The organism is Pseudomonas sp. MWU16-30322, assembly GCF_020515535.1.
Taxonomy (GTDB): Bacteria; Pseudomonadota; Gammaproteobacteria; order Pseudomonadales; family Pseudomonadaceae; genus Aquipseudomonas; species Aquipseudomonas fluorescens_H.
The window spans coordinates 171,169-228,839 of record NZ_JAIWYL010000001.1; the positions used below are offsets into that span (position 1 = coordinate 171,169).

The following is a 57,671-nucleotide window of genomic DNA, read 5'->3' on the forward strand; positions in this document are numbered from 1 at the left end:
CCCTGTTCGGCCTGCTGATAAAACTGCTCGGTGACCTGTGCTACACGCTGGTCGACCCGCGCATCGACTTCACCGCGAGGACTGCCTGATGTTGACTCTATCTCCCATCGGGCAGCGCCGTTGGACGCGGTTCAAGGCGCATCGACGTGGCTGGTGGTCACTGTGGCTGTTTTTGCTGCTGTTTGGCCTGAGCCTGGGCGGCGAGCTGATCGCCAATGACAAACCTTTAATGGTCGAGTATCAGGGCCAGTGGTACTTCCCGGCGTTCAAGCGCTACACCGAGCAGGATTTCGACGGCGAACTGCCGTTCCAGCCGGACTATCGCAGCGCGCAGGTGCGGCAACTGATCGAGGGGCAGGGCGGGCGGATGTGGTTTGCGCCGATCCCGTTCGGTTTCGATACGGTGAATTACGACCTGACTGAACCGGCACCGAGTCCACCGAGCGGCGAGAACTGGCTCGGCACCGACGATCAGGCGCGGGATGTACTGGCGCGGGTGATCTTCGGTACGCGGGTGTCGCTGCTGTTTGCCTTGGCGCTGACCGCCGCCAGTGCGCTGATCGGCATTGCTGCCGGGGCCTTGCAAGGCTATTACGGCGGTTGGGTCGATCTGCTCGGGCAAAGGTTGCTGGAGGTGTGGTCAGGGCTGCCGGTGTTGTATCTGCTGATCATCCTGTCCGGGTTCGTCGAGCCGAATTTCTGGTGGCTGTTGGGGATCATGGCGCTGTTTTCCTGGTTGAGTCTGGTCGATGTGGTGCGCGCCGAGTTCCTGCGCAGCCGCGGTCTGGAATACGTGAAAGCCGCGCGGGCGCTGGGGGTTGGCGATGCGCAGGTGATCAGCCGTCATATCTTGCCCAATGCCATGAGTGCGACCCTGACCTATTTGCCGTTCATTCTTACCGGAGCGATTGCGACCTTGTCGGCGCTGGATTTTCTCGGTTTCGGCATGCCCGCCGGCAGCGCTTCGTTGGGCGAACTGATCGGTCAGGGCAAGAGCAATCTGCAAGCGCCGTGGTTGGGGCTGACGGCTTTTTTTGCGTTGGCGCTGATTCTTTCCCTGTTGGTGTTCATCGGCGAGGCTTGCCGAGATGCGTTTGATCCAAGGACTTGAGATGAACGATAACCTGATTGAAATCCGCGATCTGCGTGTGGCATTCAACGGCCAGCCAGTGGTGCATGGCATCGACCTCGATATTCGTCCGGGCGCATGCCTGGCGCTGGTCGGGGAGTCTGGCTCCGGCAAATCGGTGACCGCCCACAGCATCCTGCAATTGCTTGACCCGAACATCACGCGGATCGATGGCAGCATTCGTTATGCCGGTGAAGAGCTGCTCGGTGTGCATGAGCGCTATCTGCGGCAGTTACGGGGCAACCGGATCGCGATGATTTTTCAGGAGCCGATGAGTTCACTGAATCCGCTGCACACCATTGAGCGGCAACTTGGTGAGAGCCTGGCGCTGCACAAAGGCCTGGCGGGCGCGCAAGCCCGTGAGCGCATTCTTGAGTTGCTGGAACTGGTCGGCATTCAGAAACCGCGCGAACGGCTCAAGGCCTATCCGCATCAACTCTCCGGAGGTCAACGCCAGCGGGTGATGATTGCCATGGCGCTGGCCTGCGAGCCGCAACTGCTGATCGCCGACGAGCCGACCACGGCACTGGATGTGACGGTGCAGCGCAGAATTCTGTTGCTGCTCAAAGACTTGCAGCAGCGGCTCGGCATGGCGCTGCTGATCATCAGCCATGACCTGAATCTGGTGCGCACCATCGCACAGCGAGTGGCGGTGATGCGCAGTGGGCGGATCGTCGAGCAGGCGCCGTGCGAGCAACTGTTCCGTGCGCCGCAGCATCCCTACAGCATCGAGTTGCTTAATGCCGAGCCGGGGGGTGAAGCGCTGTGCCGGGATGTGGCGCAGGATTTGTTGCAGGTGCGCGATCTGCATGTGCGCTTTCGCCTGGGGGGCGGTTGGCTGCGGCCGAAGACCTGGCTGCAGGCGGTCAAGGGCATCGATCTGAATCTGCAGCGCGGCAAAACCTTGGGGATTGTGGGTGAGTCGGGGTCGGGCAAGTCGACCTTGGGCCAGGCGATTTTGCGGCTGATCGACGCCGAGGGCAGCATTCGTTTTGCAGGTGAGGCGCTGGAGCAGCTGAGTGGCAAGCAACTGCGGCCGCTACGCAAACGCCTGCAAGTGGTGTTTCAGGATCCGTTCGGCAGCCTCAGTCCGCGTCTGTGCGTCGAGCAGATCATTGCCGAAGGCTTGCAGGTGCACAGTGATTTGAATGCTGCCGAGCGTGAGCAGGCGGTGATCGATGTGCTGCGTGAAGTCGGGCTTGATCCGGCAACCCGTCATCGCTATCCCCACGAGTTTTCCGGTGGCCAGCGCCAACGGATTGCCATCGCCCGGGCGCTGGTGCTCAAGCCGGATTTGATCTTGCTCGATGAGCCGACCTCGGCGCTGGATCGCACGGTGCAAAAACAGATCGTTGCTTTATTGCGGCGACTGCAGGAAGAGCATGGGCTGACTTATCTGTTCATCAGCCATGACCTGGCGGTGGTGCGGGCGTTGGCCCATGACCTGATTGTGATGAAGGAGGGTGAGGTGGTGGAACAGGGTCAGACCGATGAGCTGTTTAGGGCGGCGCGGCATCCTTATACGCAGGAGCTATTGGCGGCATCGTTTGTCACGACGATTTTGCCTGCGACGCATACGGACAAACTTTTATCCGCGGTGTAGATCCGGTACATTCCGCGCCCTGGCCAATACAAGGAAGTAGATGATGGCAAACCCATTGCCTTTCTCGGCAGCGCCACCGCGCATGGCGGCATGATCATCACTGGCTCCGGTGACGTTTTCGTCGGCACGGCAGTCGGTGCCGTGCCGTTCGCCCCGATCGTACCGTGCCCGCGCATAGCGAACGCTTTCAACTGGTCGACGAAACCACCGGCGAAACCATGACTGATAATTTTCACAAGCGCGTGGGTCTCGTAGCGGCCTTTTTGCTGGTTTTTAGTGCGATGGGGCTCTATCTGCACACAAGGGAAGATGCGATGAGCGAGAAAGTGATGATGTACTACGGCGACTGGAGTCCGGAAGAAAACCGTTTTGATGCAACAAAATGGTTTCGTACCGATATGTACCGCACTGATGTTGTCGATGGAAAAAAAAGCGCTGTAACCATGCTGCGTAACAGACCATTACCTTTCAAGCCAAGCGACAACGATAAGTTGGTAGCTGGCGCCATTGTGGCCCTCGAGGCGGCGTTTCCGCCGGTCAATGGTGACTTGCTTGGCAAGGAGTGGCCGATGCTGATTCCACGCATCCGCTACCGCTACAGCGCTTTCGAAGCGCCGGATCAGCCACAGGATTATTACAACATTTACCTGAAGTACCAGGGTGAGCGGTATGTCATCACCTTCGCCCGGGATGCGCAAACCGGTGAAATCATCCCAGGGGGTAGCGTCCAGTTGATGTACCCCGAGAGTGAGAGCCAGATCGCCGATCGGCAGGTCTTCAAGGAGCTGGACGCCGCCGGCATCCAATGACCCGGAAATGACAAATCCCGCCATCAAGGCGGGATTTGTTTGTACTGCGACGTAGTCTTACGACGGGAACAGCTCGGACAGTTTCATCGCCAGCATCATGTCGCCTTCAGCGCGCAGTTTGCCGCCCATGAACGCTTGCATGCCGTCGGTCGAACCATCGACGATGCCTTCCAGGGTTTCGCCGTCCATCACCAGAGTGACCTGAGCGTCCGGGTTCTCGCCTTCTTGCAGCTCGCAGGTGCTGTCCTTGACGATCAGCGAGAAGTTTTTGGTGTCGTCGATGCGAAAACCGAAGACCAGATCCAGACCGGCAGCGGCGGCTGGGTTGAACTTGGCTTTCATTGCTTGTACGGCATCAGCTACGGAGGTCATGGTTCGATCCTTTCTTGGGTAATAGGCGCTGGTTGATTACAGCAAGGGTCACAGTTATCCGGACTCAGCGGAAAGTGATGAGTTCCGGAGCCTTCAGCAGTTGCAGATGTGCGTGACTGTTGAAGGAAGCCAAAGCCACCTCGCGACCGCGGAACTTCAGCTGGTTGAGCGAGGTGTTGACGATTTGCCAATTCAGTTCAAAGGCCTGCCGGGCAGGCATTTGGGTAATCAGGTGGAGCAGGGCGGTAATGGTGCCGCCGGAGGTGAACACGGCGATTTTCTGGTTGCCGTCGGCCTGTTCGAGGATCCGGTGCAGTCCGCCCTGTACCCGCTCGACGAAACCCAGCCAGCTTTCCAGCCCGGGGGTGTCGTAGGTTCCCGCCAGCCAGCGCTCGATGACCAGGGCGAAGATGCGCTGGAATTCGGCGCGGTTTTGCGCCGCGTTGCGCAGGATGTCGATGGCTTCCGGCTCGTCCGCCAGCATGGCGGGGATCAGGGCGCGGATGATCGCGTCGGCATCGAACTCGTTGAACGCGGAGTCGGTCTCCAGCGTCGGTACCGACAGGCCCTTGGCGGTGAACTGCTCCAGCGCGCTGGTGGCCGTGTGTTGCTGACGACGCAGGTCGCCCGCCAGGCAGCGATCGAAACGGATTCCCAGCTCGGCGAGGTGCTGGCCAAGGACTTCTGCCTGGCGCACACCGATCGGCGACAGGACGTCATAGTCGTCTGCACCAAAGGAGGCCTGGCCATGTCGAATCAAATAGATGCTGCCCACGTCCGCGTCATCCCGGTACGTTGAAGGTTGTGGCGAGGTTATGAGGATGACGAAGTGCTGTCAATGAAAAAACATACGCTTGTTTGAAATGCCCGTTACAGGCCTGTTGCCAGAGGTTTCACGGCTGGTCGACGGGCCGGCGCATGGGTATGCTGGAGCCATCCCGCGCGTGTTTCGTGTCCGCGCATTGTTTTAAGGAGTCTCTGTGGAGTTTTTGTCCGAATACGCCAGCTTCCTGGCCAAAACCGTGACCCTGGTCGTTGCCATTCTGGTGGTGCTGGCCAGTTTCGCTGCATTGCGCAGCAAGGGCCGGCGCAAGTCGGCGGGTCAGCTGCAGGTCAGCAAGCTCAACGATTTCTATAAAGGGCTGCGTGAGCGCCTGGAGCAGACCCTGCTCGACAAGGATCAGCTCAAGGCCTTGCGCAAGGGCCAGGCCAAGGCTGAGAAAGGCGAGAAGAAGCAGAAGAGCAAAACCGAGAGCAAATCCCGGGTGTTCGTGCTCGATTTCGACGGTGACATCAAGGCGTCGGCCACCGAGAGCCTGCGTCACGAAATCACCGCACTGCTGACTCTCGCCACACCAAAGGACGAAGTGGTACTGCGTCTGGAAAGCGGCGGCGGCATGGTTCACAGCTACGGCCTGGCATCGTCGCAACTGGCGCGTATCCGCGAGGCCGGCGTGCCGCTGACCGTGTGCATCGACAAGGTCGCGGCCAGCGGCGGTTACATGATGGCCTGCATTGGCGAGAAGATCATCAGCGCACCGTTCGCGATCCTCGGTTCGATCGGCGTCGTCGCGCAGTTGCCCAACGTCAATCGCCTGCTGAAAAAGCACGATATCGACTTTGAAGTACTGACTGCCGGTGAATACAAGCGCACCCTGACCGTGTTTGGCGAAAATACCGAAAAGGGCCGCGAGAAATTCCAGGAAGACCTGGACATTACTCATCAACTGTTCAAGAACTTCGTCGCCCGCTACCGCCCGCAACTGGCCATCGACGAGGTCGCCACCGGTGAGGTCTGGCTCGGTGTCGCGGCGCTGGACAAACAGCTGGTGGACGAACTCAAGACCAGCGACGAGTACCTCGCCAACCGGGCAAAAAAGGCTGAGGTCTACCACCTGCACTACGCCGAACGCAAAAGCCTGCAGGAACGCATCGGCATGGCGGCCAGCGGTTCGGTGGATCGCGTGTTGCTGAACTGGTGGAGTCGTCTGACCCAGCAACGTTTCTGGTAATGCAATAAAAAAATAGCCCCGTTCTCTGTCCTGCCGAGAACGGGGCTATTTTATTTTTTGGCGGTATATATGTATTTCTCGAGTTCGAATTGTTGATTCGAACCTCGCTGTTTTTATCGACTATTCACGCTTTTTTATAAAGCAGCGCTCGGTAAGCTGGTGATACTTTTCACTGTCGAGTGTTCAATATGTCCTCTTTGTCGGTTCGTGATGCTATTCCTGTTTTGACGCCTGAACAGAAAGGCCTGTTTTTCGAGTTAATTAAAAACAACACACCGGACTGGTTGTTGGCGGCTCCCGGTGAGTTGCGTCATAAGCTCTATCAAAGCTTGATTGCCAGTCATCGCTCCCAGAGTGAAACCGGCAAGTCGCTGAGTAGCCTGAAGTCACCGCAAAGCTTCTGTGCGCCGCTGCTTGCCAAGGCGATGGCTGACAAGTTGGGTGAACCGCTGGATATCAATGGGGTGATCTTTCAGCACGTACGTTCGACCTCCAGCCTGCTGGGGCTGCGCAGGAAGCTGGTATTGCCGATCGACCGTGATCTGTTGAGCGCCGCCTGTGAAAACTTTGAAGCAAGTGAAACCCAGGCGACAAATTACAACGAAACTTCGCTGATTTATATTCCCGAAAAGATAACCGGGCGCGAACCTCGGATATTGCCGCTACAACCACACGAATTTGCAACGCTGTGTCGGACTCTGGATCTGGGCAAGCAGTATCAGACGCATCTTCGGGCAGTATTCGATGTTGATGCTGAAGTTAATCCATTGCGCAACAAGTGCATTGCCAATTGGCGGAATCGATTTGATGTGGAAAGACATTTGGCACTGATGAAAAAATACATCAGTGCGGATGTACATCAGATGTTGCAGGCAGTAACAACTAACCAGAGTCCAATCAAACTTGGCCATAATACCCTGGGTTATCAGGGGCTGCAGATGTTCGGGGTGACGCTGGGCGGCGCGCTGTTCATCGGGCCGGTCAGTGAACACGCCGACGACGACTACCGTTGCGTGGTCTACCTGCCGGGCGATCCATTACACCCGCTGAAGGAGTACGCCTCCTTCAGCGATTTCGAGAGGGAGTTGAGCGAGCGCCTGAAAAAGACGGCGTTCCGCAAGTTCTTCACTCGCTATATCAAGGTCCGTGAGCGCTTGCTCTGGGAGACGGAACTCGATGCCCGCCTGTATCCGCGCAGCAATTCGATGCTGCCACATGCCTCCGGCTATATCACGTTGTCCGGCATCGATTTCGTTGGTGATCCGTTCAGCATGACGTACCGCCAACATGCCGAGCAGACCCTGGCGGATGCCCGGCTGATGGTGGTTCCCACCGACGATGAAGACGAAAAAACCCGGCTGGCCCGACTGGATACCTACAAGACGATCGGCGTCGATCTGCTGCTGATGGCCGCATCGTTTATTCCCGTGCTGGGCGAAGTGTTGCTGGCGGCTACCGCGGTGCAGTTGCTCTGGACCGTCTATGAGGGCATTTCCAGCTGGACCCGGGGCGAGAAGGAGCAGGCAACGGATCACTTTTTCGATGTGGTCGAGAACCTGATCCTGCTGGCGGCGTTCGCGGCGGGAACACGGGCCGCGGGCGCCACGTTCAGAGTCGTTCGGTCATCGGCGTTCATCAAACGCTTGCGCATGATCAGCCTGCCCGCAGGCCAGGCCCGCTTGTGGAAGCCTGACCTGAGCGCCTATCGCCAGCAGCGCCTGCTGCCACAAGGCTTGCCACCCGATGAGCGCGGTTTGCGCGGGGTCGAAGGCCAGGCGTTCCTCACCCTGGACGCGCACCATTATGCCGTGCGCCCCAAGCCGCAGACCGAGTTGTGGGAAGTCCTGGCGCCGTCCGAGGTCGCCAACCGTTATTCGCCGGTGCTCGAAACCAATGGCAGCGGCGCCTGGCGCCATGACACCGAACTGGTGCAGGAGTGGGATCGCCTGACGCTGTTTCGCCGCTTCGGTTTTACCCGGGAACGAATCCCGGACGACGCCGCGTTGCGAGCCCTTGCCGTAAGCGGTGTCGAGGACAGCGTCCTGCGCCAGATTCACGTCGATAACGGCCATCCTCCGGCGCTGCTCATCGATACGGTCCGGCGGTTTCGCGCCGACGCGGCGGTGACTGAGTTTTTCGATCATTTGCAGACTCCGGCATCCGCGCCATTGGCAGACCCTGATCTGCAACTGCATGTGCTCACCACATTGGCGGGCTGGCCGGCCGACTGCGCTATACAAGTCGTCGACTCGGCAGGAATCCGGGGCAATGTCTACGGCGCACCAACGGCCACGACTTGGTTGCGAATCACCCAACAGGCACTGGACAAGGGGCAACTGTATTCATGGCTGTTGTCGACCCTCGAAACCCGGCAGCGTGAGAGTCTGCTTGGTCTGACGACCAAGGATGCGGGAGAGCAAAGCCGCAAGCTCCTGCAAATTGTCAGTGCGCAAGCTGAAAGCCTGCGGGTGCAACTGTTCCAGCGGGTCTACCGACGCAGCGAAGCAGCGAGCAATGGCCGAGCGCAATTGCTGCTCGACAGGTTTGCCGATCTGCCGACCAGCGTGGCCGAAGAACTGGTGGGCGATGCATTGATTGGCGAGGCGCAGGAGCTGGATGCCGGCCGTATACCATTGCGTCTGGCACAGGAGGTGCGGCGTTATCTGCAGGCTATCGCGGTCTGTCGCGCCTATGAAGGCCTGTATCTGGACAGTGGCGGTGGTTACGACACCAACCGCCTGGTGCTCGACACCCTTGAGCACCTGCCAGGCTGGTCGGGCACCCCGTTGATTGAAATTCTCGAATGGTCGGGCAGCTACGGTAACGTCGCCTCGATCGGCCCGGTCGACGCCCGCGAACGAATGCTGGTCAATGTGCTGGCAGACCGGGTCAGCGTCTTCGATGGCACCGAGCATCCCCTGACTGAATTTGCCGGACGCACCCGCGCACATTATTTTCAGGCGCTCTGGCACGGACTGTCGGCGCCGCGCAAAACCGCACTGGGCTTGCTGGCGGATGCCGGGGCCGAGGTGCTGCGCGAGAATATTGCCCGGCTTGCTCTTCAGCGACGCATGACCTTTGCCGTGGCCATGGGCGATCGGCCCGGCGATTTTTCGCCGATGGGCCTTGCAGACCGTTCGCCGGCAGGGCCTGGTGCTCGCTCAAGTGCCAACATTTCAATCGCGGCGCGGCGTGCGCAGGAACTCTATCCGGCGTACGCTCCCGAGCAGATCCAGGCACTGCTCGCCACCCTGGGCAGCGACGAGATCGCGATTCTGATGAAGCTGGAAAAGCTGCGCCTGGAGTTTATAGGGATCCGCGAAACCCTGAGTCGCTGGGTGAGTGGGCAAACGTGGAGTGCCGGTACCGATCGCGTATGGCAACTCGTGCCACAGTCAGCCAAGCTGCGCGCCATGCGCACCATCATCCGCAGTTGGCGCAAGGAGCCCGGACGGCCCGGTGACGGATTGCCCGACAGCTTGTGCCTGGCGCCAGAGCCTCTGGGCGAGTTGCCGCTGATCGTCGGCGATTTCAGCCACGTCACCCATCTGGTGATGGACGGCGTGGCGCCTACGCTGGGATTCAACGCTTTTTTGCAGAATTTCAGCCATCTGCGCAGCCTCTCGCTGCGGGAAAATCACCTGACGCAGCTGCCTCCGGCCCTGAACAACATGGCTTGGCTGACGGAGCTGGACCTGAGCAACAACCAGCTGCATTTGTCGTCCGTTTCAGCGTCTGCGCTTGAGCAACTGACCCGATTGCGCGTACTTGACCTGGACCTGAATCCGCATCTTTCGCACGCCCCCGACGTCAGCTTGCTGGCTGATCTGGAAAGCCTGAAGTTGCGTGGCTGCGCCCTTGAGCAATGGCCTCGGGGCATTGCCGGATTGGCGCGGTTGCGTCTGCTTGATCTGCGCGACAACCAGATCACGGCGCTGCCAGCGGCGGCGTTCGATGGGCCGGCAGCGCTCAGTCGCGCCACCCGGCTGCATGGCAATCCGCTGTCGGCGGAAACGCTGCAACAGATTGCGACGTATCAGCAGGCGAACGGCGTCAGTTTCGGCGTGACGATTCCGACCTATCAGCGCTTGTCGCAACTGAGCATGGCGTTTGATGGCCAGAGCGCGCGCTGGCTGGTGGGCAGCCCCGAGGCCGAAGCGGCACCGCGCCGCACCACTTGGGAAGCGGTGCGGGCGGCGCCCGGCTCGCGGGATTTTTTCAATGTACTGGCACACTTGGTTCATACGGCCGATTACACGCAGATTTACCCCTACTTCAGCCAGCGGGTGTGGAATGTGGTAGAGGCGGCAGCCGAGGATGCGCGCTTGCGTACGGAATTGTTTCGTACCGCGCGGGCCGGGGCCATCAGTGTCGATGGCTATTCGGCGGTGTTCAGCGAGATGGAGGTTCAGGTCTTGTGTTTTCGGGCCAGGCTGGCGGCAGGGCTGGGCGGCGCGCCGCTGGAGTGGCAACTGACGCATCTGCTCAGGGGGTTGTTTCGCCTGCAGGAGCTGGAGGAGCGGGTCCTGGCCGATATCAACAGTCGCCACCAGCCGGGTGTTCACGAACAGGCGCTGGAGTACAGCCTGGCCTACCGCGTTGGATTGGCCGAGCGCCTGAATCTGCCGGGCCAGCCACACATGCTGAGCCGTCCCTTGCAGGTCGAAGTGTCGCCGGCGGATCTGGATGAGGTGTATCAGGCCGTCATGCGCGTCGAGCGCACTCGTGCATTCTCCGACTGGTGCAGCGGCCAGCGGTTCTGGATCGAGTTTCTCGAATCCACCCAGGCGCCGTCCTTCGCTGCCGTCAGGGAGCGCAGTGCGCAGGCATTGGCACAACTGGAGGGGCAGGCAGGGCTTTCCCGTGAAGCGGCGGCGGTGCAGATGAATGCAATCCACGACAACTTCCGCAACGAACGTCAGGCGTTGCTTCGCCTGCTCACCGAGGAGGCCCTGGCGCGCAACCCGGTCAATGAAGTTGCAGGGAGCCGCGATGTTGATGAAGAGGCGTCAGTCTGACTGAGCTTCGAAGGGCAGGGGAAGAACGCCTTGAGCAATGGCTCAAGGCGTTTTCGATCAGCGGCGACGGAACAGCGGCAGCGGTTCGTCAGTGGCGGCCTGGTAGGTCACCGAGAAGTCTTTCAGGCTTTCCAGCGCATCGTACGGGTCCTTGTCGGCGCGCAGGGCGAACGCATCGAAACCGCAACGGCGCATGTAGAACAGCTGGTCGCGCAGCACATCGCCAATCGCCCGCAGCTCACCTTTGAAACCGTAGCGGTCACGCAGCAGGCGGGCGTTGGAGTAGTTGCGGCCGTCGGTGAAGGCCGGGAAGTTCAGGGCAATCACCTGGAACTGCGCGACATCGGCACCGATTTCCTCGGCTTCTTCATCGGCATCCAGCCACACGCCCAGCCCGCCATCGCGGGCCTTGAGCGCGTGAGCATGATCACGCCACAGGGCCAGCGGCACGATCAGGTCGTCGCAGTTGGAGATACCGTCGAGGGTCGCGTCCTTGGGCAGCAAGTGCCAGGTTTCGTCGACAACCTCGTTGTTCTTAATGATTCGCTGCATAGACGCGTTCCTTGAAGAGGTCGATGCCAATACGCTGGTAGGTGTCGATGAAGCGCTCGTCTTCGGTGCGTTGTTCAACGTACACGTCGATCAGCTTCGAGATCACGTCCGGCATGTCGTCCTGGGCGAAGGACGGGCCGAGGATCTTGCCCAGGCTCGCGTCGCGGCTGGCGCTGCCGCCGAGGGACACCTGGTAAAACTCTTCACCTTTCTTGTCCACCCCGAGGATGCCGATGTGGCCGACGTGGTGGTGACCACAGGCGTTCATGCAACCGGAGATGTTCAGGTCCAGCTCACCGATGTCGAACAGGTAGTCCAGGTCGTCGAAACGACGCTGGATCGATTCGGCGATCGGGATCGACTTGGCGTTGGCCAGGGAGCAGAAGTCACCGCCCGGGCAGCAGATGATGTCGGTCAGCAGGCCGATGTTCGGCGTTGCGAAACCGCCTTCACGCAACTCGCCCCACAGGGTGAACAATTGGCTCTGCTCGACATCGGCCAGAATGATGTTCTGCTCGTGGGAAGTACGCAGTTGACCGAAGCTGTAGCGCTCGGCCAGATCGGCGACGGCGTCCAGCTGCTTATCGGTGATGTCGCCCGGAGCAACGCCGGTCGGTTTCAGCGACAGGGTCACCGCGACATAACCCGGCTTCTTGTGCGCCAGTGTGTTGCGCGAGCGCCAGCGGGCGAAGCCTGGGTGTTCCTTGTCGAGTTCGGCCAGTTGGGCAGTCTGATTGTCCAGAGCCTTGTAGTCCGGGTCGACGAAGTGCTTGGCAACGCGATGCAGTTCGGCTTCGGTCAGTGTGGTCTGACCACCGCGCAGGTGTTCCATCTCGGCATCGACTTTCTGCGCGAACACTTCAGGGGTCAGCGCCTTGACGAGGATCTTGATCCGCGCCTTGTATTTGTTGTCGCGACGGCCATAGCGGTTGTACACACGCAGGATGGCGTCGAGGTAGCTCAACAGGTCCTGCCACGGCAGGAACTCGTTGATGAACGCGCCGACCACAGGGGTACGGCCCAGACCACCGCCGACCAGTACGCGGAAGCCCAGCTCGCCAGCGGCGTTGTGTACCGGCTCAAGGCCGATGTCGTGGACTTCGATGGCCGCACGGTCAGCGGTCGAGCCGTTGACGGCGATCTTGAATTTGCGCGGCAGGTAGGCGAATTCCGGGTGGAACGTGGTCCACTGACGGACGATCTCGCACCACGGACGCGGGTCGATCAGTTCGTCTGCAGCGACACCGGCGAACTGGTCGGTGGTGACGTTGCGCAGGCAGTTGCCGCTGGTCTGGATCGCGTGCATCTGCACGGTGGCAAGTTCGGCGAGGATGTCCGGGATGTCTTCCACCGCCGGCCAGTTGAACTGCACGTTCTGCCGGGTACTGATGTGGGCGTAGCCCTTGTCGTAGTCACGGGCAATCTTGGCCATCATGCGCACCTGACGCGAGGTCAGCTGGCCGTAAGGCACTGCCACGCGCAACATCGGCGCGAAACGCTGGATGTACAGGCCATTTTGCAGGCGCAGGGGGCGGAATTCTTCTTCGCTCAGCTCACCTGCCAGATAGCGTCGGGTCTGATCACGGAACTGCTTGACGCGGTCCTCGATGATCCGCTGATCGTACTCGTCGTATACGTACATATAAGTCCTGTTCTCAGGCTTTGGGCTACTCGGAAAACGCTGCGTTTTCGCTTGCTGGAGTCCGATGGTGCCTCTGCAATTACGCGCGCACGGCCGCGCACTCCCTAACGGAGCCGGGGCAATATACCCGTTTGCAGTTATGCGCAAAAGTGATGTTTGAGTATATGTAAAGAACCAAATCGCCTAACGAGAATGGTTGTTGATTAACCCACATTTGTCGCGGGGACAATCATCGTCTTAACTGTGATCGAGTCTTTCTGCAATCACCGATAAAACCGACAAGAGGCGATGCAATGAGCAATCCGACCAAGGCAAAAAAAAGCGATAGCAGTGTCGATGCGTGGGCCATTTTGTTCCTGATCATTCTCGTTGTAGGAACAGCGGTATTCTGGGTCAGTCATCAGTAAACGACCGATTCGGGCCTGCTTCCGACGATTGTCGGACAAAAAACGGGATCAGGCGTCAGTAGCCGCTGATTCGGGGGCTATAATGCGCGGCCATTTTTCCCCGGGCCCGAATCATTCATGTTGAAGTTTTTCCACCTCAGTCTCCTGCTGCTCGGTGCGGTTTTCGGACCTGCGGCCCGGGCTGAGTCGGTGCTGTTCCTCAATCCGGGTACCACCCAGGAAGCGTTCTGGGTCAGCTATTCGCAATTCATGCAGGCGGCGGCCCGGGACCTGGGCGTCGACTTGCAGATTCTTTATTCCCAGCGCCAGCCCGAACTCACCGTGGCTCAGGCGCGAGTCGCCCTGCAGGGGCCGAACCGGCCCGACTATTTGATGTTCGTCAACGAACAGTACATTGCGCCCCAGATCCTGCGGCTGGCCGAAGGCAGCCGGGTCAAGCTGTTCATGGTCAACGCGGTGCTGACCGCCGATCAGCAGGCGCTGATCGGGGAGCGGCCTGATCGCATCGGCAGCCTGGTGCCCAATGACGAGGAGGGCGGCTACCTGATGATGAAGGAGCTGATTCGCCTGCATCCGCCCGTGGCACGGGGTGAGTCGATCGAGGTGCTGGCATTCTCCGGCCTGAAGATCACCCCGTCGGCGCAATTGCGCGAACGGGGCATGCAGCGCGCCCTCGCCGAACATCCCCAGGTGCGGCTGCGGCAACTGGTCTACGGCGAGTGGACACAGCAGCGCGCCTACGAACAGGCACGGCAACTGGTCGGCCGTTATCCGAACGTATCGCTGGTGTGGTCGGCCAATGACGAAATGGCGTTCGGCGCAATGCGCGCGTTCGCCGAAGTGGGCAAGGTGGCGGGCAAGGATGTGCTGTTCAGTGCGGTCAATACCTCGTCCGAGGCGTTGCGCGCAGTGGTCGATGGACGCTTGAGCGCGCTGGTGGGCGGGCACTTCACCCTCGGTGGCTGGGCGCTGGTGGAATTGCATGACTATGAGCAGGGCGTCGATCTGGATCTTCATGGCGGGCGTGACCGTCAATTGCCGCTGCTGCAACTGATCGACAAGCGTCAGGCTCGGCAAATACTGGCCATGGGCGCTTCGCCGGATTACGGTGTGAGTTTTCGCAAACTGTCCGCCAAGGGGCGCCCCGCGTCCTATCGCTATCCGTTCAACCTGCAGACCCTGATGCACTGAACCCTGTCACACCCCGGCAAAGTGCAGCACCAGCTTGACGATGGCAAACAGCGTCAAGGCAAACATCGCGGTAAACAGGATACCCAGCAGCACGAAATGGCTGGGTTTGCCATGAGTGAAGTCACGTGCCCGGTTTTTCCCGCTCTGCACGCCGAACGCCGCGGCCATGACGCTGTGCAGCATCTGCCAGAAGCTCGGTGGCTTGTTGTCGACTGGATCGTCCATAAATCCCTCGTCTCAAAGGCTGTTCCGACAGCATAGTCAATGCGCCGGTTTGTGCTGCGTCGGTGAATGGTCGGCGAAGTGTCCGGTAACAAACGGGTGTCGATGCGATAACTATGTACCGCACACCGGTTGCGGGGAAATGGTGTCCTGACGTCTCACTTTTCAGGAGAGACAGGATGTCCACTCAACTCCCGACGTTGCCCGTCGAAACACGCGCCCCGCGCAATCTGCCCGGTGCAAGCGCGCCGACTCGAACCGGCCCAAGTCTGCATGGTCCGTTGCTGGAACAGACGATTCCCGACTGGCTGGTCGACGCCACACCGGCCCGGCGTGCGGCCTTGAAACAAGCCCCCACGCGGATGCCGGCCTGGCATCAGGCGTTGTCCGCTGCACAGCAGCAGGGCTTGACCGAGCAGGTCACGGCCGGGTTTCGCGCCCAGACCCGACTGGACCAGACCATGGCGGGCCTGGAGGGCATCGAGGCTTTTGCCCAGGCGCTGCTGGTCAAGGCGCTCAAGGCGCAATTCAACGTCGAGGTCGACGTCAACAAGACATTGCTGTGCCTGCGGCGTCCGCTGGAACTCGGCGTGCTCGAAGTGGAAGTCTCCACTTTCGAGGTTCTCAAGCTGTCGCTGCTGCAGGCAGCGTTGCACAACTTCGAGGCCTGGGAGTGCGAGGAGGGGGCCTATCATCGCGCCTCGGGGTTCGTCGTCGAGACTGCGACTGCCGGCACGTTCCAGGTGGTCACTCCCGGCATTACGGTGCGTCAGTTTCTGACGCTGTGCCGCTCGCTGGACATCGGAGCGCTGTACCAGACCCGGGTGAACAGCTTTTTCAACGATACGCCGGCACTGCGCGAACAGTTCATCGACAGCCAGAAAGGCGCCTTGCGCGCCGCAGCCGAACTGGCCCTGCTGAAAAAGGACATCGAAGCCGACGACTACCGCATGATCCTGTCGGTGGTCGCCGGCGAAATGCGTCCGCAATTGCGCAACAAACCGGTGTGGTTCCGCGACCTGGGCCTGATGAAACGGCGGATGACCGGCTGCGTGGTGTTCAGCATCTGTGAGCGCTATCGCTACACCGATGATTTCATTGTCTACATCCCCCACGATCCGGAGCAGCCGCTCAAACGCTGCAACTTCACGCAGTTGAACGCAATACTCAAGCGCCGGTTCACGGCGCGGGATCCGGCGGCGCCGCCAGGCGATGCAACCGCCTACCAGCGGTTTTTCAGCCAGTTCGTGGCGTATGCCGATCGCCCGTACTATTTCAGCCAGTTCACCCGCCCGGCCGCGACCACACCCGTGGATCCGCTGCATTCGGTGTGGGTGAAAGTCGCGCAGTTGATCCCGCCGTTTTCTGTGGTCGCGCGGATCAAGGAACTGCCGCCCGAGCGTCAGGGTCAACGCGAGCCGCAGGAGGATCCTTACCTCAATCCGGTGGATGTCACGCACCAGGGCTCGGCCGGGCTCTGGGCGGAAAACAGCGATCTGTGGGCTTACCTGTACGAACAGCATCGCGCCCGATTCATCGCCGATGCTCGGGCGCATGCGGTGCCGACCGCCGATGCGGATGCCAAGGCCCGTGCGCGAAAGCTCAACCATCTGCTGGAGCTGGGCATGTTCGCCCTGAACATGGTGTCGATGTTCGTGCCGGTGCTGGGCGAGGTGATGATGACGGTGATGGCCGGGCAACTGCTCTACGAATCGCTTGAAGGCGTGGTCGAGTGGTCCGAAGGTGATCGTCAGGCCGCCAAGGCGCACCTGGTCGATGTAGCGCAGAACCTCGCGCTGATCGGGGTGATGGGCGGCGTGGGCAAAGCCTTCGGCAAATTGAATGCAGTCAAGCCCGAGCCGCTGATCGAGGCGCTGGAACCGGTCGAATGTCCCGACGGCAAGACCCGTCTGTGGCAGCCCGACCTGACGGCCTATGAGAGCCCGGTCAGTCTGGACGCGGCAACCGGCCCCGATGCGCAGGGCCTGTATCGCCTGAATGGCGAAACCTGGATTCGCCGGGAGGGCAAGGTGTACCGCACGCAGTACGACGAAAGCCTGCAGAAGTGGCGCATTCTGCACCCGAGCGATCCCACCGCCTATCAACCGATCCTGCAGCACAACCGCCTCGGCGCGTGGCGACATACGCTGGAGCGCCCGCTGACCTGGGATCGACTGACGATGCTCAGGCGTCTCGGACACTCGACCGAGGCCTTTTCCGACCAGCAGTTGCTGGAGATTGCCGATGTCAGCGGCGTCAGCGACGACGCGCTGCGCCAGACGCACCTGGAACACCAGCCTGCGCCGCTGGCACTGGCCGACACGTTGCGCCTGTACGCAGCCGATCAGGCCACTGGGCGGATCATCGATCAGGTTGAGCAAGGCTTGCCACTCGACGAACAGTATCTGCTGACGCTGCCATTGCTGGGCGAGATGCCGCGCTGGCCGAGCGGACGGGTGCTCGAGGTTTTCGACGGACCCGGGCTGAGCGGGGCACATGTGCGGTATGGCGCGTCGCTGTTGCCGGGTGAACGTCTCAAGGCAACGATCCGCGTGTCGCGCGCCGATGTGCTGGAGGGGCAGTTACCCGCGCGGATCCTGGCGGCGCTGGACGAGCCGGAGATCCAGTGGATGCTCGGAAGGGAGCCCGCCCGCGTCGTCGAATCGCGCCCGGCCGAGTTGCGAAAACAGTTGGCCGAGCACATGAAAAGCCGCCAGCCGGCATTGTTCGAACAGCTGTATGCCGAGCCGCAACTGCAGGACCCGCGCATCGCCAGGCTGCAGACCGCGACCCCCGGCCTGGGCAGCTCTGCCGCGGCTCGGGTGTTGCTCAACGCCAACGCCGAAGAACTGGGCCGCCTGCAAACCGGCAAACGCGTGCCGTTGCGGCTGCTGGAGGAGTCACGCGAGTACGCGCGCCAGCGCCGCTTTGATCACGCGGTGGCGGGTTTGCACATGGAAAACATGGCCACCGGCGAACGCCAGTGGCTGGCCCTGCGCGCGCTGCAAAGGCTGCGCGGCTGGCGCGATGATGTGCGGCTGGAGGTGCGCGAGGGCAGTTTCCAGGGGGCGTTGCTCGACAGCATTGGCAGCGAAAGTGCCGGGCAGACCAAATACCTGGTCAAGCGCGGGTCGATCTATCAGGCGTTCGACGAGCGCGGCGAACCCCTCAACAGCGTGCCGCGTCACGGCGACAATTTCTTCGCTTCGATCATGCATGCATTGCCTGATCAATCCCGCCAGTCACTGGGGTTTGCCGATGTCTCCGCCAGCCTCGACCTGCGTCGGGCGGTGATCGAGCATGTCATGCAGCACCGCAGCGAACTGGTACGGCTGGCGGCCAAACGCCAAGGCGCAAGCAAAGTGTTCAAAGCGCCAGTGCGCGTGCCTCGGCATGGGCCGGGCTATTACGCCAGCGGTCGCGGACTGGGCGTCAATCCGCTGCTGGTGAGCCGGGTGCAGGACCTCTATCCGGCGCTGACCGATCAACAGGCCGGCGCTTTTATCCTCAAGCAACTGTCGCTGGGCAAGAGCGATGCGCAGATTTATGAGCTGTTGCAACGGCGCACGCGTGAATGGACTGAGCTTGAGTCAACGCTTGACCAATGGGAGGGCACGGAAGCGCTGATGGATGCGCCGGCAATCATGGGCGGAAAGTCCAGTGTCGTGCGCAATCTCAAGCAGAGCTGGCGCAACGCGCCTCTGGCGGACATCCAGCCGGGGGCCGGGCGACTCGACCTGGCCTGCGACGAGCAATTGCCCGCATTAACCGCAGATTTCTCCCACGTCCGTGACTTGAGTATTCGCGGGCGGTGCATCACCGATGGCAATGCCGATGCGCTGCTCGCCAGCTTCACGCAGGTCAGAAGTCTGCGCATCAATGCCACCAGCGAAACGTTCAGCAACGTACCGGCTGCCTTGAGCGCAATGCCTGAACTGCGAGAATTGACCCTCTACAGCGCGATGCCGTTCGCCGCCGATATGCCGGTGCGGTTGAGCCAGCTGACCCAGTTGCAGGCACTGACGGTGTGTGCGTCCAGCTATCAGGCGATTGCTTTTGATTTCAGCGCGCTGCGTAATTTGCGCCGATTGGAAATCAATACACACGGCTTGCTCGAGTGGCCCGCGGGCACCCTGCAGTTGCCCAATCTGGAGCGGCTGAATCTCAGCGACACGGGCATCAGCACGTTGCCAGCGGAGTTGCTTGAAGGGCACGAGAAACTCTGGTCGGGACTGTCCCTCGACTGGTCGAGGTTTTCCCGGGAAAACTTCAAGGTCGCGTACGAATACGTGAGAAGTCATCCCGAACACCTCATTGATCGAGAGGCGATGGTCAGGGATTACTGCAAAGGTGAACTGCGTCGTTTGGGCGAGGGTACGAGCACGTCGCCGGAGCAGGTGTTCAACCGTTTCTTTGAACGCTGGCCGGACGAACCGCAGCGTGTCAGCGCCATCGACGCCTTGAGCGAGCAATACGCAACGCTGGATCGCGGCCTCAATGACTGGCAACAGCAAGTGTCGGTGTCGCGGGAGTCACTCAAGGAGATCATCGGCCGTTCCAATGCGGCCCATGTCATCCGGACCAGTTGGCGCAAAGGCCTGTTCAAACGCTATGGCTCGACGGTTTCCGCCTCGACCCTGGATTTGTCGGGACTGATGCTCAGCGATCTACCCCCGTTGCCTGCCGAGGCATTCAGCCATGTGCGCAGCTTGCTGCTGCAGGGCCAGCGTGTGGGCGCGGCGCAGGTGCGCAGCTTCGTCAGCGCGTTCGACGAGCTCAAGACTCTCGACCTGAGTGACAACTCGCTGGAGGCGTTGCCATTGCAGCCGGAGCGGCTGGCCAGGCTGTCGCGGCTGGATTTCTCCGCAAACCGGTTGAGCGACACCTTGCAGGTGCAAGAAACACTGGAAGCCTTGCCCGCCCTCGAATACCTGGACCTGCACGACAACCCACTGACCGACCTGAACGTCGGCCGGCTGGGGCGCCTGAAGGCCCTGAGTCTGCGCGACACGCGGATACAAAACTGGCCGACGGGCGCCGAGGATTTGCCGCAGTTATCCTGGGTCGATCTGCGCAACAGTCAGATCACCGCGCTGCCGCCGACCCTGCTCGAAAGCCATGCGTTGATCCATACCAATCTGACCGGTGCACCGTTGACGGCGCAAGCGTCCGAGGCGCTGCGAGCAGCGCAGCACCGCATCGAACTGGAAGTCGGTTTGCCGGAGGGCGCATTGGCGGCGTTTGCCAACGAGCCGGTGCCTGACGTCTTTCCCCCGGCCGAGGATGGTTTGTCGATCAGCCGCCAACTGCTGCCGCTGGCTCAGGCGTCTGTCAGTGAAGGGCAGGCCTGGATGATCGAAAGCCTGCAACGGATACAACCGGCCTTGACCGATGAGCAGGCCTTGCAGGCCATCGAAGAGTTGCGCGGCAGCGGGCTTGCGGATACGCAGATCAGCGCACGCATCGCCGGGTGGAGCGAGACTTACGATACCCTGGTGCGCACCCTCAATGGCTGGCTCTACACCCGGAATTTCCGCGGAACCGACTGGTCCATCTCGTCGCAGACCCGCAACCTGGCGGCCTGGCGCATCCTCACCTGCTGGCGGGCACGATTGCCCGGCGCGCAGGCTCAGGCGGAGGTTGTGCTGCATCTCAACGGGCTGCAACTGGGCGATCTGCCCCGGCTGCCGCAGGACTTTGCCCACGTCGAGCGCCTGAACCTGACAGGTGTGATGCTCACGGCCGAGGGTTCCAACGATTTTCTTGCGGCGTTTAACCAAGTACGCAATCTGGTGCTCAACGGTAATGAGCTGACAACGTTGCCGGAAGCGGTCCGGCACATGAGTGCGCTGGAATGGCTGGAGCTTTCCAGCAATGGGTTCGACGACGCGGGGCCGCTGTACGAGGCGTTGTCCGGTCTTGAACATCTGCGCTGGCTGGATGTGAGCTACAACAATTTCGAGGCGTTTGACGTCAGTTTCCTGCCTCGCCTGGAGAGCCTTGATCTTGCCAGCAACAACCTGACCGAATGGCCGGCCGGTACGCTCGACGCGCAATACCTGCGAAGGCTGGTACTGAGTCGCAACGACATCACCACGATTCCTGAGTCAGCGCTAGAGGGTGACCATGATGACCTGATCGGCGGCACCGACCTGACCGACAACTACAACCTCTCGCCACAGACGCTGGAGCAGATCCGGGCGTATCAGACGCGCACTGGCTACCAGCAGGTTCTGGGCTTTTCGGTTACGGAACTGGAGGAAATGGTCGATGATGCCACCGGCGGGCTGAGCGAAACCACCGACAGTTTCGAGTCCGACGAGACCCTGCCGCCGGAACCGGCGGATGTCCAGCAGAAGGCCCCGTGGCTGGCCAATCTGGCACCCGAACAGATGGTCACTCGCGGCCAGTTGTGGGACCAGTTGGCGGCCGAGCCGGACAGCGCGGCGTTCTTTCATTTGCTCGAACGTCTGCAGGACACCCGCGAATTCAGGATCGCCAATGCCGATCTGACCCGGCGGATGTGGACGGTCATGGAGGCCGCTGCCAGCAATACGCAACTGCGCGAGGTCATCTTCGCCGGCTCCACCACCCATGGCACCTGCGTCGACGGACGGATCCTCACCTTCAGCGGCCTGGAGAGCAAAGTGTTCACCTATAACGCCTTGCTCGATTTGCCGGCCGGTCGTCCGGGTATCAGGGGGCAGGCCTTGTTGGCGTTGTCACGCCAGCTGTTTCGCCTGGACAAAGTCGATGAGCTGGCGCGCAGCGCGGCGGCGAGCAGCGGTTTTGACGAAGCGGAGGTGCGCCTGGGCTATCGCATCGGGCTGACCGGGGGCTGGGACGACGGGCTGGAATTGCCGGGACAACCGAAAAACATGACGTTCGCGTCCGGTGTTACCCCGCTGCAACTGGTCAACGCCCGGGCCGAGATACTCAACGCCGAACGCTCCGAGCGGTTTCTGGAGGACCTGATTCAGCGCGACTACTGGCTCGACTACCTGCGCGAGCAGCAGCCTGAAGCATTCAGCAAGCTCGATGAAGCGCAATGGCAGGAGGAGGGCGAAGATGAAGGGCTAAGTGTCGACGATCCACTGTATCTGAACAGGCTGTTCGACCAGGCGGCCGAGCGCAATGCCCGGCTCATCGAGTTATCGCGACAGGAGATCGAACACATCGAATCGTCTGCCTCCGCACCGAGGCCCGGCTCGTCCAGGTCGTTGTCAGGCGCGTAAAGCGTGGTGACGGTCAATCCCCGGCACCCCCGGGGATTGACCGGCCGATCACTCGTCGTAACCGAGGTTGGGCGCCAGCCAGCGCTCGGTCACGCTCAGTTCCTGACCTTTGCGCGAGGTGTAGCTTTGCACTTGATCCTTGTCGACCTTGCCCACGGCGAAATATTGCGCCTGCGGATGGGCGAAGTACCAGCCGCTGACCGCGGCTGCCGGGAACATCGCGTAGTGTTCGGTGAGGAACACGCCGCTGCGCCCGGCACGCATTTCGCTGGCCTCGGGGTCGAGCAGGGTGAACAGCGTGGCCTTCTCGGTGTGATCCGGGCAGGCCGGATAACCCGGTGCCGGACGGATACCGGAGTACTGCTCTTTGATCAGCGCGTCGTTGTCCAGCACTTCGTCCTTGGCGTAACCCCAGTGCTCTTTGCGCACTTGCTGGTGCAGCCACTCGGCGCAGGCTTCGGCCAAGCGGTCGGCCAGTGCCTTGACCATGATCGAGTTGTAGTCGTCGCCAGCGTCCTGATAGGCCTTGGCGACTTCTTCGGCGCCGATGCCAGCGGTGGTGATGAAACCACCGACGTAGTCGGTCACTTCGCTGTCTTTCGGGGCGACGAAGTCGGCCAGCGAGAAGTTCGGTTTGCCGTCGGTCTTGATGATCTGCTGACGCAGGTGATGCAGGCGTGCCATTGGCTTGCCGTCATCGCCGTACAGTTCGATGTCGTCGTCATGCACCTGATTGGCCGGCCAGAAACCGAATACCGCACGGGCGCTGATCTGCTTCTCGTCGATCAGCTTGGTGAGCATCTCGCGGGCGTCCTTGTACAGCGCGGTGGCCGCTTCACCGACCACTTCGTCTTCGAGGATGCGCGGGAATTTGCCAGCGAGGTCCCAGGAGATGAAGAACGGCGTCCAGTCGATGTACTCGGCCAGAACATTGAGGTCGATGTTGTCCAGCACCCGGGTGCCGGTGAAAGTCGGTTTGACCGGCGAGTAGTTGGCCCAGTCGAACTGCGGCTTCTTGGCAATCGCCGCGGCGTAGCTCAGACGCTCGGTACGGGCGCTGCGGTTGGCGGTGCGCTCACGCACATCGACGTATTCCAGACGGGTCTTCTCGACGAAACCGGCCTTGAGTTCCTTGGACAGCAACTGCGTCGCCACACCAACCGCACGCGAGGCGTCGGTGACGTAGACCACCGCATCGTTGCTGTACTTCGGCTCGATCTTCACTGCGGTGTGCGCCTTGGAGGTGGTCGCGCCACCGATCATCAGCGGCAGATGGAAATCCTGACGCTGCATCTCGCGGGCCACGTGGACCATCTCGTCCAGCGACGGGGTGATCAGGCCGGACAGGCCGATGATGTCGCACTTTTCTTCCTTGGCGACCTGGAGGATCTTTTCCGCCGGGACCATCACGCCGAGGTCGACGATGTCATAGCCGTTACAGCCCAGTACCACGCCGACGATGTTCTTGCCGATGTCGTGCACGTCGCCTTTGACCGTGGCCATCAGGATCTTGCCCTTGGCTTCCGGCTTGTCGCCTTTTTCCAGTTCGATGAACGGGATCAGATGCGCTACGGCCTGTTTCATCACGCGTGCGGATTTCACCACCTGCGGCAGGAACATTTTGCCGGCGCCGAACAGGTCGCCGACGATGTTCATGCCGGACATCAGCGGGCCTTCGATCACTTCGATCGGGCGGGCGAACGACTGGCGCGACTCTTCGGTGTCTTCGACGATGTGCGTGGTGATGCCTTTGACCAGCGCGTGCTCCAGACGCTTGTTGACGTCCCAGCTGCGCCACTCTTCGGTCTCGGCTTCCTTGACGCTGCCGTCGCCCTTGTACTTGTCGGCGATGGCGAGGAGGGCGTCGGTGCCTTCCGGCGTGCGGTTGAGGATCACGTCTTCGACGGCATCACGCAGCTCCTGCGGGATCTGGTCGTAGATCTCCAGCTGACCGGCGTTGACGATACCCATGGTCAGGCCGGCGCGGATCGCGTACAGCAGGAACACCGAGTGGATCGCCTCGCGCACCGGGTTGTTGCCACGGAACGAGAACGACACGTTGGACACGCCGCCGGAACTCAGCGCATATGGCAGCTCGTCGCGGATGTAGGCACAGGCGTTGATGAAGTCCACAGCGTAGTTGTTGTGTTCTTCGATGCCGGTGGCCACGGCGAAGATGTTCGGGTCGAAGATGATGTCTTCCGGCGGGAAGCCGACTTCGTTGACCAGAATGTCGTAGGAGCGTTTGCAGATTTCTTTCTTGCGCGCTTCGGTGTCGGCCTGGCCGGCTTCGTCGAACGCCATCACCACCACCGCAGCGCCGTAGCGCTTGCACAGTTTGGCGTGGTGGATGAACTGCTCGACGCCTTCTTTCATGCTGATCGAGTTGACGATGCCCTTGCCCTGAATGCACTTGAGGCCGGCTTCGATCACTTCCCATTTCGAGGAGTCGATCATGATCGGGACGCGCGAGATGTCCGGTTCACCGGCGATCAGATTGAGGAAGGTCACCATGGCCTTCTTCGAATCGAGCATGCCTTCGTCCATGTTGATGTCGATCACCTGGGCGCCGGCCTCGACCTGCTGCAGGGCGACTTCCAGGGCTTCGGTGTAGTTGTCTTCACGGATCAGACGGGCGAACTTGGCGGAACCGGTGATGTTGGTGCGCTCGCCGACGTTGACGAACAGCGAGCTGCGATCGATGGTGAACGGCTCCAGGCCCGAGAGGCGGCAGGCCTTGGGGATGTCCGGAATCTGCCGCGGCGCGTAACCGGCCACGGCCTTGGCGATGGCTTCGATGTGGCCCGGCGTGGTGCCGCAGCAACCGCCGACGATGTTGAGGAAACCGCTCTGGGCGAATTCTTCGATGACCTTGGCGGTGTCCACCGGCAACTCGTCGTACTCGCCGAATTCGTTCGGCAGACCGGCGTTCGGGTGCGCGGAAACGTGGGTGCTGGCCTTGTTCGACAGCTCTTCCAGGTACGGACGCAGTTCACTGGCGCCGAGGGCGCAGTTGAGGCCGACCGAAATTGGCTTGGCGTGGGCCACGGAGTTCCAGAACGCTTCGGTGGTCTGGCCGGACAGGGTGCGGCCGGACGCATCGGTGATGGTCCCGGAAATCATGATCGGCAGTTCGATGTGCAGCTCTTCGAACACGCCTTGCACAGCGAAGATCGCGGCTTTGGCGTTGAGCGTGTCGAAAATGGTTTCGATCAGGATCAGGTCGACGCCGCCCTCGATCAGGCCCTTGGTGGCCTCGGTGTAGTTCTCCACCAGTTCATCAAAGGTGACGTTGCGGTAGCCGGGGTTGTTCACGTCAGGCGACAGCGAGCAGGTGCGGCTGGTAGGGCCGAGCACGCCGGCGACGAAGCGCGGCTTGTCCGGGTTCTCGGCGGTCTTGGCGTCAGCCACCTTGCGCGCCAGTCGTGCGCCTTCTACGTTTAATTCGTACGCCAGCTCTTCCATGCCGTAGTCGGCCATGGAAATGCGCGTGGCGTTGAAGGTGTTGGTTTCCAGAATGTCGGCGCCGGCATCCAGATAAGCCTTTTCGATGCCGCCGATCACGTCCGGACGGGTGATCACCAACAGGTCGTTGTTGCCCTTGACGTCACTCGGCCAGTCAGCGAAGCGTTTGCCGCGATAATCCTGTTCTTCGAGCTTGTAGCTCTGGATCATCGTGCCCATGCCGCCGTCGAGAATCAGGATGCGCTCTTTGAGGGCTTGCTTGAGAGCTTGAAGGCGGACGCTGCGATCGGACATTGGGACTACTCGAAAAGACCATGACGAAGGGCCGGGATCATAACAAACCTGCGTGGTTTTGGAGCGTGTGGTGGTTTTGCATGAATATCGCTCATGTTGGTACGAGCGTCATACTGTAGAATCGCGGCGTTTTTTTCACGATCGGGATCATGGGCATGTCGTACCGCGTCATCAGCATTTTCATGCTGTTCTTAAGCTGCGGCGCCGTTGCGCAAGAGCCCGCGATCTCTTATACCCGAGATATTCAGCCAATCTTCACCGAGAAGTGTGTGGCCTGCCATGCCTGCTACGACTCTGCCTGCCAGCTCAATCTGGGCAGCGGCGAAGGTGCAGGGCGGGGCGCGAGCAAGATGCCGGTCTACGATGGCGAGCGTACTCAAGCCGCGCCGACCACTCGATTGTTCTACGACGCCTTCGGCAAACGTGCCTGGCAGCAGAAAGGCTTTTATTCGGTACTTGATGCGCAAGGCAGTCAGGCCGCATTGATGGCGCGGATGCTGGAACTGGGTCACAAAACCCCGCTGACGCCCAACGCCAAACTGCCGGAAGACATCGTCCTCGGCCTGCAACGGGAAAACATGTGTGCGATGCCCGCCGAGTTTGAAGGCTATGCCGGCGCCCACCCGAAAGAAGGCATGCCGCTGGCGGTGACCGGCCTGACCGATCAGCAATACCAGACCCTGCAACGCTGGCTGGCATCCGGTGCGCCGATCGACGAGCAAGGTCTGGCGCCGAGCGCCAAAGAAGCGCTGCAAATCGTCCAGTGGGAAAACCTGCTCAACCAGCCGGGGGCGCGGGAAAGTCTGGTTGGGCGTTGGTTGTTCGAACACTGGTTCCTCGCGCACCTCTATTTCAAGGACGGTGAGCCTGGGCATTACTTCCAGTGGGTGCGTTCGCGCACGCCGACTGGCCAGCCGATCGACCTGATCGCCACCCGTCGCCCGAATGACGACCCGGGCACTCAGGTTTACTACCGTTTGTGGCCGGTGCAAGGGGTGATCGTGCACAAGACCCACATCACCTATCCGCTGAGCGCGGCGAAGATGGCGCGGGTCAAGAGCCTGTTCTACAGCGGCAACTGGCAGGTCAGTGCGTTGCCGGGTTACGGCCCGCAGAGTCGGGCCAACCCGTTTGCGACCTTTGAGGCGATTCCGGCGCAGGCGCGCTATCAGTTCATGCTCGATAACGCCGAATACTTCGTACGCACGTTCATTCGTGGGCCGGTGTGCCGTGGGCAGATTGCGACGGACGTGATCCGCGACAACTTCTGGGCGCTGTTCCAGGCGCCGGAGCACGACCTGTACATCACCGACCCGGTCTATCGCGGCCAGGCCACGCCGCTGCTGGCGATGCCAGGTCAGAACGATGACGTCGGCAGCGTCCTGAGTCTGTGGCACAACTACCGCGACAAACGAAACCAGTACGAAGCGCTGCGTCGCGACAGCTACGCCGATTTACCGGCGCCGAGCTGGTCGACGCTGTGGGCCGGCAACGACAACGCGCTGCTGAGCATTTTCCGTCACTTCGACAGCGCCTCGGTGACCAAAGGCCTGATCGGCGAAGTGCCACAGACGATGTGGCTGTTCGACTATCCGCTGCTGGAGCGCACCTATTACCAGTTGGCGGTCAACTTCGATGTGTTCGGCAACGTTTCCCATCAGGCGCAGACCCGCCTGTATTTCGACCTGATCCGCAACGGCGCCGAACAGAATTTCCTGCGCCTGATGCCGGCCGATTCCCGCGAGGACTACCTCGACGATTGGTATCAGAGCAGCGGCCAGTTCAAGATGTGGCTCGACTACGAAGCCATCGATGACGACAAGCCGACCGCACTGAAACTCGATCCGAAGGACCCGAAATACGACTTCGCCATGCAGTTGCTGGCGCGTTACGGCGATCTGAATGCGCGGCCCGATCCGATCAACCGCTGTGACGGCGCCTACTGCTCGCGGCCGAATATCGACCCGGCCCTGCAAAATGCCGAGCAGGCGCTGAGTCGCCTGACGTCACGTCCGGCCGCCGGTTTGAAGGTCATCGACCAGTTGCCGGAAGCGACCATGCTGCGCATCGAAACCCGCAGCGGCAAACGCGAGATGTACAGCCTGCTGCGCAATCGCGCGCACAGTAACGTGGCGTTCCTGCTGGGGGAATCGCTGCGCTATCAACCGGGGCTGGACACCTTGACCATCTATCCGGGCGTGCTCAGCAGCTATCCGAACTTCATCTTCAACATTCCGGCCGAGCAAGTACCGGAGTTTGTCGATGCGATGGAAACCGCCAAGGACGCCGGGCGCTTCGAGAAAATCGTCGAACGCTGGGGGATTCGTCGCAGTCATCCGCAGTTCTGGTTCTATTTCCACGATCTGAGCCAATACCTCCACGAAACCGATCCGGTGGAAGAGGGCGTGCTGGACATGAACCGCTACGAGAATCTTTGATCGTTTGGGGCTGGCCTGCTGTCCCAACGCTTAGCAACACCGCACATTCCCTGTAGGAGTGAGCCTGCTCGCGATGGCGGCATGTCAGGCGACAACCATTCTGAATGGACTGACGCCATCGCGAGCAGGCTCACTCCTACAAGGAGTCGGCGGTGGTTTTGAGAGTTGTGGACAGGAGCCGATCATGTTGATTTCAGTGCAGGCCCTGCGGGCGCTTGCCGCGTGGACCGTGGTCTGCCACCACTTCATGCAGATTTTCTTCGATTTCAAGGCGCGCGGCCCGGTCGGGCAGTTCTTCATCGACAAAGGCGCAGTCGGCGTCGATATCTTCTTCGTCATCAGCGGGCTGGTGATCTTCCTTTCTACCGAAAGCAAAGCGTTGCCCCCGGCGCGGTTTCTGCTCTATCGGTTGTTTCGCATTGTCCCGGCGTATTGGCTGTACACGCTGCTGATGGCGTTGCTGGTGGTGTTCGCCCGGCCGATGTTGCCGGATCAGACGGTGGATTGGGCGCATTTCCTCGCGTCGTTGTTATTCATCCCTGCGCAAAACCCCGGCGGCTACGGGATTTATCCGACGCTGAATGTCGGCTGGACGCTCAACTACGAAATGTTCTTTTATGTGTTGTTTGCATGCGCGCTGGTGTTCCGCTGGCAGCTGCGCTTGCTGGTGGTCGCCGCGTTGCTGTTTTCGGCGTGCCAGGCGTTCGGCTGGCTCAATGAGTTCTACCGTTCGGACATCGTTTACGAGTTTTTGCTGGGGATCGGCATTGGCGTGCTGTATCGCCGGGGCTGGATCGGCGCGGGCCTGTGGTTGCCGCTGGTGGCGATTGGCGCTGCGTCGTGGGCGATCTATCACCTGGCGCCGGCGCCAAGGTTGTTGAATTGGGGCGTGCCGAGCGCGGTGCTGGTGATGTCCTGTATCGCACTGGAACGCAACGTCGAGCGCAGCCGGGTGATGAAATGGCTCGGTGACTGTTCCTATTCGGTGTATCTGATGCATGTACTGGTGCTGTCGGCGGGTGGTTTTCTTGCGCGGCGCTACGGGATCAACCCGTATCTGATGTTCGTTATCTGTGCTCTGGCCATCGGTGTGGGCTCGTGGTTGAGTTACGAATGGGTGGAAAAACGCAGCTATCAGTGGCTTAAAGCGCGGATTGATCGCGAACCTGTCGGTCAATCAGCTGCCGAGCTTTCCCGACAAAAATACTAGGACTTTGTGCCGCGCGATGATTGGCGTAAACTGCGCCCAAGCCTGCGAGGAGTTTCCATGACCGCTATTACCATTACCGACGCCGCCCACGATTACCTGGCCGATCTGCTCTCCAAGCAGAACACCCCGGGCATCGGCATCCGCGTCTTCATCACCCAGCCTGGCACCCAGTACGCCGAAACCTGCATTGCCTACTGCAAGCCGGGCGAAGAAAAACCTGAAGATACCGCGCTGGGGCTGAAAAGCTTCACCGCTTACATCGACTCGTTCAGCGAAGCGTTCCTCGACGATGCCGTCGTCGACTACGCCACCGACCGCATGGGCGGCCAGCTGACCATCAAGGCGCCAAACGCCAAAGTACCGATGGTCAACGCCGACAGCCCGGTCAACGAGCGCATCAACTACTACCTGCAAACCGAAATCAACCCGGGGCTGGCCAGCCACGGCGGTCAGGTCAGCCTGATCGATGTGGTTGAGGACGGCATCGCCGTGCTGCAGTTCGGCGGCGGCTGCCAAGGCTGCGGCCAGGCCGACGTGACCCTGAAGGAAGGCATCGAACGCACCTTGCTTGAGCGTATCCCAGAGCTCAAAGGTGTTCGCGACGTGACCGACCACACGCAGAAAGAAAACGCCTACTACTGAGTAAGGTGTTCACTGCGAACATGAAAAACGGCGCTGTGGCGAGGGAGCTTGTCGGATCGCCGCACCGTCCCGCTTGACTGCGAAGCAGTCACAAATCGGACAATGCATTTACCCGTGATGAATGGGTTGTCTAGTTTGGGGATCGCTCCGCGATCCGGCGGGAGCAAGCTCCCTCGCCACAATTGCTTTCAGGGCCTGTACAGGTGTGCATGCCCCGCACGATACAGCGATGACTCGCTAAATACCTCACTCCCCAACACCCGTCCAACCAGAATCAACGCCGTCCGCCGAAACCCCTTGGTCTCCACCTTCGCGGCAATATCCTCCAGTGTCCCCACCACCCAATCCTGATCCGGCCATGTCGCCCGGTGAATCACTGCAATCGGGCAATCCGCGCCGTAATGCGGCAGCAGTTCGCCAATGATCTTCTGCAGATGATTGACCCCCAGGTGAATCGCCATGGTCGCGCCATGCTGCGCCAGACTGCTCAGTTCCTCACCTGCCGGCATCGCAGTCTTATCGGCGTAACGAGTCAGAATCACGCTCTGCGAAACGTCCGGCAGCGTCAGTTCCGCGCCCAGCAACGCTGCGCAAGCAGCCGTAGCCGTCACGCCGGGAATGATCTCGAACGGAATCTGCAATTCGCGCAGATAACGAATCTGCTCGCCAATCGCGCCATACAGGCTTGGATCACCCGAATGCACCCGCGCCACATCCTGGCCCTTGGCATGGGCAGTTTTGATCAAATCAATGATCTGCTCCAGATGCAATTCGGCGCTGTTGACCACGGTTTCGGCCTGATGCCCCTCCAGCACGGCGGCCGGAACCAGCGAGCCTGCGTAGATGATCACCGGGCAACTGCGGATCAGCCGCTGGCCTTTGACAGTGATCAATTCCGGGTCGCCGGGGCCGGCGCCGATGAAGTAGACGGTCATGAAGAAATCCTGTGAAAAACGGGGCAGGGCAACGCTTCAGATGAAGATTGCTCATGATCAAACAGGGGGATTATCGGGATTTTACGCAGCGCCGGCCAATGCCAGTGTCGCCTGAGCGTATTTCTGCCGGGAAATCAGCAGTTTTGCCGGAGCCTGGATCAACTGCTCGGCGAGGGCCAGCGCGGCACTTTCCGCGACGCCATAGCAACCGGTGCGCTCGTAGGCGATCTGTGAATGATGGCTTAGCCGCTGCTGGTAACTGGCCAATTCGTCGCTGCTGAAATACAACAGCGGCAAGGCCAGTTGCGCGGCCAGCTCCTGCAAACCGGGCTCATCGCGCTTCAAATCGATGCTGGCCAACGCCTTGACCGCTTCGAGTTCGATGCGATGCGCCTGTAATGCCTGATCGAGTAACGCGCGCAGCGTACTGGCCGGGCAGCCGCGCTGGCAGCCCAGGCCGACCACGAAAGTCGGCGCTGCGCGGTCATCGGTCATGCGTGGTATTGACCAGCGCTTTTGCGGCGGAACAACCAGGCGCTGATCAAGCCCAGGGCCAGCCAGAACGCCACGTTGGTCAACTGCGAAGCGATTTTGAACTGGGCTTCCAGTGCTTCCGGGGCGAGCATCGAGTGCACTTCCGGTTGCGGTGCGCCAATCACGTGCGGCACGGCAAGAATCGCCACGCCCAGCAGCTTCATCAACCAGTGACGGCTGAACACGATCAGGGCCAGGCCGACAGCGGTGGAGGCGGCGGTGCCAATCCACCATGTCTGCCGCGAAGCCAGATCGGCCGCAGCGGTGCCCGGCAGTTCAGGCGGCAGGCCCAGAGTCGGCGCGAGGACGAAGGTCGCGTAACCGGCGAGGCCCCAGAGCAGGCCCTGCGAGGTTTTGGTCGGCGCGCGCAGGGTGTATAGACCCGCGAGCATCAGGGCGAAACCGACCGCCACCACCAGATTACCGCCGGTGGTCGAGACCACGCGCTGCCAGCCGTTTTCCGGCTCCCAGGCTTCGGCGTCGTGAGTGTGTGCGGCTGTGCCGGCGGCGTGTTCGTGAACGGCCACCGGTTCGGATTTCTCGAAGGTTTCGGCCTGCAGAATCAGTGGCGAGACCCAGAAGCTTTGCAGCAGGGTCAGCAGCAGGGCGGCCAGCAGACCGGTGAAGCCTGCGGTTTGCGCAATACGCTTGATCATGTCGGCAGGTCTCAGTGGCACGGGAACGCAGCGCTGTGGCGGGTATCGTGAGCGGCGTTGTGCACCGCTTCGATGTGCGAGAAGCCGGCGAAGTACACGAGGCTGGCACCCAGGATCGACGCGAAGATCGCGGCGGTCAGGCGTTGGCTCAACGTGGCGGTGCTGGAGATTTTGTCGGTGTTGCTGCCGGTGCTGCTGATGATCGACATGGCGCTTCCCTCTGGAGTGTCAGCGGGTTGATAGAGCGCATGAAAACCCCTGCGAGTCGGGCACGCAGAGGTTCGAACAGCGCCCGCCCACCGCGGGTTTGTTATGTTCAGCGACGCAAAATGCGCACTGTGTGTTGCGGGCCGGTCTCCGGGCTCACGAGGGGTTGGCGTCAGGCCGACCTGCAAGCATCACCTTCCCATGCCGTACGGCACAGTGGATTCGACGCTTCGCTCGCTTACCGTTGCGGGGGCAGCACCGGACTGACATGGCTTTGAGTAAAGCACATGATTCACCGGTTTCCCGTTTCACCCTGTGAAGGGCACCCGTAACAAGTTGTGTAGGAGAGCATGGGTTGGGGAATGTAGTCAATTTTGTGGGTGGATCCGTTGCTGCGGTAACGGCCTCCTAAGGTTCCGCCCTTACGGCGGGTCACTTTTGGCAAACGCCCCAAAAGTAACCAAAAGGTCTATGCCCTGACGTTCGGCCCTCGCCCAGGCTCGGGTTCCTTCGCTCCGGGATTCATCCGGGGGGCAGCGCCTACGGTTTGCTTCGCTGCACCTCCTCTCGCTGTGTTTGGCTGCGCCAAACGGTCGCTACGCTCCCACCCCCGGATAAATCCCTCCACTCAGCCTGCCGACGGGCCCTCAGATCAAAAGCTTTACTCGAGCTAACGCTCATTGTGTTGAGTGGGGCGGCTTCGCCGCATGGGGCTGCACGCAATCTGAACTGTAGGAGCCAGCCTGACAGCCGACCAATTTCTTGCGGATGCACCCGGCTCAACTGTGGGAGCGGGCTTGCTCGCGAAGGCGGCCTGCCAGCCGACCAATCTCCAACTGAATACACCCAATCCCATGTAGGAACTGCCGAAGGCTGTGATCTTTTGATCTGCTTTGGCTTTGGCTTTGGCTTTGGCTTTGGCTTTGGCTTTGGCTTTGGCTTTGGCTTTGGCTTTGGCTTTGGCTTTGGCTTTGGCTTTGGCTTTGGCTCTGGCTTTTGATGTGGCTTTTGATCTTCAGCCCCTTCGGCAGGCCGAGCGTAGGCGTCCATCAGGGGGTAGGCGCGCAGCGCCATGCGGCGAAGCCGCATACATCGAGAGGAGGTGCAGCGAAGCAAACCGGAGGCGATGCCCCCGGATGGACACCGTAGCGAGGGAACACTGAGCCTAAGCGAAGTGCCGTACGCCGGGGCAAAGCCTTTTGGGTTACCTTTTCGGCGTTTGGAAAAGGTGACTCGCTGTAAGAGCGAAACCGCCAGAGGCAACACCCGAAGAAACGGATATGCCCCCAATCCAAAAAAACCAAACCCCTTAACCCGAAGTCTGGCAAAAGTGACCCGCCGCAACGGCGAAACCGTAATCAGCAACCCCCGCAGCAACGGATATGCCCCCAATCCAAACATTGACCCATCCTCAAGCCATGCGTAGCCTTGCGCTTTCGAGGTTCTTCGGCCCACGCCGAAGCTAAGAAGGGAACGCGGTCAAAGCCGCGGCTGCCCCCGCAACTGTGAACGGTGAAGTTCGTTGCCACGCCACTGCCAGCTCAATCCACAGAGCCCGCGGGAAGGCGCAGCGAATGCCGGGCCCAAGGCCTGAACACCGTCAGCCAGGAGACCTGCCTCGTGACAGATTTCTCACTACAACCGGGCGGGGTGATCCGGTGGCGAATTCTTCCGCGCGCACGTTCGCAGCGGATCTCGTCCCGTATGCCCGCCACCTTGCCAAAGGGCATCCGATGAAAACACTGGCCAAACTCCCCGTCACCATCGTCACCGGTTTTCTCGGCTCGGGCAAAACTACCTTGCTGCGACACATGCTCGACAACGCTCAGGGCCGTCGCATCGCGGTGATCGTCAACGAGTTCGGCGAACTGGGCATCGACGGTGAAATCCTCAAGCAATGCAGCATCGGCTGCACCGAAGAAGAAGCCACCGGCCGCGTCTATGAACTGGCCAACGGCTGCCTGTGCTGCACGGTGCAGGAAGAGTTCTTCCCAGTGATGCGCGAACTGGTCGCCCGTCGCGGCGATCTCGACCACATTCTGATCGAAACGTCCGGTCTGGCCCTGCCAAAACCACTGGTGCAGGCCTTCCAGTGGCCGGAAATCCGCAGTGCCTGCACCGTGGATGCGGTGATCACCGTGGTCGACAGCCCGGCCGTGGCCGCTGGCACGTTTGCCGCGTTCCCGGATCAGGTCGATGCCCAGCGCAAACTCGATCCGAACCTCGATCACGAATCGCCACTTCATGAGTTGTTCGCCGACCAACTGGCCAGCGCCGACCTGGTGATCCTCAACAAGGCCGACCAGACCAGCCCGGAAGACCTCGCTCGTGTACGCCTCGAAGTCGCCGAAGAACTGCCACCAGCAGTAAAAATCATCGAAGCCAGCAACGGTCGCCTGCCGCTGGATGTGCTGATCGGCCTCGGCGCCGGCTCTGAAGAACACATCGACAGCCGCCACAGTCATCACGACCACCACCACGACGGTGATGACGATCACGATGACCACGATCACGACGCCTTCGATTCGATCTCGATCGAACTGCCGCAAGCCGACGAAAGCCTGCTGCTCGACGCGCTGACGCAACTGGTGGTCAAGCACGGCATCCTGCGTGTGAAGGGCTTCGCGGCGATTCCGAACAAGCCGATGCGCCTGTTGATTCAGGGCGTGGGCACGCGTTTCGACAAGCACTTCGACCGGCAGTGGGGCGCTGACGAAGCGCGCGTCACCCGTCTGGTGCTGATCGGTCAGGAACTCGACGCTGCGCAACTCGAAGCGCAACTGCGCGCCGCGCTCAGCGTTTAAGCCATGCACCTGCTCAGGACCCAGCCCGGCGGTTTCGTGTCGGATGACAACATTGCCGACCTTGGACAAACCCCCGCCGAGCTGGTGATCCTGTGCAGCGGCGATTCCAGTCTGGCGCTGCTCGCCGAAGCGGCGCAGCAACTGCCTGAGGATTACCCGAGCCTGCGCCTGGCCAATCCGATGCAGGTGCAGAATCACGCCTCGGTCGATCTGTATGTCGATGAGGTGTTGCGTCACGCCAAGGTCATTCTGATTTCGCTGCACGGCGGCATCGCCTATTGGCGTTACGGTGTCGAGCGTCTGGTGGAGTTGTCCGAGCGCGGCGTGCAGGTGATTCTGGTGCCCGGTGATGATCGTCCCGACCCGGAACTCAGCGACCTGAGCACCGTGCCCGCCGAAGATCGCGACCGCCTCTGGCAGTTCCTGCGCCAGGGCGGCATGGGCAATGCGCTGGATTTCTTTCGTTGTCTGGCCAACCGCTGGCTGGCGCGGGATTACGCCTGGGGCGAGCCGCAAGCGCTGCCGCGTACGGCGATTTACCACCCACAGAACAACACCGCCGCACTGAGCGACTGGCGAGCCGATTGGCAGCCGGATCGCCCGGTGACGGCGGTGTTGTTTTATCGCTCGCATTTGCAAGCGGCTAACACCGCGTTCATCGATCTGTTCTGCCAGCGCTTGCAGGCGGCGGGGCTTAATCCGTTGCCGATCGCCGTCGCCAGCCTGAAAGAGCCCGGCTGCCTGTCGGTGGTCGAGGACTGGCTGGATGAGGTCGAGGCGGCGGTGATTCTCAACACCACCGGCTTCGCGCAATCCAGCCCGGAAGCCCCGCATCTGCGGCCGTTCCGGCGCAATATTCCGGTGATTCAGGCGATCTGCGCTCAGGACAACGAACCGGGCTGGCGCGACAGCGAGCAGGGCCTCGGGCCACGGGATCTGGCGATGCACATCGCCTTGCCGGAACTTGATGGACGCATCATCAGCCGGCCGATCAGCTTCAAGGATCTGGCCTGGCGCAGTGAGCGCAGCCAGTCCGACGTGGTCTGCTACCGGGCGCAACCCGAACGTATGGATTTCGTCGCCGAACTGGCCCGGCGCTGGAGCGATCTGGCGCGGCTGCCGAACGCGGAAAAACGCATCGCGCTGATCCTCGCCAACTACCCGACCCGCGATGGTCGGATCGGCAATGGAGTCGGTCTGGACACGCCGGCGGCGGCATTGAATATCCTGCGCGCGTTGCAGGCGGAAGGCTTCCCGTTGACGGCGGAGTTGCCGGATAGCGGCACCGAACTGATCCAGCAATTGCTCGGCGGCGTCAGCAACGATCTCGACAGCATCGACCTGCGTCCGTGCCAGCAAAGCCTGGCGATGGACGCCTATCTGGCGATGTTCAACGTGCTGCCGGAAGCCAATCGCGCGGCAGTGCTGGAACGCTGGGGCGCGCCGCAAAACGACCCGATGTGTCGCGACGGACGGATGATGATCGCCGGTCTGCGTTTTGGCCTGACCTTCGTCGGCATTCAACCGGCGCGCGGTTATCAGGTCGATCCGAGCGCGGTGTATCACGACCCGGATCTGGTGCCACCGCACGGCTATCTGGCGTTCTATTTCTGGCTGCGCAACACCTACGGTGCCCACGCGGTGATTCACGTCGGCAAGCACGGCAACCTCGAATGGCTGCCGGGCAAGGGCGTGGGGCTTTCGGAGAACTGCTGGCCGGACGCGCTGCTCGGGCCGCTGCCGAATATCTATCCGTTTATCGTCAACGATCCGGGCGAGGGCGCCCAGGCCAAACGGCGTACGCAAGCGGTGATCATCGACCACCTGATGCCGCCGCTGACCCGCGCCGAAACCTACGGCCCGTTGCGCAATCTGGAGCTGCTGGCCGACGAATATTACGAGGCGCAACTGCTCGATCCGCGTCGCGCCCGCGAGCTGCAGCGCGACATTCTGCAACTGGTGCGCGAAACGCAGATCGACCGCGAACTGCAACTCGACGCCGGTCTGGACAGCGACGCCGATGCAGCGATCTGGCTGCCGCGTCTGGACACTTATTTGTGTGACCTGAAGGAGTCGCAGATTCGCGATGGCCTGCACATTTTCGGTGAGTCGCCGACCGGACGTTTGCGCATCGATACGTTGCTGGCCTTGCTGCGCATTCCGCGTGGCGACGGCAAGGGCGCGCAGTCGAGTTTGCTGCGGGCGTTGGCCAAGGCGTTTGAATTGGGCTTTGATCCGCTGGATTGTGCGCTCGCTGATCCCTGGAACGGCCCGCGTCCAATAGAGCTGCAAAACGTCAGCGACGAAGTCTGGCGCAGCGCCGGCGATACCCGCGAACGCCTCGAGCTGTTCGCCACCCAACTGATCTCCGAAACAGTGCACGCCCCTTGTAGGAGTGAGCCTGCTCGCGATAGCGGTGTGTCATTCAACACTGAATTGCCTGACCTGACGCCATCGCGAGCAGGCTCACTCCTACAGGAACCGAGGGGGGCTGAAGTGAGCGCGATCATTGAAAATCTGCGCGAAGTCGTCGCCCCACGCCTCGACGCCTGCGGTCCCGCAGAAATGCGCGGCCTGCTCGACGCCCTCGGCGGTCGCTTCGTCCCCGCCGGCCCAAGCGGCGCACCCAGCCGTGGTCGTCTCGACGTGTTGCCCACTGGCCGCAACTTCTACTCGGTGGACGTGCGCAACCTGCCGACCACCACCGCGTGGCGCATCGGTTTCCAGTCCGCCACGTTGATTCTTGAGCGCCACTTGCAGGATCACGGTGATCACCTGCGTCAGCTCGGTCTGTCGGTGTGGGGCACCGCGACCATGCGCACTGGCGGTGATGACATCGCTCAGGCCATGGCGCTAATGGGCGTGCGTCCGGTGTGGGCCACCGGCAGTCAGCGCGTCGATGACTTCGAGATTCTGCCGCTGAGCCTGCTCGACCGGCCACGGGTCGATGTCACACTGCGGGTCTCGGGCTTCTTCCGCGATGCCTTTGCCAACCTGATTCGCCTGTTCGACGCGGCCGTGCAAGCGGTGGCGGCGCTGGACGAACCGGATGACCTCAATCCGCTGGCGGCGAAAGTGCGCGCCGAGCGTGAAGCGCTGCTGCAATCCGGGCTGGATGCCGATGCGGCGCGGCGCCAGGCCGGCTGGCGGATCTTCGGCGCCAAGCCCGGGGCTTACGGCGCCGGTGTGCAAGGCGCGATCGACGGGCGCCTGTGGCAGACCCGCGAGGATCTGGCCGAGGTCTACCTGAACTGGGGCGCCTACGCTTACGGCGGTTCTGACGAAGGCACCGCCGCCCGCGAGCAGTTCGTCCAGCGCCTGAGCCAGCTGCAGGCGGTGTTGCAGAACCAGGACAATCGCGAGCATGACCTGCTCGACTCCAACGACTATTACCAGTTTCAGGGCGGCATGCTCGCGGCGGTGGAAACCCTGCGCGGGGAAGCAGCGGCCAGTTATCACGGCGATCACAGCCAGCCGGATCTGCCGAAAATCCGCACCCTGAAAGAAGAACTGAACCGGGTGATCCGCTCGCGGGCGGCCAATCCAAAATGGATCGACGGGGTCAAACGCCACGGTTATAAAGGCGCGTTCGAGTTGGCGGCGACGGTCGATAACCTGTTCGCCTTCGATGCCACCACGCAGCTGATTGACGATCATCAGTACGCGTTGCTGGCCGACGCTTATTTGCTCGATCCGGCGACCCGGGATTTTGTTCGCGAACACAATCCGCATGCGCTGCGCGACATGACCGAGCGCATGCTGGAAGCGCAGCAGCGCGGGATGTGGCAGGAACCGGGCGCGTATAAAGACGCGTTGGAAAACCTGCTGCTGGATATAGAAGAAGACACCTGACACACCACGATACCTTGTGGGAGTGAGCCTGCTCGCGATAGCGGTGTATCAGCAAACCTATTTGTCGCTGACCCACCGCTATCGCGAGCAGGCTCACTCCTACATTGAAATGCATTCACTCCGACCATGACCGAGTATTGAAGATGACCGACACCCCGCATTTCCCGCTCTCCGCCGTGGTCGGTGCCGATGACCTGAAACTCGCGCTGTACCTCACCGCCATCGACCCGAAAATCGGTGGCGTGCTGATCGAAGGCCCGCGCGGCATGGCCAAATCGACCCTGGCCCGTGGCCTCGCCGATCTGCTGGCGAGCGGGCAGTTCGTCACCTTGCCGCTGGGTGCCACCGAAGAACGTCTGGTCGGCACCCTCGATCTCGACGCGGCGCTGAGCGCAGGCCGTGCGCAGTTTTCTCCCGGTGTATTGGCCAAGGCTGACGGCGGTGTGCTGTACGTCGATGAAGTGAACCTGCTGCCCGATCATCTGGTGGATCTGCTGCTTGATGTGGCGGCCAGCGGCACCAACCTGATCGAACGTGACGGCATCTCCCATCGGCATTCGGCGCGATTTGTATTGATTGGCACGATGAACCCGGAAGAGGGCGAATTGCGGCCTCAGCTGCTTGACCGTTTCGGCCTGAACGTCGCCCTCAGCGGCCACACCGCGCCGACCGAACGCGGGCAGATTATCCGCCGCCGACTGGATTTCGACAGCGATCCACAGGCGTTCTGCGCGCAGTGGGAAGCACAGCAGCAAGCGCTGCGCGAACGCTGCGAACAGGCGCGCATCGCCTTGGCGAGCATTCCGCTGGACGACGATGCGTTGGCGAGCATCACTGAGCGTTGCTTTGCGGCCGGCGTCGATGGCTTGCGTGCCGATCTGGTCTGGCTGCGCGCCGCCCGTGCTCACGCGGCGTGGCGCGGCGCTGCAGCGATTGCCGAGCAGGACATCGACGCCGTGGCGGAATTCGCCCTGCGGCATCGCCGTCGCGAATCCTCTTTTTCCAGCCCTCAGCCACCCGCGCAGAACTCAGCCAATACCCAAGCCGAACCAAGCGAGGGCCAGGGGCAGTGGGGCGATATGCCCGCCCCGGCACTGGCCACGGGTGCCCGCCGCGAAGTGCCGAGCTGGCCAAAAAAGTAACCGGCATTCGTCCCCGATCCGACGCGGGGGCGAATGCCAGACCCCGCGCCGGACGCCTCGATCACGGACGCCAGGGCAAGCGCCACGCAGCGCGCAGCGGCCTGGTGAACTGGCCGGGGACGCTGCTCAACGGCCGCCCGCAAACCCGTGAGGACTTGCAGTTCCAGTTGCGCACTCGTTCTCCCCATGAGTTGTGGCTGGTGATCGTCGATGCGTCGGCTTCGACGCGTCGGCATAAGGCTTTAAGTGATGCCAAAGGCCTGCTCGCACAATTGTTCGATGACGCTTATCGGCAACGGGCACGACTGGCACTGTTGACCGCCAGCGGTACCACGCCGAAGTGGCAGGTTCAGGGTTTGAAGGCGTCGAGGGGCTTGCGCACCTGGCTGGAGGCGTTGGGCGCGGGGGGCGGCACGCCATTGGTGGCGGCGTTGGCGCAGGCGCAGCAGTGGCTGGTGCAGCGGCAAAAGCGTTTTCCGGCCGAGCAGCAGCGCTTGCTGGTGGTCACGGATGGGCGTTTGAAAGCCTTGCCGTCGATGCCGGCGCTGGAGTGTCCGGGATTGTTGATCGACATTGAGCGCGGGCCCATCCGATTGGCACGGGCGCGGGAATTAGCGGCGGCGCTGAATGCGGATTATCGGCACATTGATGATCTGTGATGCCTGAGCGGGCCTCTTCGCGAGCAGGCTCGCTCCCACAAGGAATGTGAACGCTGCTTGACCTGTGGGAGCGGGCTTGCTCGCGAAGAGGTCACCTCGGTTCAAACGGATATCATCCAAACTTGCAGCGCTGCTCTATGCTCCACCCCAGCCCAATCACAAGGAGTGAATCATGCGGGTACTGGTCGCCAATCCTCAGGACGATTTTCGCGTCAAAGCCTACGCCGGCACCAACGGCGTGTTGCTCGCCATGGACCTCGCCGAGCCCCGACGCAAAGGCCTGCTCGGCTTCGCCATCGAGAAGCAGCAGGGTGACAGGCCGTGGTTGTTCCTGTTCAACAGCCTGACGTTTCCCGGCAAGGCACACACCTTTCCCCAATATCACGCGACGCCCAGTGATAAGGCGCCGTTGCAGAAATTCCGCTGGGCCGATTACGCGGTCAATCCGGGGACCACGATGCACTATCGCGTGCATCTGGCCTACGGCACGGCGGATGCACCGCAACTGGGCGAATCACTGGAGCTGAGCATCACCAGTGACGATGGTCATCCGGCCAATCAAAGCGTGATCTTCAACCGCGCCGTGGCCGCCAGTCAGGCCTTCCAGCGCAAGTTTCCCGACCTCGACGCGCAGATCAGCGCCAACAAGAACCTGCCCATCGAAGCCTGGCCCGATGCGGCACGACTGTGGCTGGAGAACGGCCTGCTGGAGCGTTTGCTCGGGTACATCGAGCGCGCTGTCGACGCCGATTGGGCGCTCGATATCGCGATCTACGAGTATCAGTTGCAGGCGATTGTCGATGCGGTGAACGCGGCGTTCGCCCGCGGGGTTCTAGTGCGTGTGCTGTACCACGCTCGACCTGATGATTCCGATACCGTCCTGAACGAAGCGAACCTGGCGAAGTTGCCGGCGGCAAACAAGCGCGCTCGCGTCACTCACGAGATCTTCCACGATAAATTCATTGTCCTCAGCCGTGTCGATGGCAGCGGGCAGCGCCAACCGCAGGCGGTGCTGTGCGGCAGTACCAATTTCACTGCCAATGGCGTGTATCGCCAGGCCAACGTGGTGCATACGCTCGACGACGTGACGATTGCCACGCGTTATTTGCAAACCTTCGAAGAAGTCTGGGCCAACCCCACCGATGTCGGCGCGACGCGTACCTGGATTACTCAACATAACCCGATGGACCCAACGCAGCCGCTGTTTGCCGGGTTTTCGCCACGCAGCGGTGGTGGCGATTTGCGTGAGTTCGTCGAGATCATCGAGGCGGCCAAAAAGGACGTGTTGTTCGTCACGGCTTTTGCCCTGCCGGACATGATTCTCAACGCGCTGCTCGGCAAACCGCATGACGACATCCTGCGTTACGGTCTGCAAAACACCGCGAGCAGCATCACCGGGTTTCATGCCGACCGCACCGCCGAATTCGCCGCCACGGCATTACTCAATACCGGGCTGGAAGGCTGGCTCAAGGAAAGCATGAAAGGCCAGAAGGGCAACCTGCTGGTGCACACCAAAGCCGTAGTCACCGACTTCACCACCGATGCGCCGACGATCATCAGCGGCAGTCACAACCTCAGTACATCAGCCAGTAACGGCAATGACGAGAACTTCCTGATCATTCGTGGCGACACCGATCTGGCTGATCGCTATGGCCTGGAGTTGCTGCGGTTTTATGAGCATTACCGCTTTCGTTATTTCGCGAAAAAGCTGGAACTGAAGCAGGTGAGTCCGCTGGCGGTGGATGACAGCTGGACCAACGATTATTACGTTGAAGGGGATTTGCGGCAGTTGTCGCGGTTGCGTTTTGCCGGACGATGATGTGGCGTTTGATGACCCCTTCGCGAGCAAGCCCGCTCCCACATTGGCCCCTCTTTGAACTCAGAACTTGCGTCCGACGAATAACCCCTGTGGGAGCGGGCTTGCTCGCGAAAGGGCCAACAGGAAAAACACATTTCTTGTGCTCTTACAGATTTTGAAATGATTTGCCACTGTAGAAAATGTGCCCTGAGCCTGTACGCTCCAAGGCCATTTTTCATTCAGGATTTGCATGAACACCCTCTCGGAGCCTCCCAGTCGTACTTTCTCCTCGCGCCATGGCGCGGTCTTGACGCACTCGCAGCATCCGGTTTTCCGACTCCCGACTATCGTTGACAACGCGGCATCAGAGCCTTCGCGTTGCACTTTGCCGTGCCCGGCAGCCTGAATTCACTGAAGAGAGATCAAGACATTTTATGGAATGGTTAGCGGATCCCACGGCCTGGTTAGGCTTGTTGACTTTGATCGTGCTGGAACTGGTGCTGGGTATCGACAACCTGGTGTTTATCGCAATCCTGGCGGACAAACTGCCGCCGCATCAGCGCGATCGCGCGCGGATCATCGGCCTGTCGCTGGCGCTGATCATGCGTCTGGGCCTGTTGGCGAGTATTTCCTGGCTGGTCACCCTCACGCAGCCGTTGTTCGAGGTATTCGACAAGAGCTTCTCCGGCCGTGACCTGATCATGCTGTTCGGTGGTGTGTTCCTGCTGTTCAAGGCGACGATGGAGCTGCACGAACGACTCGAAGGCCACGTCGGCCAGCGCTCGAGCAACGCCGCTTACGCGCTGTTCTGGCCGATCGTGGCGCAGATCGTGGTGCTCGACGCGGTGTTCTCGCTGGACGCGGTAATCACCGCCGTCGGCATGGTGGATGAACTGGCGGTGATGATGATCGCGGTGATCATTTCCATCGGTCTGATGATCGTCGCCAGCAAGCCGTTGACCCGCTTCGTCAACGCGCACCCGACGGTGATCATGCTGTGTCTGGGCTTCCTGATGATGATCGGTTTTGCCCTGACGGCCGAAGGCCTGGGCTTCCACATCCCGAAAGGCTATCTGTACGCGGCGATTGGTTTCTCGATCCTGATCGAGGTGTTCAACCAGATTGCCCGAGCCCGGCGCAAACGTTCGATGCAAGGCCTGCGCCCCATACGTGAGCGTACGGCCCATGCGGTGATGCGTCTGCTGGGCGGGCGCAAGCTGGAAGTGGAGGAGGTCGGCGAGGAAATCTCCGACCTGCTGGATGACGGCGAAGCACCGAGTGCGGAGCTGTTCGACCGCCGCGAGCGGGTGATGATCAGTGGCGTGCTGCAACTGGCCGAGCGTCCGATTCGGAACTTGATGACCGTGCGCGCCGACGTCGACACCATCGATCTGGCCGACGACGCCGAGACGATTCGCACGAAATTGATGCATTCGTCGTATTCACGTCTGCCGCTGATTCGCAACGGCGCGGTGGATGAGCCCTTGGGCTTCGTGCACAAAAAGGAACTGCTCAAGGAGTACCTGGCCGGTGCCGAGCCGAACCTGGAGCACTTGGCGCGCAAGACCATCAACCTGCTCGACAGCTATTCGATCCTCAATGCGCTGGAGCAGATGCGTGCGGCGTCGACCCACATCGCCTTCGTGGTCAACGAGTTCGGTGACTTCGTTGGCGTGTTGACCATGACCGATATCCTCGAATCGATTGCCGGCGAATTGCCCGATGCCAGCGAAATCGAAGGTCCGGATGTGATCGAAGAGCAGGGCGGGTTCATCGTCAACGGTGCGTTGAACCTGACTCGTGTTCGCCAGCGCACCGGGTTCGGCGCCGAACCGACCGAGGACTATCAGACCTTGGCCGGACTGGTGATGAGCCTGCTGGATCGCTTGCCGATGAAGGGCGACCGGCTGCAGTACGAAGGCTGGCAAATGACCGTCAAAGCCGTTGAGGAACGACGGGTGACGCGGGTGTTGCTGGTGCGCGATTCTGCGTAAGGCAGCAGCCTTGCGCTGACGGTGCCGACCCCTTCGCGGGCAAGCCCGCTCCCACAGTGCACGCGTCGTACACGAAATGTGTGAACAACGTTGACCCCCTGTGGGAGCGGGCTTGCCCGCGAAAGCGATGCGTCAGACACCGCAACGATTACGGGAAATGCACTGCCTCAAATCACCCGCCGATGCGCACGCGTGATTGTGCAGAGCCTGCTCAATGTGCGGCGCAACCACGGCAGGTCATGCCGTGGTTTCTGCTGCACCAGCGGTGCCCTGGTCCTGCCAATATGCCGGGCAAAATCCGCCGCCAGTATTTCCTCCGTGCCAATCCCTTTGAGCTTCTTCAGCAACCTGCCGTTCTTGTAGAACAGCACGGTCGGCGTGCCGGTGACCAGTGGATGGCGCGGCGCCTAGCTGGTATTGAGCATGTAAATGTTCGCCCGGAGCCGATACGGCTCGGCCACCTCACGAAACACCGGCCCGGCCCATTCGCAGGCAGGACAGTGTTCATTGGCGAAGTACAGGATCACCGGACGCCAGGTTTTCAGGGCTTTGCGGTAGACAGGCGACAAAGCGGAGAGGGGTACATTCAGGCTCACGATTAGCTCCTTTTCTCGCTTCATCGACGACGCGATCAAGAGATTGAAAAAGCGAGTCATCATTGGCGATGACCCTCTCATCAACTTGAAACGTTGTGTCAGCTCAATTTGGAAAGCGTTACATCACCGAAATACGAGCCAGGCTTGCCGTTTTCTCCATCGTTGGCTTCCAGTTTGACTACGAACTTGATAGTCGCGTTATTGGCCTTGAACTTCTTGGAAAGAACTTCCCAGCTTTGCCCGCCCCCGACATCAAGGGAAACTGGCTCACCCGTCGGGTGAGCCTGCACCGTGATACGACCCGCTGCCCCCGGGTTGGTCTTCATCCGCGCGGATAACATGAATGTCCCACCATCACCGTTTGGCGTGGGCACCTCCTGACTGATAAATGCAGGAGAAGCAATAACGCAATCGCCGTTTTCATAATGAACTTTGTCCGCCTCGGACGCGCTCCAATGAGCACCTTGCTGGGAAAAGTCACCGTTTTTAATCAAATTGGCCATTTCACTCATCCTTGTTCGGTTATTGATGTTTCTGCTGAGCAGAGACTTCAGTAGGCCTCCGGGATCCGTTGGAAACAACTGTCAACTCTGACAGGTAGAGGTTGAAATCCGACAAACGGCAATACGAAAAAAGAGACCTTGCGAAAGCTCTCCGTGCATCGAATACGCACATCGCTGCACTTGAATGTGACGTTACTACTCACACGATCGCTGAATTGTCCAAAAGCGGCGCCTCTGCGTGCCAGATGTCTCGTTAGCTAACCAGCTGAATAACTTGAAGTTCCACATACGGGCGATTTCGTCCCCGAGCTGTGGCACACTTTCTGCTGTCTATTCCGTAGTAACAAACCGTGTTCCGGTATAGCGGAATAAACATCATCCTGGAGTGATTGCCATGCATCGCCGTCCCTCGTTGTTCAAAGCGTGTGTTTTTGTTCTTGCGGCTTCGTCCGCTGTCATGGGCATGGCCCAGGCAGCCGACAGCAAGCTCGACAGTGTTCTGGCCCGTGGCAAGTTGATTGTCGGCACCGGCAGCACCAATGCGCCGTGGCACTTTCAAGGTGCGGACGGCAAGTTGCAGGGCTTTGATATCGACATTGCCAAGATGGTGGCCAAGGGCTTGTTCAATGATCCGAACAAGGTCGAGTTTGTGGTGCAGTCGTCCGATGCGCGAATTCCCAATCTGCTGACCGACAAGGTCGACATGAGCTGCCAGTTCATCACCGTTACCGCGAGCCGCGCGCAGCAAGTGGCATTCACCCTGCCGTACTACCGCGAAGGTGTCGGTCTGCTGCTGCCGGCCAACAGCAAATACAAGGAAATCGAAGATCTGCAGGCTGCCGGTGATAGCGTTACCGTGGCTGTGCTGCAAAACGTCTATGCCGAAGAACTGGTGCATCAGGCACTGCCCAAGGCCAAGGTTGATCAGTACGACAGCGTCGACCTGATGTATCAGGCGGTGAACTCCGGTCGCGCCGATGCGGCAGCCACCGACCAGTCTTCGGTCAAATACCTGATGGTGCAGAACCCGGGCCGCTACCGCAGCCCGACCTACGCGTGGAGCCCGCAGACCTACGCTTGCGCCGTCAAACGTGGCGATCAGGACTGGCTGAATTTCGTTAACACCGTGCTGCATGAAGCCATGACCGGCGTCGAGTTCCCGACTTACGCAGCATCCTTCAAGCAGTGGTTCGGAGTGGATCTGCCGTCCCCGGCCATCGGTTTCCCAGTCGAATTCAAATGACCCTGTGAGAGCGGGGCGCCTCAATCGCCCCGCTCAAGGTACTGCTGACCATGAACTATCAGTTGAACTTTGCCGCCGTGTGGCGCGATTTCGACACCTTGCTGGCGGGGCTCGGTCTGGGCCTTGAACTGGCGCTGGTGTCGATCGCCATTGGCTGCGTGATCGGCCTGCTGATGGCGTTTGCCTTGCTGTCGAAGCATCGCGCCCTGCGGGTGCTGGCCTCGGTGTACGTCACGGTGGTGCGTAACACGCCGATTCTGGTGTTGATTCTGTTGATCTATTTTGCGTTGCCGAGCCTGGGGATCCGTCTGGACAAGATCCCGTCGTTCATCATCACCCTGTCGCTGTATGCGGGTGCCTATCTGACCGAAGTGTTCCGTGGCGGTTTGCTGAGCATTCCCAAAGGCCAGCGCGAAGCGGGGCTGGCGATCGGTCTCGGTGAGTGGCAGGTCAAGGCCTACGTCACTGTGCCGGTCATGCTGCGCAACGTGTTGCCGGCGCTGTCGAACAACTTCATCTCGCTGTTCAAGGACACCTCGCTGGCCGCCGCGATTGCGGTGCCGGAGCTGACCTATTACGCGCGCAAGATCAACGTCGAGAGCTACCGGGTGATCGAAACCTGGCTGGTGACCACGGCGTTGTATGTCGCGGCCTGTTACCTCATTGCCATGCTGCTGCGCTACCTCGAGCAGCGTCTGGCGATTCGCCGATAGGAGGCTGCGATGTACGAATCTCCCAGTTGGTTGCATGAATTATGGGTGGCACGCGAGACGTTGCTGCAAGGGTTCCTGACCAGTGTGCAGGTGTCGGCGCTGGCGATTCTGTTCGGCACGCTGCTCGGGGTTGTCACCGGTCTGGTGCTGACCTACGGCAAGTTCTGGATGCGCGCGCCGTTCCGCTTTTACGTCGACCTGATTCGCGGCACGCCGGTGTTTGTGCTGGTGCTGGCCTGCTTCTATATGGCGCCAGCGCTGGGCTGGCAGATCAGCGCGTTTCAGGCGGGTGCGCTGGGCCTGACGCTGTTTTGCGGTTCGCACGTTGCCGAGATTGTGCGCGGCGCCTTGCAGGCCTTGCCACGCGGGCAGATGGAAGCGAGCAAGGCGATCGGCCTGACGTTTTATCAATCCCTCGGTTACGTGCTGTTGCCCCAGGCGTTGCGGCAGATCCTGCCGACCTGGGTCAACTCGTCCACCGAAATCGTCAAGGCCTCGACCCTGCTCTCGGTGATCGGCGTCGCCGAATTGTTGCTCAGCACCCAACAGATCATCGCCAGGACCTTCATGACTCTGGAGTTCTACCTGTTCGCCGGTTTTCTGTTCTTCGTCATCAACTACGGCATCGAATTACTCGGCCGGCACATTGAAAAGCGGGTGGCCTTGCCATGACTCAAGCTCAAGCTTCCAAGGTTCAGAACGGTCAGCCGCTGCTGGACATCCGTGGCCTGCACAAGCAGTACGGTGCAGTCGAAGTGCTCAAGGGCGTCGACCTGAGCATGCAGCGCGGCAACGTCGTAACGCTGATCGGCTCCAGCGGTTCGGGCAAGACCACGTTGCTGCGCTGCGTGAACATGCTCGAAGAGTTTCAGGGCGGGCAGATCCTGCTCGACGGCGAGTCCATCGGCTATGACGAGGTCGGTGGCAAACGCGTGCGTCACGCGGAAAAAGTCATCGCCCGCCATCGCGCGATGACCGGCATGGCCTTCCAGCAATTCAACCTGTTCCCGCACCTGACGGCCCTGCAGAACGTCACCCTCGGTCTGCTCAAGGTTAAGAAGATGCACAAGGACCAAGCCGTGGTCCTCGCCGAAAAATGGTTGGAGCGGGTCGGCCTGCTCGAACGGCGCAATCACTTTCCCGGACAGTTGTCCGGCGGTCAGCAACAGCGCGTGGCGATTGCCCGGGCGATTGCGATGAACCCCAGCCTGATGCTGTTCGACGAAGTCACCTCGGCCCTCGATCCGGAGCTGGTCGGTGAAGTGTTGAACGTGATCAAGGGCCTGGCTGAAGACGGCATGACCATGTTGCTGGTGACCCACGAGATGCGTTTCGCCTTCGAGGTCTCGGACAAGATCGTTTTCATGAATCAGGGGCGGATCGAAGAGCAGGGGCCTCCCAAGGAACTGTTCGAACGCCCGCAATCGCCGCGTCTGGCCGAGTTTCTCAAGAGCACGCGGTTCTAATTTTTTTTGTTTTGTCATCAGGAGAAGTACCCATGAGCATTACTCGATACGGCACCGGCAGCACCGCCGCTGGCGGTCAGCCACGTCCCTTCGCGCGCGCCGTTGAGGCGGATGGCTGGCTGCACGTGTCCGGCCAGGTGCCGGCGGTGGATGGCGAGATCATCGTTGGCGGCATCGTCGAGCAGACCCACCAGACCATGAAGAACCTGATCGCGATTCTCGAAGAGGCCGGTTATGGCCTGGAAGATGTGGTGCGTGCCGGCGTATGGCTGGACGATCCGCGGGATTTCAGCAGTTTCAACAAGGTCTTCGGCGAGTACTTCAAACCGGAACACGCCCCGGCGCGGGCCTGTGTGCAGGCTAGCATGATGGTCGATTGCAAGGTCGAGATCGATTGCATCGCCTACAAGAAAAAAGCCTGAACCGAGGTGCCCCTATCGCGAGCAGGCTCACTCCTACAGAAGGATGCGCTTCCACTGTAGGAGTGAGCCTGCTCGCGATGGCGATCTAACCGTCGACGCTGCACTCTCGGTACACTCCCGGCACTTTCATTGGGAACTGAAGACATGACCGAAGACACCATCAAACGCCGGGCCCGTGGTCTGGACCGGGCGTTCGATATCCTCGATTTCCTCAAGGAGATCGGCCAGCCGCTGCGTCCGAACGACATCGCCAACGGTATCGGCAGCCCGAAATCCACGGTCTACGAACTGGTGGCGTCACTGCTGGAGCGACGGATTCTGGAGCCGGTGGGCAAGGACGGTCACGTCTATCTGGGGCGCCAGTTGTACTTCCTCGGGCAGGCGCATTTGCGCCATTTCGACCTCAGCCGCGAGGCCGATCACGCCTTGCAGGAGATCGTCAGCCAGACCCGGGAAACCGCGCAGATGTGTCTGCTCAACGGGCGCAAATACACCGTGGCACTGATGAAGGAAGGCGAGCGGCATTTCCGCATTTCTTCCGATATTGGTGAAAATGCACCGATCCCGTGGACGGCTTCAGGACGCCTGCTTCTGGCGCATCTGAGCGACCAGCAGATCATCGACCTGATCGACGAAGACGATTACATCCTGCCCGACGGCGAACGCCTGCCGCTGGAGCGCTTTCTGGCGGAGATCCGCCAGGCTGGCATCGACGGCTTCTTCTCCTTCGACAGCGTTGCCGACACCTTTACCCATTGCTTTGCCGCTCCGGTCAAAGACCCCAGCGGCGTGGCCATCTGTACCCTGTGCATCGTCGCTCCACGGGCCGATGCGAAGAACAATTACGACGACTATCGCCGGGTGCTGATCGAGAGCGCGAACAGCCTCGCCCGGCGCATCAACGAATAACCGCGGCTGCCTGCGGCCGCGACTGAATGCGAGGAGTTTGACCATGACGACTGCCATCAATACCGCTGTGGAAAAGGGCGACGCTGCGATTGGCGCGCACCTTGTGCGTGACGTCAGCCTGCCGGCGCTGGTGCTGCACCGCGAGGCGCTGGAGCACAACATTCGCTGGATGCAGAAGTTCGTCAGCGACAGCGGTGCCGAGCTTGCGCCCCACGGCAAGACCAGCATGACCCCGGCGCTGTTCCAGCGTCAGCTCGACGCCGGCGCGTGGGGCATCACCCTCGCCAGCGCCACCCAGACCCGCGCCGCTTATGCCCACGGTGTACGCCGGGTGCTGATGGCCAACCAACTGGTCGGCACGCCGAACATGGCACTGATTGCCGATCTGCTGGCCGATGCGGATTTCGATTTCTACTGCATGGTCGATCACCCGGACAACGTCGCCGATCTCGGCGCCTACTTCGCCTCGCGTGGAGTGAAGTTGAACGTGATGATCGAATACGGCGTGGTCGGCGGCCGCTGCGGTTGCCGCAGCGAGCAGGAAGTCATCGCGCTGGCTCAGGCGATCAACGCGCAACCGGCGCTGGCCCTGACCGGTATCGAAGGTTACGAAGGGGTGATCCACGGCGATCACGCGGTCAGCGGCATTCGCGAATTCGCCGCCTCGCTGGTGCGTCTGGCGGTCCAGTTGCAGGACAGCGGCGCGTTTGCCATCGCCAAGCCGATCATCACCGCCTCGGGTTCGGCGTGGTACGACCTGATTGCCGAGTCGTTCGAAACGCAGAACGCCGGCGGGCGCTTCCTGAGTGTGCTGCGTCCGGGCAGTTATGTCGCGCATGACCATGGCATCTATAAGGACGCGCAATGCTGCGTGCTGGATCGTCGCAGCGATCTGCACGAAGGCCTGCGTCCGGCGCTGGAGGTCTGGGCGCATGTGCAGTCGATGCCGGAGCCGGGTTTTGCGGTGATCGCCCTCGGCAAGCGCGACGTGGCGTTCGATGCCGGGCTGCCGGTGCCGTTGCTGCGTTACAAGGCCGGTGTGTTGCCGGCGGTGGGCGACGATGTCGGCGCGTGCAAGGTGACGGCGGTGATGGACCAGCATGCGTTCATGAGCGTGGCGCCGGGGGTTGAGTTGCGGGTGGGCGACATCATTTCCTTCGGCACCTCGCACCCGTGTCTGACGTTCGACAAGTGGCGGGTGGGGTTGCTGGTGGATGAGCAGTTGGCGGTGGTCGAGAGCATGGAGACTTGTTTTTAAGGCTTGAGACCGAGTCGGGCCATTCGCGAGCAGGCTCGCTCCTACAGGGGAACGCATTCCAATTGTAGGAGTGAGCCTGCTCGCGATGAGGGCCGCCCAAACACCGATGATTATCCAGAGACACCTCCCGATGACCAGCCTCAGCCCCCTGGGCCCGAATACCCCGCGCATCGCCCTGATCGGCGAGTGCATGATCGAACTCCAGCACCGTGCCGACGGCAGCCTGCAGCAAAGCTTCGGCGGCGATACCTTGAACACGGCGGTGTACCTGTCCCGCGCGCTCGGCGATAAAGCTCAGGTCGACTACGTCACCGCGCTCGGCGAGGACAGCTTCAGCGATGCCATGTGCCAGAGCTGGACCGATGAAGGCATTGGTCTGGATCTCGTGCAGCGTCTGCCCGGTCGGCTGCCGGGCCTGTACTGCATCCAGACCGACGCCAATGGTGAACGGCGTTTCCTCTACTGGCGCAATGAAGCGGCGGTGCGCGATTGCTTCACCACTCCAGCGGCCGAGCCGATTCTGGCGGCGTTGGCGGACTACGACGTGTTGTATTTCAGTGGTATCACCCTCGCGGTGTTAGGCGCGAAGGGCCGCGAACGCTTGATCCAGACCCTGATCGAAGCCCGGCAGCGTGATGCGCGGATCGTTTTCGACAACAACTATCGACCGCGTTTGTGGGCCTCACAGGAAGAGGCGCGGGCGGCCTATCGCAGCGTGTTGCCGCATGTCGATCTGGCGTTGCTGACCGTCGATGACGAACAGGCGCTGTTCCATTTTGCCGATTGCGACGCGGTGTTCGAGGCGTACGCGCAGATCGGCACGCCGGAAGTGGTGCTCAAGCGTGGTGCCGAGGCGTGCCTGATTCGTTGTGAGGGCGAGGCGTTCGAAGTGCCGGCGCAGAAGGTCGCCAAAGTTGTGGATACCACGGCGGCAGGGGATTCGTTCAGTGCGGCGTATCTGGCGAGGCGGTTGCTGGGGGGCAGTCCGGTCGAGGCGGCGGAGGCGGGGCATTGGCTGGCGAGTCGGGTGATTCAGGTGCCGGGGGCGTTGATTCCGAAAGAATGAGTGTTCTTGTGGCGAGGGAGCTTGCTCCCGCTCGACTGCGCAGCAGGCGCAAGCCTTATTGGGGCGGCTCCGCCACCCAGCGGGAGCAAGCTCCCTCGCCACAAACGCCCGAAAGCAAAGCCTTCAGTCGCGGAAAAACACCTGCACCAGGTGATAGCCGAACTTGCTCTTGATCGGCCCATGCACCGTGCGCAGCGGCTTTTTGAAGATCACCGCATCAATCGCGCCAACCATCTGCCCTGGCCGCACTTCACCCAGATCACCGCCACGTTTGCCGGACGGGCAGGTCGAATATTTCTTCGCCAACACATCGAACGCTTCGCCCTTGGCAATGCGTTGTTTGAGCTGTTCGGCCTCTTCGGCGGTTTTCACCAGAATGTGGCGGGCTTGGGCTTTCATCGTGCGATACCTGTAACGGGGTGACGGCGGGGCGCGGGATTATGCCTCAAGTGACGGCGTTTGGTTGATCATCTCGCGGATCTTGTTGGCCAGCACTTCAATCGAAAACGGCTTGGCCACCATGTCCATGCCATCCTCGAGAAAGCCCTGGCGCTCGGCGGCTTTCTGCGCATAACCGGTCATGAACAGCACTTTCAGGCCCGGACGATGCTGGCGAGCGATTTCCGCCAGTTGCCGGCCGTTCATCCCCGGCAGGCCGACGTCGGTCACCAGCAGATCGACCCGCAGCTCCGATTCCAGCAGCGGCAGGGCGGCGCTGGCGTCGGCGGCTTCGTGGGCGAGGTAGCCCAGCTCCTTGAGCAGATCGAGCACCAGCATGCGCACCGCCGGGTCATCTTCAACCACCACCACGGTTTCGCCACAGGTGGCGGTTGGCGCAGCGCTGGTTGGCTCCACCAGCGGATGTTCGGGCTCCAGCAGGTTCAGGCGCGGCAGGTACAAGCGCACGCAGGTGCCGTGATCCGGCAGGCTGTCGAGGCTGACATGGCCGCCCGATTGCTGAGCGAAACCATAAATCATCGACAGTCCCAGCCCGGTGCCCTGGCCGATCGGTTTGGTAGTGAAGAACGGATCGAACGCCTTGGCGCGCACCGACGGGGTCATGCCGGTGCCGTTGTCGCTGACCGCCAGCATCAGGTAGTCGCCGGCCTTGACCGGTTCGAGGGTGGTGATGTCGTTGCCGTCGAGGTAGACGTTGGCAGTTTCGATCAGCAGCTCACCGCCGTCGGGCATCGCATCGCGGGCGTTGATCACCAGATTGAGCAGGGCGTTTTCCAGTTGACTGACGTCGGTACTGATCGGCCACACATCGTCGGCCAGCCGCAGCGTGAGTTCGATCGGGTCGCCTTTGGTGCGGCGGATCAAATCTTCCAGCGAATGAATCAGTTCATTGACGTTGAGGGTTTTGCGGTCCAGCGACTGCCGGCGCGAGAACGCCAGCAGGCGATGGGTCAGCGCCGCCGCACGGTTGGCCGACGACACCGCCGCTTCGGTGAAACGCCCGATTTCATGGGCGCGGCCGTCGGCGATGTAGCGTTGCATCAGATCGAGGCTGCCGATGATTCCGGTGAGCATGTTGTTGAAGTCGTGGGCGATACCGCCGGTGAGCTGACCGACCGCTTCCATCTTCTGCGCATGGCGCAACGCATCTTCGGCGCGCTCGCGTTCGAACATCTCGTTTTGCAGGCGCTGATTGGCCTGGGCCAGTTGTTCGGTGCGGGCGCTGACCCGTTCCTCGAGGGTTTCATTGAGATTGCGCAGCGCTTCTTCGGTCTTTTTCCGTTCGCTTTCGTCGATCACAAAAATGTAGAAACCGTTGACCGCGCCATCGGCACCGTGGCGCGGCAGGTAGTTCATCAGCGCGTGACGGCTGCTGCCGTCACGGTGCGGGGTGTACAGGCTGAACGAGCAGGGCCGCCCGGCCAGCGCCTCGGCAATGTATGGTGCGCGCAGAAAGTAGGCCTCTTCGCCGATCACCTCGCGAATGGTGCGCCCATACAGTTCCTGCGGCGTGAGGCCGTACCAGTCCAGATAGGCGGCGTTGTTCAGACGGAAGCGTTCTTCGTGGTCGACATAGCTGATGAGGATCGGCATCGCGTTGATGATCAGCTGCAATTCCGTCTGGCTCTGACGCAGCGCCTGTTCGGTGTGCTTACGGTCGGTCAGGTCCAGTGCGGCACCGAGGAAACGCACCGGTCGCCCGTGGTGATCCTTGTAACAGCGGCCGCGGGCAAACACCCAGCGCAGTTCGCCGTCGGCTTTCAGCAGGCGATATTCCTCGGCGTATTCGGTGCCGTGGGTGATGCAATGCTTGATGCTGCGGGCGATCAAGGCGCGGTCTTCGGGATGCACGCCTTGCAGGTAGTCGCTGATCGGCAATTGGCTGGCCTGCGCCGGATCGATGCCGTGCAACTGGGCGAAATGCGCGTCGGCAATGAAACGATCTTCGCCGATGTCCCAGTCCCAGGTGCCGACCGCGTCGGTGGCGGCCAGCGCCAGTTGCAGGCGTTCTTCAGTGTCGCGCTGGGCCTTGAGGCTTTCTTCGGAGCGGCGTTGCAGTTCGAGGGCGATGCGCCGGCGTTCGTTGGTTTCGATGGCGGTTACCAGAATCCCCGCCACTTGCGCATTTTCATCGCGGATCGGACTGTAGGTCAGGTCCAGCCAGAAGTCAGACTCTATGCCTTCGCGTTGCAGGGTGAATCGCCGTTCGCTGTAGGTGCGCACCTGGCCTTGTAGGACTGCTCGATAAATCGGGTCGGTAAAGTCCTGAAGTTCTGGCCATATCAGGTGTGCAGGCTGTCCGAAAGCGTGCGGATGCTTGCTGCCGGCGAGCATCGCAAAGCCATTGTTGTAGATCTGCGTGAGCTGCGGCCCCCACAACAGCAGCATCGGCATCGGCGAGTGAATCACGATGTCCACCGCGGTGCGCAGGCTTTGCGGCCAGGTGCCAGAAGCGCCCAACGGAGTGCGGCTCCAGTCGGTACGGGCGATCAGGGCTTGGGCGTCATCGGGGGAGGGTGCTGCGTTCATCACATCTATCCTGAGCGTCGGTCAGTGCGTTGGCATCTACTATTCTTGCACTTGCGGTAGACGCTGTATGACCCGTCACGTCACGACAGCGGGTCATTTCTGTTCATTGAAAGCTTCGCGGGTGCTTTTTGCCATGGAAATCGATGCACTGTTGCTCCGTCTGTCGAGCCAGCACGGCTCTGACCTGTTCCTGTCCACGGGAGCGCCACCCAGTGCGCGCATCGATGGCGTGCTGACGCCGTTCAGCGAGCGGCCGTTCAAGCCCGGTGAGGTCGAGGCCATCGCCAACTCCTTGATGGACGCCGAGCAGCGGCGCGAGTTCGATCGGGATCTGGAAATGAACCTGGCGATTTCCCGCACCGGTATCGGGCGTTTTCGGGTGAACATCTTCAAGCAACGCAATGACGTGTCGATCGTGATCCGCAACGTCAAACTCGATATCCCGCGTTTCGAAGACCTCAAACTGCCGTCGGTACTGCTGGAAACGGTGATGCTCAAACAAGGGCTGATCCTGTTCGTCGGTGCCACCGACTCCGGCAAGTCCACTTCGCTGGCAGCGCTGATTGATCACCGCAACCGCCACAGCAGCGGGCACATCATCACCATTGAAGACCCGGTGGAGTATATCCATCGACACCAGCGCTCGATCATCAATCAACGCGAAGTCGGCGTCGATACCCGCAGTTTCCATGCAGCGCTGAAAAACACTCTGCGGCAGGCCCCGGACGTGGTGCTGATCGGCGAAATCCGCGACCGCGAGACCATGGAACATGCGCTGACATTCGCCGACACCGGGCATCTGGTGCTGTCGACGTTGCATGCGCACAACGCCAATCAGGCGCTGGACCGTATCGTCAATCTGTTCCCCGAAGAGCGCCGCCCGCAGTTGCTGCACGCGCTGGGCAACAATCTCAAAGCGTTTGTCTCGCAACGGCTGGTGCGCACTGTGGACGGCCAGCGCCGGGCGGCGGTCGAAGTGATGCTCGGCACGCCCACCATCGCCGACCTGATCCGCCGCAACGAATTGGGCGAACTCAAGGGCATCATGGAAAAGTCTGGCGAGGTCGGGATGCAGACCTTCGACGCGGCGCTGTACGGGCTGGTGGTGGAGGGCGTGATCAGCGAAGACGAAGCGCTCAAGCATGCGGATTCGCAGAACAACCTGCGCCTGCGCCTGAAACTGCATGCAGAGGCGGGGCCGGCACCCGCGCCCACTACATCAGGCGATTGGGGCCTGATGGATTAACACCCCACCCCTGTGGGAGCGGGCTTGCTCGCGAATGCAATCTATCAGTCGATATCAGCGGGACTGACACACCGCCTTCGCGAGCAAGCCCGCTCCCACAAGGGGATGAGGGATCAGTCCGACAGCTCCGGGCGATTGCGGAACTGCTCCAAGGCCTCGGGATTGGCCAGCGCATCGGTATTTTTCACCGGCTCGCCATGCACCACATTGCGCACCGCGAGTTCCACCACCTTGCCGCTGATGGTGCGCGGAATATCGGTCACCGCGACGATCTTCGCCGGCACATGGCGCGGTGTGGTGTTGGCGCGGATCACCTGGCGGATCTGCTGTTGCAGTTCGTCATCCAGCGCAACACCGTCCTGCAGGCGCACAAACAGCACCATCCGCACATCGTCCTGCCATTGCTGCCCGATCGCCACGCTGTCCAGCACCTGCGGGA

Annotated in this window: 40 protein-coding genes, 1 pseudogene and 2 riboswitches (2 of these 43 only partly in view); of the genes and pseudogenes, 26 read left to right on the plus strand and 15 right to left on the minus strand. The window is 61.1% G+C overall.

Annotated features, from left to right (window positions below; all coding sequences use genetic code 11):
• From yejB to LCH64_RS00770, 4 genes are all read left to right on the plus strand, one after another.
• A protein-coding gene (gene yejB / locus LCH64_RS00755) for a microcin C ABC transporter permease YejB (protein ID WP_103484770.1) crosses the window boundary here: on the plus strand, positions 1 to 89 show its 3' end. It extends 976 nt beyond the left edge of the window; the window shows 89 of its 1,065 coding nt (coding positions 977-1,065); its start codon lies off the left edge, out of view; the stop codon is at positions 87 to 89.
• The gene (locus tag LCH64_RS00760) at positions 89 to 1,111 is read left to right on the plus strand and encodes an ABC transporter permease (RefSeq protein WP_226499186.1); all 1,023 of its coding nucleotides are present in this window, start codon (positions 89 to 91) and stop codon (positions 1,109 to 1,111) included. Before yejB ends, LCH64_RS00760 begins: the two co-directional genes overlap by 1 nt.
• Position 1,112: 1 nt before the next feature.
• Positions 1,113 to 2,732: an ABC transporter ATP-binding protein gene (locus tag LCH64_RS00765; RefSeq protein WP_226499187.1), complete on the plus strand. Its 1,620-nt coding sequence runs from the start codon at positions 1,113 to 1,115 to the stop codon at positions 2,730 to 2,732.
• Between the two features lie 164 nt (positions 2,733 to 2,896).
• Complete coding sequence (locus LCH64_RS00770) at positions 2,897 to 3,541, plus strand: hypothetical protein (protein ID WP_226499188.1); 645 nt, start codon at positions 2,897 to 2,899, stop codon at positions 3,539 to 3,541.
• 57 nt (positions 3,542 to 3,598) lie between these two features.
• Here LCH64_RS00770 and LCH64_RS00775 read toward each other — a convergent pair whose 3' ends face one another.
• Positions 3,599 to 3,913 (minus strand): SCP2 sterol-binding domain-containing protein, encoded by a 315-nt coding sequence (locus LCH64_RS00775; RefSeq protein ID WP_008015934.1) that lies wholly within the window; start codon positions 3,911 to 3,913, stop codon positions 3,599 to 3,601.
• Between the two features lie 64 nt (positions 3,914 to 3,977).
• On the minus strand, positions 3,978 to 4,688 hold the full coding sequence (locus LCH64_RS00780) for a histidine phosphatase family protein (protein WP_103484765.1): 711 nt from the start codon (positions 4,686 to 4,688) through the stop codon (positions 3,978 to 3,980).
• 205 nt (positions 4,689 to 4,893) lie between these two features.
• Between LCH64_RS00780 and sohB the strand changes: the two genes are divergently transcribed.
• Together sohB and LCH64_RS00790 are read left to right on the plus strand one after the other, a co-directional pair.
• Positions 4,894 to 5,925, plus strand: coding sequence for a protease SohB (gene sohB / locus LCH64_RS00785; RefSeq protein WP_226499189.1), 1,032 nt, complete (start codon positions 4,894 to 4,896; stop codon positions 5,923 to 5,925).
• Positions 5,926 to 6,113: 188 nt separating this feature from the next.
• Positions 6,114 to 10,943: a DUF6543 domain-containing protein gene (locus LCH64_RS00790; RefSeq protein WP_346269164.1), complete on the plus strand. Its 4,830-nt coding sequence runs from the start codon at positions 6,114 to 6,116 to the stop codon at positions 10,941 to 10,943.
• Positions 10,944 to 11,000: 57 nt separating this feature from the next.
• Here LCH64_RS00790 and LCH64_RS00795 read toward each other — a convergent pair whose 3' ends face one another.
• Together LCH64_RS00795 and LCH64_RS00800 are read right to left on the minus strand one after the other, a co-directional pair.
• Positions 11,001 to 11,495: a DUF934 domain-containing protein gene (locus LCH64_RS00795; RefSeq protein WP_103484763.1), complete on the minus strand. Its 495-nt coding sequence runs from the start codon at positions 11,493 to 11,495 to the stop codon at positions 11,001 to 11,003.
• Entirely contained in the window at positions 11,479 to 13,137 is a 1,659-nt protein-coding gene (locus LCH64_RS00800) for a nitrite/sulfite reductase (RefSeq protein ID WP_003225514.1), read from the minus strand. Before LCH64_RS00800 ends, LCH64_RS00795 begins: the two co-directional genes overlap by 17 nt.
• Before the next feature lie 524 nt (positions 13,138 to 13,661).
• Here LCH64_RS00800 and LCH64_RS00805 point away from each other — a divergent pair.
• Positions 13,662 to 14,735: an ABC transporter substrate-binding protein gene (locus tag LCH64_RS00805; protein WP_226499191.1), complete on the plus strand. Its 1,074-nt coding sequence runs from the start codon at positions 13,662 to 13,664 to the stop codon at positions 14,733 to 14,735.
• A gap of 6 nt (positions 14,736 to 14,741) precedes the next feature.
• Here LCH64_RS00805 and LCH64_RS00810 read toward each other — a convergent pair whose 3' ends face one another.
• On the minus strand, positions 14,742 to 14,960 hold the full coding sequence (locus LCH64_RS00810; RefSeq protein WP_003225504.1) for a DUF2970 domain-containing protein: 219 nt from the start codon (positions 14,958 to 14,960) through the stop codon (positions 14,742 to 14,744).
• Between the two features lie 176 nt (positions 14,961 to 15,136).
• On the opposite strand from LCH64_RS00810, the gene LCH64_RS00815 reads away from it, so the two are divergent.
• Positions 15,137 to 22,192, plus strand: a complete 7,056-nt coding sequence (locus LCH64_RS00815; protein WP_226499192.1) for an NEL-type E3 ubiquitin ligase domain-containing protein — start codon at positions 15,137 to 15,139, stop codon at positions 22,190 to 22,192.
• Positions 22,193 to 22,240: 48 nt separating this feature from the next.
• Here LCH64_RS00815 and metH read toward each other — a convergent pair whose 3' ends face one another.
• On the minus strand, positions 22,241 to 25,951 hold the full coding sequence (gene metH / locus LCH64_RS00820; RefSeq protein WP_226499193.1) for a methionine synthase: 3,711 nt from the start codon (positions 25,949 to 25,951) through the stop codon (positions 22,241 to 22,243).
• A 155-nt stretch (positions 25,952 to 26,106) separates the two neighbouring features.
• On the opposite strand from metH, the gene LCH64_RS00825 reads away from it, so the two are divergent.
• The 3 genes from LCH64_RS00825 (at position 26,107) to nfuA (ending at position 30,241) form a co-directional block, all read left to right on the plus strand.
• The gene (locus LCH64_RS00825; protein WP_226499194.1) at positions 26,107 to 28,389 is read left to right on the plus strand and encodes a fatty acid cis/trans isomerase; all 2,283 of its coding nucleotides are present in this window, start codon (positions 26,107 to 26,109) and stop codon (positions 28,387 to 28,389) included.
• Positions 28,390 to 28,573: 184 nt separating this feature from the next.
• Entirely contained in the window at positions 28,574 to 29,599 is a 1,026-nt protein-coding gene (locus LCH64_RS00830; RefSeq protein WP_226499195.1) for an acyltransferase, read from the plus strand.
• A 57-nt stretch (positions 29,600 to 29,656) separates the two neighbouring features.
• Positions 29,657 to 30,241 (plus strand): Fe-S biogenesis protein NfuA, encoded by a 585-nt coding sequence (gene nfuA, locus LCH64_RS00835; protein ID WP_003225494.1) that lies wholly within the window; start codon positions 29,657 to 29,659, stop codon positions 30,239 to 30,241.
• Between the two features lie 188 nt (positions 30,242 to 30,429).
• Here the strand turns inward: nfuA and cobM are convergent, their stop codons facing one another.
• The 4 genes from cobM to LCH64_RS00855 form a co-directional block, all read right to left on the minus strand.
• Positions 30,430 to 31,176 carry a precorrin-4 C(11)-methyltransferase gene (cobM, locus tag LCH64_RS00840; protein WP_226499196.1) on the minus strand — a complete coding sequence of 249 codons (747 nt, stop codon included), beginning with the start codon at positions 31,174 to 31,176 and terminating at the stop codon, positions 30,430 to 30,432.
• Positions 31,177 to 31,257: 81 nt separating this feature from the next.
• A complete protein-coding gene (locus LCH64_RS00845) occupies positions 31,258 to 31,671 on the minus strand; it encodes a cobalamin biosynthesis protein (RefSeq protein ID WP_003225490.1) in 414 nt (137 codons plus the stop codon).
• Positions 31,668 to 32,366, minus strand: a complete 699-nt coding sequence (locus LCH64_RS00850; RefSeq protein ID WP_003225489.1) for a CbtA family protein — start codon at positions 32,364 to 32,366, stop codon at positions 31,668 to 31,670. Before LCH64_RS00850 ends, LCH64_RS00845 begins: the two co-directional genes overlap by 4 nt.
• Positions 32,367 to 32,377: 11 nt before the next feature.
• Positions 32,378 to 32,575 carry a CbtB domain-containing protein gene (locus tag LCH64_RS00855; protein WP_003225486.1) on the minus strand — a complete coding sequence of 66 codons (198 nt, stop codon included), beginning with the start codon at positions 32,573 to 32,575 and terminating at the stop codon, positions 32,378 to 32,380.
• Between the two features lie 121 nt (positions 32,576 to 32,696).
• Positions 32,697 to 32,918: riboswitch (cobalamin riboswitch) on the minus strand.
• Between the two features lie 1,077 nt (positions 32,919 to 33,995).
• Positions 33,996 to 34,209, plus strand: a riboswitch (cobalamin riboswitch).
• A gap of 97 nt (positions 34,210 to 34,306) precedes the next feature.
• Between LCH64_RS00855 and cobW the strand changes: the two genes are divergently transcribed.
• The 6 genes from cobW (at position 34,307) to LCH64_RS00885 (ending at position 44,822) form a co-directional block, all read left to right on the plus strand.
• Positions 34,307 to 35,377 (plus strand): cobalamin biosynthesis protein CobW, encoded by a 1,071-nt coding sequence (cobW, locus tag LCH64_RS00860; protein WP_275948722.1) that lies wholly within the window; start codon positions 34,307 to 34,309, stop codon positions 35,375 to 35,377.
• 3 nt (positions 35,378 to 35,380) lie between these two features.
• Positions 35,381 to 39,229: a cobaltochelatase subunit CobN gene (gene cobN / locus LCH64_RS00865; protein WP_226499197.1), complete on the plus strand. Its 3,849-nt coding sequence runs from the start codon at positions 35,381 to 35,383 to the stop codon at positions 39,227 to 39,229.
• A gap of 143 nt (positions 39,230 to 39,372) precedes the next feature.
• Positions 39,373 to 40,371, plus strand: a complete 999-nt coding sequence (locus LCH64_RS00870; RefSeq protein WP_226499198.1) for an AAA family ATPase — start codon at positions 39,373 to 39,375, stop codon at positions 40,369 to 40,371.
• Positions 40,356 to 41,030 carry a VWA domain-containing protein gene (locus tag LCH64_RS00875; RefSeq protein ID WP_226499455.1) on the plus strand — a complete coding sequence of 225 codons (675 nt, stop codon included), beginning with the start codon at positions 40,356 to 40,358 and terminating at the stop codon, positions 41,028 to 41,030. The genes LCH64_RS00870 and LCH64_RS00875 overlap by 16 nt, the downstream gene beginning before the upstream one ends.
• A 172-nt stretch (positions 41,031 to 41,202) precedes the next feature.
• A complete protein-coding gene (locus LCH64_RS00880) occupies positions 41,203 to 42,849 on the plus strand; it encodes a phospholipase D-like domain-containing protein (RefSeq protein WP_226499199.1) in 1,647 nt (548 codons plus the stop codon).
• A 413-nt stretch (positions 42,850 to 43,262) separates the two neighbouring features.
• Positions 43,263 to 44,822 carry a TerC family protein gene (locus LCH64_RS00885; protein ID WP_102355354.1) on the plus strand — a complete coding sequence of 520 codons (1,560 nt, stop codon included), beginning with the start codon at positions 43,263 to 43,265 and terminating at the stop codon, positions 44,820 to 44,822.
• Between the two features lie 167 nt (positions 44,823 to 44,989).
• Here the strand turns inward: LCH64_RS00885 and LCH64_RS00890 are convergent.
• Positions 44,990 to 45,442, minus strand: a pseudogene (locus LCH64_RS00890) (thioredoxin family protein).
• Between the two features lie 74 nt (positions 45,443 to 45,516).
• On the minus strand, positions 45,517 to 45,921 hold the full coding sequence (locus tag LCH64_RS00895) for a hypothetical protein (RefSeq protein ID WP_102355356.1): 405 nt from the start codon (positions 45,919 to 45,921) through the stop codon (positions 45,517 to 45,519).
• 394 nt (positions 45,922 to 46,315) lie between these two features.
• Between LCH64_RS00895 and LCH64_RS00900 the strand changes: the two genes are divergently transcribed.
• The 8 genes from LCH64_RS00900 to LCH64_RS00935 all read left to right on the plus strand — a co-directional run bounded on the left by LCH64_RS00900 (position 46,316) and on the right by LCH64_RS00935 (position 52,998).
• Positions 46,316 to 47,164 carry a transporter substrate-binding domain-containing protein gene (locus tag LCH64_RS00900; protein ID WP_226499200.1) on the plus strand — a complete coding sequence of 283 codons (849 nt, stop codon included), beginning with the start codon at positions 46,316 to 46,318 and terminating at the stop codon, positions 47,162 to 47,164.
• Positions 47,165 to 47,214: 50 nt separating this feature from the next.
• Positions 47,215 to 47,877 carry an amino acid ABC transporter permease gene (locus LCH64_RS00905; protein ID WP_003225455.1) on the plus strand — a complete coding sequence of 221 codons (663 nt, stop codon included), beginning with the start codon at positions 47,215 to 47,217 and terminating at the stop codon, positions 47,875 to 47,877.
• A 9-nt stretch (positions 47,878 to 47,886) separates the two neighbouring features.
• Complete coding sequence (locus tag LCH64_RS00910; protein ID WP_083368959.1) at positions 47,887 to 48,549, plus strand: amino acid ABC transporter permease; 663 nt, start codon at positions 47,887 to 47,889, stop codon at positions 48,547 to 48,549.
• Positions 48,546 to 49,343 carry an amino acid ABC transporter ATP-binding protein gene (locus tag LCH64_RS00915; protein ID WP_226499201.1) on the plus strand — a complete coding sequence of 266 codons (798 nt, stop codon included), beginning with the start codon at positions 48,546 to 48,548 and terminating at the stop codon, positions 49,341 to 49,343. The genes LCH64_RS00910 and LCH64_RS00915 overlap by 4 nt, the downstream gene beginning before the upstream one ends.
• A 32-nt stretch (positions 49,344 to 49,375) precedes the next feature.
• Positions 49,376 to 49,765 carry a RidA family protein gene (locus LCH64_RS00920; protein WP_007912330.1) on the plus strand — a complete coding sequence of 130 codons (390 nt, stop codon included), beginning with the start codon at positions 49,376 to 49,378 and terminating at the stop codon, positions 49,763 to 49,765.
• Between the two features lie 144 nt (positions 49,766 to 49,909).
• Positions 49,910 to 50,674, plus strand: a complete 765-nt coding sequence (locus LCH64_RS00925; protein ID WP_027612656.1) for an IclR family transcriptional regulator — start codon at positions 49,910 to 49,912, stop codon at positions 50,672 to 50,674.
• A 43-nt stretch (positions 50,675 to 50,717) separates the two neighbouring features.
• Complete coding sequence (locus LCH64_RS00930; RefSeq protein ID WP_103485144.1) at positions 50,718 to 51,932, plus strand: amino acid deaminase; 1,215 nt, start codon at positions 50,718 to 50,720, stop codon at positions 51,930 to 51,932.
• A 130-nt stretch (positions 51,933 to 52,062) separates the two neighbouring features.
• Positions 52,063 to 52,998: a sugar kinase gene (locus LCH64_RS00935; protein ID WP_226499202.1), complete on the plus strand. Its 936-nt coding sequence runs from the start codon at positions 52,063 to 52,065 to the stop codon at positions 52,996 to 52,998.
• A 123-nt stretch (positions 52,999 to 53,121) separates the two neighbouring features.
• Here the strand turns inward: LCH64_RS00935 and LCH64_RS00940 are convergent, their stop codons facing one another.
• Positions 53,122 to 53,397: a peptidylprolyl isomerase gene (locus LCH64_RS00940; protein ID WP_003225447.1), complete on the minus strand. Its 276-nt coding sequence runs from the start codon at positions 53,395 to 53,397 to the stop codon at positions 53,122 to 53,124.
• A gap of 39 nt (positions 53,398 to 53,436) precedes the next feature.
• A complete protein-coding gene (locus LCH64_RS00945) occupies positions 53,437 to 55,986 on the minus strand; it encodes a hybrid sensor histidine kinase/response regulator (RefSeq protein WP_226499203.1) in 2,550 nt (849 codons plus the stop codon).
• Positions 55,987 to 56,119: 133 nt separating this feature from the next.
• Here LCH64_RS00945 and LCH64_RS00950 point away from each other — a divergent pair, with 133 nt between their 5' ends.
• Entirely contained in the window at positions 56,120 to 57,232 is a 1,113-nt protein-coding gene (locus LCH64_RS00950) for a PilT/PilU family type 4a pilus ATPase (protein WP_226499204.1), read from the plus strand.
• 113 nt (positions 57,233 to 57,345) lie between these two features.
• On the opposite strand, the gene LCH64_RS00955 is transcribed toward LCH64_RS00950, so the two are convergent.
• On the minus strand, positions 57,346 to 57,671 hold the 3' end of the coding sequence (locus LCH64_RS00955; RefSeq protein ID WP_226499205.1) for an acetoacetate--CoA ligase. The gene runs 1,630 nt beyond the window's last position; the window shows 326 of its 1,956 coding nt (coding positions 1,631-1,956); its start codon lies beyond the right edge, outside the window — the gene reads right to left on this strand; it ends in the stop codon at positions 57,346 to 57,348.

What these genes read in the sequence shown, in the direction of transcription:
- LCH64_RS00930 (WP_103485144.1), top strand. Translation starts at nt 50,718, where the DNA reads ATGACGACTGCCATCAATACCGCTGTGGAAAAGGGCGACGCTGCGATT.
- LCH64_RS00870 (WP_226499198.1), top strand. Translation starts at nt 39,373, where the DNA reads ATGACCGACACCCCGCATTTCCCGCTCTCCGCCGTGGTCGGTGCCGAT.
- LCH64_RS00925 (WP_027612656.1), top strand. Translation starts at nt 49,910, where the DNA reads ATGACCGAAGACACCATCAAACGCCGGGCCCGTGGTCTGGACCGGGCG.
- LCH64_RS00775 (WP_008015934.1), bottom strand. Translation starts at nt 3,913, where the DNA reads ATGACCTCCGTAGCTGATGCCGTACAAGCAATGAAAGCCAAGTTCAAC.
- LCH64_RS00895 (WP_102355356.1), bottom strand. Translation starts at nt 45,921, where the DNA reads ATGGCCAATTTGATTAAAAACGGTGACTTTTCCCAGCAAGGTGCTCAT.
- LCH64_RS00855 (WP_003225486.1), bottom strand. Translation starts at nt 32,575, where the DNA reads ATGTCGATCATCAGCAGCACCGGCAGCAACACCGACAAAATCTCCAGC.
- LCH64_RS00905 (WP_003225455.1), top strand. Translation starts at nt 47,215, where the DNA reads ATGAACTATCAGTTGAACTTTGCCGCCGTGTGGCGCGATTTCGACACC.
- nfuA (WP_003225494.1), top strand. Translation starts at nt 29,657, where the DNA reads ATGACCGCTATTACCATTACCGACGCCGCCCACGATTACCTGGCCGAT.
- cobM (WP_226499196.1), bottom strand. Translation starts at nt 31,176, where the DNA reads ATGACCGTCTACTTCATCGGCGCCGGCCCCGGCGACCCGGAATTGATC.
- LCH64_RS00900 (WP_226499200.1), top strand. Translation starts at nt 46,316, where the DNA reads ATGCATCGCCGTCCCTCGTTGTTCAAAGCGTGTGTTTTTGTTCTTGCG.
- LCH64_RS00800 (WP_003225514.1), bottom strand. Translation starts at nt 13,137, where the DNA reads ATGTACGTATACGACGAGTACGATCAGCGGATCATCGAGGACCGCGTC.
- LCH64_RS00935 (WP_226499202.1), top strand. Translation starts at nt 52,063, where the DNA reads ATGACCAGCCTCAGCCCCCTGGGCCCGAATACCCCGCGCATCGCCCTG.
- LCH64_RS00915 (WP_226499201.1), top strand. Translation starts at nt 48,546, where the DNA reads ATGACTCAAGCTCAAGCTTCCAAGGTTCAGAACGGTCAGCCGCTGCTG.
- LCH64_RS00885 (WP_102355354.1), top strand. Translation starts at nt 43,263, where the DNA reads ATGGAATGGTTAGCGGATCCCACGGCCTGGTTAGGCTTGTTGACTTTG.
- LCH64_RS00940 (WP_003225447.1), bottom strand. Translation starts at nt 53,397, where the DNA reads ATGAAAGCCCAAGCCCGCCACATTCTGGTGAAAACCGCCGAAGAGGCC.
- LCH64_RS00795 (WP_103484763.1), bottom strand. Translation starts at nt 11,495, where the DNA reads ATGCAGCGAATCATTAAGAACAACGAGGTTGTCGACGAAACCTGGCAC.
- LCH64_RS00910 (WP_083368959.1), top strand. Translation starts at nt 47,887, where the DNA reads ATGTACGAATCTCCCAGTTGGTTGCATGAATTATGGGTGGCACGCGAG.
- LCH64_RS00790 (WP_346269164.1), top strand. Translation starts at nt 6,114, where the DNA reads ATGTCCTCTTTGTCGGTTCGTGATGCTATTCCTGTTTTGACGCCTGAA.
- metH (WP_226499193.1), bottom strand. Translation starts at nt 25,951, where the DNA reads ATGTCCGATCGCAGCGTCCGCCTTCAAGCTCTCAAGCAAGCCCTCAAA.
- LCH64_RS00815 (WP_226499192.1), top strand. Translation starts at nt 15,137, where the DNA reads ATGTCCACTCAACTCCCGACGTTGCCCGTCGAAACACGCGCCCCGCGC.
- LCH64_RS00950 (WP_226499204.1), top strand. Translation starts at nt 56,120, where the DNA reads ATGGAAATCGATGCACTGTTGCTCCGTCTGTCGAGCCAGCACGGCTCT.
- LCH64_RS00880 (WP_226499199.1), top strand. Translation starts at nt 41,203, where the DNA reads ATGCGGGTACTGGTCGCCAATCCTCAGGACGATTTTCGCGTCAAAGCC.
- LCH64_RS00805 (WP_226499191.1), top strand. Translation starts at nt 13,662, where the DNA reads ATGTTGAAGTTTTTCCACCTCAGTCTCCTGCTGCTCGGTGCGGTTTTC.
- LCH64_RS00765 (WP_226499187.1), top strand. Translation starts at nt 1,113, where the DNA reads ATGAACGATAACCTGATTGAAATCCGCGATCTGCGTGTGGCATTCAAC.
- LCH64_RS00850 (WP_003225489.1), bottom strand. Translation starts at nt 32,366, where the DNA reads ATGATCAAGCGTATTGCGCAAACCGCAGGCTTCACCGGTCTGCTGGCC.
- cobW (WP_275948722.1), top strand. Translation starts at nt 34,307, where the DNA reads ATGAAAACACTGGCCAAACTCCCCGTCACCATCGTCACCGGTTTTCTC.
- LCH64_RS00920 (WP_007912330.1), top strand. Translation starts at nt 49,376, where the DNA reads ATGAGCATTACTCGATACGGCACCGGCAGCACCGCCGCTGGCGGTCAG.
- LCH64_RS00845 (WP_003225490.1), bottom strand. Translation starts at nt 31,671, where the DNA reads ATGACCGATGACCGCGCAGCGCCGACTTTCGTGGTCGGCCTGGGCTGC.
- cobN (WP_226499197.1), top strand. Translation starts at nt 35,381, where the DNA reads ATGCACCTGCTCAGGACCCAGCCCGGCGGTTTCGTGTCGGATGACAAC.
- LCH64_RS00760 (WP_226499186.1), top strand. Translation starts at nt 89, where the DNA reads ATGTTGACTCTATCTCCCATCGGGCAGCGCCGTTGGACGCGGTTCAAG.
- LCH64_RS00830 (WP_226499195.1), top strand. Translation starts at nt 28,574, where the DNA reads ATGTTGATTTCAGTGCAGGCCCTGCGGGCGCTTGCCGCGTGGACCGTG.
- LCH64_RS00810 (WP_003225504.1), bottom strand. Translation starts at nt 14,960, where the DNA reads ATGGACGATCCAGTCGACAACAAGCCACCGAGCTTCTGGCAGATGCTG.
- LCH64_RS00825 (WP_226499194.1), top strand. Translation starts at nt 26,107, where the DNA reads ATGTCGTACCGCGTCATCAGCATTTTCATGCTGTTCTTAAGCTGCGGC.
- LCH64_RS00945 (WP_226499203.1), bottom strand. Translation starts at nt 55,986, where the DNA reads ATGAACGCAGCACCCTCCCCCGATGACGCCCAAGCCCTGATCGCCCGT.